General features: G+C 64.1%; 49 protein-coding genes and 1 pseudogene (1 of these 50 only partly in view). 21 read left to right on the top strand and 29 right to left on the bottom strand.

From position 1 onward, the window contains the following. On the top strand, positions 1–330 hold the 3' portion of the coding sequence (maiA, locus tag H0I86_RS04845) for a maleylacetoacetate isomerase (protein WP_180924224.1). 309 nt of this gene lie to the left of the window's left edge; 330 of the gene's 639 nt are visible here — the last part of the coding sequence; its start codon lies off the left edge, out of view; it ends in the stop codon at positions 328–330. Positions 331–523: 193 nt separating this feature from the next. After that, positions 524–1,894, top strand: coding sequence for an MFS transporter (locus H0I86_RS04850; protein WP_180924225.1), 1,371 nt, complete (start codon positions 524–526; stop codon positions 1,892–1,894). Between the two features lie 12 nt (positions 1,895–1,906). Here H0I86_RS04850 and H0I86_RS04855 read toward each other — a convergent pair whose 3' ends face one another. From H0I86_RS04855 to H0I86_RS04865, 3 genes are all read right to left on the bottom strand, one after another. Continuing rightward, positions 1,907–2,374: a GNAT family N-acetyltransferase gene (locus tag H0I86_RS04855; RefSeq protein ID WP_180924226.1), complete on the bottom strand. Its 468-nt coding sequence runs from the start codon at positions 2,372–2,374 to the stop codon at positions 1,907–1,909. A gap of 56 nt (positions 2,375–2,430) precedes the next feature. Beyond that, positions 2,431–3,243 (bottom strand): class I SAM-dependent methyltransferase, encoded by an 813-nt coding sequence (locus tag H0I86_RS04860; RefSeq protein ID WP_258019398.1) that lies wholly within the window; start codon positions 3,241–3,243, stop codon positions 2,431–2,433. A 67-nt stretch (positions 3,244–3,310) separates the two neighbouring features. Continuing rightward, on the bottom strand, positions 3,311–4,114 hold the full coding sequence (locus H0I86_RS04865) for a SirB1 family protein (RefSeq protein ID WP_180924228.1): 804 nt from the start codon (positions 4,112–4,114) through the stop codon (positions 3,311–3,313). 183 nt (positions 4,115–4,297) lie between these two features. On the opposite strand from H0I86_RS04865, the gene H0I86_RS04870 reads away from it, so the two are divergent. The 4 genes from H0I86_RS04870 to H0I86_RS04885 all read left to right on the top strand — a co-directional run bounded on the left by H0I86_RS04870 (position 4,298) and on the right by H0I86_RS04885 (position 8,609). After that, a complete protein-coding gene (locus H0I86_RS04870) occupies positions 4,298–5,317 on the top strand; it encodes a Leu/Phe/Val dehydrogenase (protein ID WP_081362650.1) in 1,020 nt (339 codons plus the stop codon). Between the two features lie 98 nt (positions 5,318–5,415). Next, positions 5,416–6,510, top strand: coding sequence for a pyruvate dehydrogenase (acetyl-transferring) E1 component subunit alpha (pdhA, locus tag H0I86_RS04875; protein ID WP_373369402.1), 1,095 nt, complete (start codon positions 5,416–5,418; stop codon positions 6,508–6,510). Next, entirely contained in the window at positions 6,503–7,489 is a 987-nt protein-coding gene (locus H0I86_RS04880; RefSeq protein ID WP_124298538.1) for an alpha-ketoacid dehydrogenase subunit beta, read from the top strand. Before pdhA ends, H0I86_RS04880 begins: the two co-directional genes overlap by 8 nt. A gap of 10 nt (positions 7,490–7,499) precedes the next feature. After that, positions 7,500–8,609 carry a dihydrolipoamide acetyltransferase family protein gene (locus tag H0I86_RS04885; protein ID WP_180924230.1) on the top strand — a complete coding sequence of 370 codons (1,110 nt, stop codon included), beginning with the start codon at positions 7,500–7,502 and terminating at the stop codon, positions 8,607–8,609. A gap of 155 nt (positions 8,610–8,764) precedes the next feature. Here H0I86_RS04885 and H0I86_RS04890 read toward each other — a convergent pair. After that, positions 8,765–9,022, bottom strand: a pseudogene (locus H0I86_RS04890) (YebG family protein); the annotation flags it as partial. Positions 9,023–9,378: 356 nt separating this feature from the next. On the opposite strand from H0I86_RS04890, the gene H0I86_RS04895 reads away from it, so the two are divergent. Next, the gene (locus H0I86_RS04895; protein WP_023969650.1) at positions 9,379–9,879 is read left to right on the top strand and encodes a phosphate-starvation-inducible protein PsiE; all 501 of its coding nucleotides are present in this window, start codon (positions 9,379–9,381) and stop codon (positions 9,877–9,879) included. On the opposite strand, the gene H0I86_RS04900 is transcribed toward H0I86_RS04895, so the two are convergent. The 3 genes from H0I86_RS04900 to H0I86_RS04910 all read right to left on the bottom strand — a co-directional run bounded on the left by H0I86_RS04900 (position 9,876) and on the right by H0I86_RS04910 (position 13,165). Next, positions 9,876–10,205, bottom strand: coding sequence for a DUF3509 domain-containing protein (locus H0I86_RS04900; protein WP_180924231.1), 330 nt, complete (start codon positions 10,203–10,205; stop codon positions 9,876–9,878). The genes H0I86_RS04895 and H0I86_RS04900 overlap by 4 nt on opposite strands. Before the next feature lie 218 nt (positions 10,206–10,423). Continuing rightward, positions 10,424–11,725, bottom strand: a complete 1,302-nt coding sequence (locus H0I86_RS04905; RefSeq protein ID WP_180924232.1) for a serine/threonine transporter — start codon at positions 11,723–11,725, stop codon at positions 10,424–10,426. A gap of 63 nt (positions 11,726–11,788) precedes the next feature. Then, positions 11,789–13,165 carry an L-serine ammonia-lyase gene (locus H0I86_RS04910; protein ID WP_180924233.1) on the bottom strand — a complete coding sequence of 459 codons (1,377 nt, stop codon included), beginning with the start codon at positions 13,163–13,165 and terminating at the stop codon, positions 11,789–11,791. Between the two features lie 135 nt (positions 13,166–13,300). Between H0I86_RS04910 and H0I86_RS04915 the strand changes: the two genes are divergently transcribed. Continuing rightward, a complete protein-coding gene (locus tag H0I86_RS04915) occupies positions 13,301–14,248 on the top strand; it encodes a LysR substrate-binding domain-containing protein (RefSeq protein WP_180924234.1) in 948 nt (315 codons plus the stop codon). Between the two features lie 212 nt (positions 14,249–14,460). Further along, a complete protein-coding gene (locus tag H0I86_RS04920; protein WP_180924235.1) occupies positions 14,461–14,868 on the top strand; it encodes an HPF/RaiA family ribosome-associated protein in 408 nt (135 codons plus the stop codon). Positions 14,869–15,093: 225 nt separating this feature from the next. Here H0I86_RS04920 and fecA read toward each other — a convergent pair whose 3' ends face one another. The 3 genes from fecA to H0I86_RS04935 all read right to left on the bottom strand — a co-directional run bounded on the left by fecA (position 15,094) and on the right by H0I86_RS04935 (position 19,136). Next, entirely contained in the window at positions 15,094–17,454 is a 2,361-nt protein-coding gene (gene fecA, locus H0I86_RS04925; protein ID WP_180924236.1) for a TonB-dependent Fe(3+) dicitrate receptor FecA, read from the bottom strand. A gap of 231 nt (positions 17,455–17,685) precedes the next feature. After that, positions 17,686–18,651, bottom strand: a complete 966-nt coding sequence (locus H0I86_RS04930) for a FecR domain-containing protein (protein WP_180924237.1) — start codon at positions 18,649–18,651, stop codon at positions 17,686–17,688. Next, the gene (locus H0I86_RS04935) at positions 18,648–19,136 is read right to left on the bottom strand and encodes a sigma-70 family RNA polymerase sigma factor (protein WP_180924238.1); all 489 of its coding nucleotides are present in this window, start codon (positions 19,134–19,136) and stop codon (positions 18,648–18,650) included. Before H0I86_RS04935 ends, H0I86_RS04930 begins: the two co-directional genes overlap by 4 nt. 221 nt (positions 19,137–19,357) lie before the next feature. Here H0I86_RS04935 and H0I86_RS04940 point away from each other — a divergent pair, with 221 nt between their 5' ends. From H0I86_RS04940 to dacB, 4 genes are all read left to right on the top strand, one after another. Beyond that, positions 19,358–19,663, top strand: coding sequence for a DUF3649 domain-containing protein (locus H0I86_RS04940; protein WP_180924239.1), 306 nt, complete (start codon positions 19,358–19,360; stop codon positions 19,661–19,663). Further along, complete coding sequence (locus H0I86_RS04945) at positions 19,660–21,234, top strand: PepSY-associated TM helix domain-containing protein (RefSeq protein WP_180924240.1); 1,575 nt, start codon at positions 19,660–19,662, stop codon at positions 21,232–21,234. Before H0I86_RS04940 ends, H0I86_RS04945 begins: the two co-directional genes overlap by 4 nt. Next, positions 21,235–21,558 carry a DUF3325 domain-containing protein gene (locus tag H0I86_RS04950; protein WP_180924241.1) on the top strand — a complete coding sequence of 108 codons (324 nt, stop codon included), beginning with the start codon at positions 21,235–21,237 and terminating at the stop codon, positions 21,556–21,558. A gap of 142 nt (positions 21,559–21,700) precedes the next feature. Continuing rightward, entirely contained in the window at positions 21,701–23,149 is a 1,449-nt protein-coding gene (dacB, locus tag H0I86_RS04955; RefSeq protein WP_180924242.1) for a D-alanyl-D-alanine carboxypeptidase/D-alanyl-D-alanine endopeptidase, read from the top strand. A 145-nt stretch (positions 23,150–23,294) separates the two neighbouring features. Here the strand turns inward: dacB and H0I86_RS04960 are convergent, their stop codons facing one another. Continuing rightward, positions 23,295–24,170: a helix-turn-helix domain-containing protein gene (locus H0I86_RS04960; protein ID WP_180924243.1), complete on the bottom strand. Its 876-nt coding sequence runs from the start codon at positions 24,168–24,170 to the stop codon at positions 23,295–23,297. 160 nt (positions 24,171–24,330) lie between these two features. Between H0I86_RS04960 and H0I86_RS04965 the strand changes: the two genes are divergently transcribed. After that, positions 24,331–25,230 (top strand): DMT family transporter, encoded by a 900-nt coding sequence (locus H0I86_RS04965; protein WP_016703291.1) that lies wholly within the window; start codon positions 24,331–24,333, stop codon positions 25,228–25,230. Between the two features lie 150 nt (positions 25,231–25,380). On the opposite strand, the gene H0I86_RS04970 is transcribed toward H0I86_RS04965, so the two are convergent. Both H0I86_RS04970 and H0I86_RS04975 read right to left on the bottom strand, forming a co-directional pair. Further along, on the bottom strand, positions 25,381–26,355 hold the full coding sequence (locus H0I86_RS04970; RefSeq protein WP_180924244.1) for a 2-hydroxyacid dehydrogenase: 975 nt from the start codon (positions 26,353–26,355) through the stop codon (positions 25,381–25,383). A 220-nt stretch (positions 26,356–26,575) separates the two neighbouring features. After that, positions 26,576–27,544 carry a LysR family transcriptional regulator gene (locus H0I86_RS04975; RefSeq protein ID WP_124298549.1) on the bottom strand — a complete coding sequence of 323 codons (969 nt, stop codon included), beginning with the start codon at positions 27,542–27,544 and terminating at the stop codon, positions 26,576–26,578. 263 nt (positions 27,545–27,807) lie between these two features. On the opposite strand from H0I86_RS04975, the gene H0I86_RS04980 reads away from it, so the two are divergent. The 4 genes from H0I86_RS04980 (at position 27,808) to H0I86_RS04995 (ending at position 32,654) form a co-directional block, all read left to right on the top strand. Continuing rightward, positions 27,808–29,319 carry an efflux transporter outer membrane subunit gene (locus tag H0I86_RS04980; protein WP_180924245.1) on the top strand — a complete coding sequence of 504 codons (1,512 nt, stop codon included), beginning with the start codon at positions 27,808–27,810 and terminating at the stop codon, positions 29,317–29,319. Between the two features lie 66 nt (positions 29,320–29,385). After that, complete coding sequence (locus H0I86_RS04985; RefSeq protein ID WP_180924246.1) at positions 29,386–31,593, top strand: FUSC family protein; 2,208 nt, start codon at positions 29,386–29,388, stop codon at positions 31,591–31,593. Next, positions 31,583–31,783 (top strand): DUF1656 domain-containing protein, encoded by a 201-nt coding sequence (locus H0I86_RS04990; protein ID WP_007930063.1) that lies wholly within the window; start codon positions 31,583–31,585, stop codon positions 31,781–31,783. Before H0I86_RS04985 ends, H0I86_RS04990 begins: the two co-directional genes overlap by 11 nt. Positions 31,784–31,793: 10 nt before the next feature. After that, a complete protein-coding gene (locus H0I86_RS04995; protein ID WP_180924247.1) occupies positions 31,794–32,654 on the top strand; it encodes an efflux RND transporter periplasmic adaptor subunit in 861 nt (286 codons plus the stop codon). A 63-nt stretch (positions 32,655–32,717) separates the two neighbouring features. Here the strand turns inward: H0I86_RS04995 and H0I86_RS05000 are convergent, their stop codons facing one another. From H0I86_RS05000 to H0I86_RS05010, 3 genes are all read right to left on the bottom strand, one after another. Next, positions 32,718–33,707 carry an SEL1-like repeat protein gene (locus H0I86_RS05000; protein WP_258019399.1) on the bottom strand — a complete coding sequence of 330 codons (990 nt, stop codon included), beginning with the start codon at positions 33,705–33,707 and terminating at the stop codon, positions 32,718–32,720. 227 nt (positions 33,708–33,934) lie between these two features. Continuing rightward, a complete protein-coding gene (locus H0I86_RS05005; RefSeq protein WP_180924249.1) occupies positions 33,935–34,759 on the bottom strand; it encodes an SDR family oxidoreductase in 825 nt (274 codons plus the stop codon). 36 nt (positions 34,760–34,795) lie between these two features. Beyond that, positions 34,796–35,260: a hypothetical protein gene (locus tag H0I86_RS05010; RefSeq protein WP_009047073.1), complete on the bottom strand. Its 465-nt coding sequence runs from the start codon at positions 35,258–35,260 to the stop codon at positions 34,796–34,798. Between the two features lie 343 nt (positions 35,261–35,603). On the opposite strand from H0I86_RS05010, the gene H0I86_RS32340 reads away from it, so the two are divergent. After that, the gene (locus tag H0I86_RS32340; protein WP_180924250.1) at positions 35,604–35,936 is read left to right on the top strand and encodes a hypothetical protein; all 333 of its coding nucleotides are present in this window, start codon (positions 35,604–35,606) and stop codon (positions 35,934–35,936) included. Between the two features lie 446 nt (positions 35,937–36,382). Then, a complete protein-coding gene (locus H0I86_RS32030; protein WP_258019400.1) occupies positions 36,383–36,757 on the top strand; it encodes an immunity 52 family protein in 375 nt (124 codons plus the stop codon). Positions 36,758–36,853: 96 nt separating this feature from the next. Here the strand turns inward: H0I86_RS32030 and H0I86_RS05025 are convergent, their stop codons facing one another. The 13 genes from H0I86_RS05025 to yaaA form a co-directional block, all read right to left on the bottom strand. Next, positions 36,854–38,305: a mannose-1-phosphate guanylyltransferase/mannose-6-phosphate isomerase gene (locus H0I86_RS05025; RefSeq protein WP_081362626.1), complete on the bottom strand. Its 1,452-nt coding sequence runs from the start codon at positions 38,303–38,305 to the stop codon at positions 36,854–36,856. Positions 38,306–38,431: 126 nt separating this feature from the next. Beyond that, positions 38,432–39,088 (bottom strand): alginate O-acetyltransferase AlgF, encoded by a 657-nt coding sequence (locus H0I86_RS05030; RefSeq protein ID WP_180924251.1) that lies wholly within the window; start codon positions 39,086–39,088, stop codon positions 38,432–38,434. A 14-nt stretch (positions 39,089–39,102) separates the two neighbouring features. Beyond that, complete coding sequence (locus H0I86_RS05035; protein ID WP_180924252.1) at positions 39,103–40,278, bottom strand: alginate O-acetyltransferase; 1,176 nt, start codon at positions 40,276–40,278, stop codon at positions 39,103–39,105. A gap of 11 nt (positions 40,279–40,289) precedes the next feature. After that, positions 40,290–41,855 (bottom strand): MBOAT family O-acyltransferase, encoded by a 1,566-nt coding sequence (locus H0I86_RS05040; protein WP_180924253.1) that lies wholly within the window; start codon positions 41,853–41,855, stop codon positions 40,290–40,292. Between the two features lie 133 nt (positions 41,856–41,988). Beyond that, positions 41,989–43,113, bottom strand: a complete 1,125-nt coding sequence (locus H0I86_RS05045) for a mannuronate-specific alginate lyase (protein ID WP_180924254.1) — start codon at positions 43,111–43,113, stop codon at positions 41,989–41,991. 7 nt (positions 43,114–43,120) lie between these two features. Then, complete coding sequence (locus H0I86_RS05050) at positions 43,121–44,569, bottom strand: alginate O-acetyltransferase (protein ID WP_180924255.1); 1,449 nt, start codon at positions 44,567–44,569, stop codon at positions 43,121–43,123. An 11-nt stretch (positions 44,570–44,580) separates the two neighbouring features. Continuing rightward, a complete protein-coding gene (gene algG / locus H0I86_RS05055; protein WP_180924256.1) occupies positions 44,581–46,185 on the bottom strand; it encodes a mannuronan 5-epimerase AlgG in 1,605 nt (534 codons plus the stop codon). Positions 46,186–46,211: 26 nt separating this feature from the next. After that, complete coding sequence (locus H0I86_RS05060; RefSeq protein ID WP_180924257.1) at positions 46,212–47,669, bottom strand: alginate export family protein; 1,458 nt, start codon at positions 47,667–47,669, stop codon at positions 46,212–46,214. A 194-nt stretch (positions 47,670–47,863) separates the two neighbouring features. Continuing rightward, entirely contained in the window at positions 47,864–49,306 is a 1,443-nt protein-coding gene (gene algK / locus H0I86_RS05065; RefSeq protein WP_373369403.1) for an alginate biosynthesis TPR repeat lipoprotein AlgK, read from the bottom strand. Between the two features lie 9 nt (positions 49,307–49,315). Next, a complete protein-coding gene (locus H0I86_RS05070; RefSeq protein ID WP_180924258.1) occupies positions 49,316–50,485 on the bottom strand; it encodes an alginate biosynthesis protein Alg44 in 1,170 nt (389 codons plus the stop codon). 35 nt (positions 50,486–50,520) lie between these two features. Next, positions 50,521–52,002, bottom strand: a complete 1,482-nt coding sequence (alg8, locus tag H0I86_RS05075; protein ID WP_371354806.1) for a mannuronan synthase — start codon at positions 52,000–52,002, stop codon at positions 50,521–50,523. A 206-nt stretch (positions 52,003–52,208) separates the two neighbouring features. Continuing rightward, positions 52,209–53,525, bottom strand: a complete 1,317-nt coding sequence (locus H0I86_RS05080; RefSeq protein WP_180924259.1) for a nucleotide sugar dehydrogenase — start codon at positions 53,523–53,525, stop codon at positions 52,209–52,211. A gap of 812 nt (positions 53,526–54,337) precedes the next feature. Beyond that, positions 54,338–55,117 carry a peroxide stress protein YaaA gene (gene yaaA / locus H0I86_RS05085; RefSeq protein ID WP_180924260.1) on the bottom strand — a complete coding sequence of 260 codons (780 nt, stop codon included), beginning with the start codon at positions 55,115–55,117 and terminating at the stop codon, positions 54,338–54,340. Positions 55,118–55,335: 218 nt separating this feature from the next. On the opposite strand from yaaA, the gene H0I86_RS05090 reads away from it, so the two are divergent. Continuing rightward, entirely contained in the window at positions 55,336–56,460 is a 1,125-nt protein-coding gene (locus H0I86_RS05090) for a polysaccharide deacetylase family protein (protein ID WP_180924261.1), read from the top strand. The last annotated feature ends 305 nt before the right edge of the window (positions 56,461–56,765 follow it).

Raw genomic sequence — 56,765 nt, forward strand, 5'->3', positions numbered from 1 at the left:
GGCTGCGATATCCATCCGCTGCACAACTCCAGCACCCAGAACCTGCTGCGCCAATGGGGCTACGACGAGGCCCGGGTGCTGGAGTGGATCGGCCACTGGATCAGCAACGGCCTGGCGGCGGTCGAGCAACTGATCGGCGAGCAGGGGTATTGCTTCAGCGAACAACCGGGGCTGGCCGACACCTTCCTGATTCCCCAGCTGTACGCGGCCGAGCGCTTCAAGGTGCCGCTGGACGCCTACCCGCGGATTCGCCGGGTCGCCGCCCTGGCCGCCGAACACCCGGCGTTCCAGAAGGCCCATCCGGCTAACCAGCCCGATACGCCTGCCTGACCTCTGTAGCCGCTGCCGTAGGTGCGGGCCGCGTTGCGGTCGATCGCAGCCTGCGGCAGCGGCTACAGGAGACAGGCCCGTGGGAGCAGCTTGCTCCCGCGCCCGAAGATGTACACAAGACCGATCATTGCCGCCCAAGAGCAATGACGGTCTGCCGGCTCCCATAACCATAAAAAACAGCAGGTACCTTGCGATGCACAATCAGATTGCCAGCTTCCGGGCGGCGCTCGACGCCCGTCCCGTGTCGCGTTATCAGTGGTTGCTTCTTCTGCTTCTGGCCCTGTTGCTGGTCACCGACGGCTACGACGCCCAGGTGCTGGGTTATGTGGTGCCGGCCCTGGCCCAGGATTGGGGCCTGGAAAAGGCCGCGTTCGGTCCGGTGTTCAGTGCCAACCTGCTGGGCCTGACCCTGGGCTCGCTGGCGGTGACACCGCTGGCGGACCGTTTTGGCGTGCGGCGGATCCTGCTGGCCTGCGTGCTGATCTACGCCAGCCTCACGGTGATGATGGTGTTCGCCGATTCGCTGAACAGCCTGATGGTCGCGCGTTTTATCTGCGGCATCGGCATGGGCGGGGCGATGCCCAGCGCCATGGCGCTGATGTCGGAATATTCGCCGCCGCGCCTGCGTATCCTGATGGTGACCCTGGCCGCCTGCGGTTTCTCCTTCGGCGGCGCGGCCGGCGGTTTTGTCGCCGCGGGTTTTATCGACAGCTTCGGCTGGCAGGCGGTGTTCCTCGCCGGCGGCGTCACGCCGTTGCTGCTGTTCCCGTTCCTTGCCAGGTTCCTGCCTGAATCGCTGCCGCGCCTGCTGCGCGATCAACCGCCTTATGCACGCCTGCGCAAGGTCACCGCGCGCATATTGCCGGACTGGCAGCCACCGGCCGCCTCGGCCGCGCAGAACCAAGCCGAGCAGGGCAGCAAGCTCACGGTGATCGAGCTGTTCCGCCACGGTTATGCGCGTCCGACGCTGCTGATCTGGTCGACCTTTTTCGTCAGTCTGATCCTGCTGTATTTCATGATCAGCTGGTTGCCGTCGCTGTTGCTGGAAAGTGGCCTGGGCCTGAACGAGGCGAACCTGGTGACCTCGATGTTCCTGTTCGCCGGCACCCTGGGGGCGATCTGCATGGCCTGGTTCGCCGACCGCCTGCAACGCAAGGTGCGGCTGCTCTCGGCGGTGCTGGCCGGGGCGGCGCTGTGCACCCTTCTGTTGGGCCTGAACCACGACAACCCGCGTTACCTGGTGGCCTTCGTCTTCGCCGCCGGCTTCTGCATCATCGGTGGCCAACTGACCCTCAACGCCTTCGCCAGTAACTTCTACCCGGCCCATGTCCGCGCCACCGGCACCGGCTGGGCCCTGGGCGTCGGCCGCTTCGGCTCGATCCTCGGCCCGCTGTTCGGCAGCCTGCTGCTGGCGATGCACATCCCGGTGCAGCAGATCTTTTTCTTCTGCGCGATTCCGGCGGTGATTGCGGCGCTGCTGATCATCCAGGTGCGTTCGCCGTCCGAGGCGTCTTCGGCAGGCGCGGCGCCTGCCCCGGAACTGCAGGCGCCGCTCAAACCCTGAACGAGCGCGGGCTCAGCGTGCCAGATGCTTGATCATCGGCACGCAGGCCAGGGTCAGGCCCCGGGGCGACTGGTACTGGGCAACCTGCTCGCCGACGAAGCCGCAGTGGCGATAGAAGTCCGCAGCGTTCAGGGTCGAGTCCAGGACCAGATGCGGCAGGCCGGCCTGCAGTGCCAGTTGTTCGAGGTAGTTCATCATCTGCCGGCCGATCCCGCGGCCCATGTACGCCGGATCGACAAACACCGCATCGATCTGCCCCGACTCGAGGTCGAGCATGCCGCTGGCTGTGACCTGGTTGTCGATGACGGCTACGTGCCCGGTCTTCTCCAGGACTTCGACGAAATAGTCCCCCAGGCTGCCGGCGGTCCAGACCTGTAGGTCGGCGGCGGGGTAATGGCCGCTGCACTGGTGGTTGATGGCTTGGTTGCGAATGACGAAGACGCGTTGCGCGTCGTCGCCATGAGCTTTTCTGATCAACATGTTGTGCCCATTCCCTGGTGTGAGCCGAACATCCTGCCAGAGCCCGGACGGGGCTGTCATGCCGCCCTGGCCTGGATCAGCAACAGCCCCCAGCCGGTCAGCAGCGTGCCGTCCGCCCGTAGCAAGGATTGTGTGGCCGTGCGCAGTTCGCTCTTCATCAAGGCGCGATTGGCGGGTGTCAGGCGATCCAGGTCGTAGGTTTCTCCCAACGAGTCCCAGAGCTCCTCGAAGGTGGGCGTCCACTCAAGGTCCAGTTCCTCGAATTGCAGTGAGGTGAAGCGGTGGTCCAACAGCGCCCGCCATCCACTCTGTGACTGAGTACGGGGATCCACCAGAGGCAGGGGACGGAGCTGGTCGCGCCGTGCGGCGGCGCGCAAGGCCTGCAAGTAGCGCTGGCCCGGCTCGCCCAACAGAAAGGCCCGGCCGACGATGGCCGAGAGTTGCCCGCCCTTGGCCAGGATCCGATGGATCTCCTCCAGCACCTGTTCGATATTGCTCATCAGCATCAGGGCCAGGTGCGAGACCACGGCATCGACACTGCCGGTGGCCATCGACAGGCACTGGGCCCGCTCATTGAGCAGCACGCTGCGGTTCGCGAGGCGGGCGTGTGCCGCCTGCAGTTCGGTGGCGCTCATGTCCACGCCGATCAACCGCGCTTCGGGATATTCCCTGGCCAGCAGATCCAGGAGAAAACCGTCGCCGCAGCCCAAGTCCAGCACCCGTGCGCGAGGCTGAGCGGTGGCGAGCGTGGCCGCCAGCATCTCGTAGGATGAACCGCGCCCTGGCAGGCTCAGTCCGGAAAAGGCCGGCGGTGTGGTGCCGGGGCGACGCTGGTGAAAGTCCTGAAGAAAGCGTTCGGCGCTGTTCATGCTGTTCATCCTTGAAGCAAACGGAGAGTCGTTGCCGGGCATTGTGGCATGGAGGCAGAGCGCCCCATCAGTGCACGATGGTATTGGGCGGCAGATGGCCCAGGCGTTCGGTCAGGCGCAGGCGCTGGATCGGGTCTTCGCTGAGCAGCAGGGCGTGCTCCAGGTCGAAGCGTTCGGCGTTGGGGCAGTCCAGGTGCTGGTAGAGGCTGGCGCGGGCCAGGTAGTCGGAGGCGCTGCCATTGCCCAGTTCCAGGACCCGCTCGGCATCGATCAGCGCATTGAGGTGGTCGTCGTGGCTCAGGTGCAACTGGCGCAGGTTGCGCGACAGGCGCTGGAGCATCTGCTGCGGGCTGGCGGTGGCCAGGTGCTCGGCGGCCAGCTTGATGTTCGGCCCGTACTGGCGCTCCAGCAGCTCACGGCAGTCGTTGGGGTACAGGCGGCGCCCGCCGCAGGGATCGAGCAGGTGATCGGCGCCGGGCACGCGCAATAAAAAGTGCCCGGGGAAGTTGACCCCGACCATGGGGATTTCCAGGCGGCGCGCCAGCTCCAGGGCGATCAGCCCCAGCGCCAGCGGTTGCCCGCGCCGGGTGTGCAGCACCTTGTCCAGCAGCGCCGCCTGCGGGCGCAGCGGCAGGAACTCGTCCTGCTGGAAGCCCAGGTCGTTCATGCGCCGCAGCAGGGGCTGGCCCAGTTCGCTGACCGGCAGCAGCGGCAAGCCGGAGCTGACCCGCTGTTGCAGCTCCTTGAAATCCTCCAGCAACTGTTCGGGCGACACCTCTTTATCGTGCTCGGCAGCGATCCACAGCGCCGCCTCGAAAAGGGCGGGCGGGGACTGTTGCAGGCAGGCGAAAAAAGCTTGACGCGGGTTCATCGAAATCTCCGGCGAATGCCTCGTTTTAGCCCCGTCGCGGGCGTTCGTCCAGTGCCGCACACATGTCGTAGCAGGTTATTTCCTAAAGCCTGAAAAGGTGTCCGGCTTATTCCCGCGCGCTCCAGCAATTTTCATGCACAAGCCTATACTGGCGACTACAAGAAGTGATTCGGGAGCCCGACGATGTTCGCTCTCATGCAAAGCACTCGCCTTGAATCGCTACACCTGAGCGTCGACCCAACCACCGGGTTGAAGGCGGTGATTGCCATTCATAGCAGCCGCCTGGGGCCTGCCTTGGGAGGCTGTCGTTACCTTGCCTACCCCGACGACGAAAGTGCCGTGGTCGATGCCGTGCGCCTGGCCCAGGGCATGAGCTACAAGGCCGCCCTGGCCGGCTTGCCCCACGGTGGCGGCAAGGCCGTCATCATCCGTCCGCCACACGTCGAAAGCCGCGCCGCGCTGTTCGAAGCCTTCGGTCGCTGCGTCGAGCAACTCGATGGCCGCTACATCACCGCCATCGACAGCGGCACCTCGGTCGCCGACATGGACTGCATCGCCCAAACCACCCAGCACGTCACCAGCACCACCGCCTCCGGCGACCCGGCACCGCATGCCGCCATGGGCGTGTTCGCCGGCATCCGCGCCACCGCCATGGCTCGCCTGGGCAGCGACAACCTCGAAGGCCTGCGGGTGGCGATCCAAGGCCTGGGCAATGTCGGCTTCGCCCTCGCCGAACAGCTGCATGCCGCGGGCGCCGAACTGCTGGTCAGCGATATCGATTCCGGCAAGGTGCAACTGGCCATGGAGCAACTGGGCGCCCATCCGATCGCCAACGAAGCCTTGCTCAGCACCCCGTGCGACATCCTTGCGCCCTGCGGGCTGGGCGGCGTGCTCAACAGCCACAGCGTGGCGCAACTGCGCTGCTCGGCGGTGGCCGGCTCGGCCAACAACCAGTTGACCAACCTGCAGGTCGCCGACCAGCTGGAAAACCGCGGCATCCTCTACGCGCCGGATTACGTGATCAATGCCGGCGGGCTGATCTACGTTTCGCTCAAGCATCGCGGTGAGGACCTGGCGACCATCACCGCCCACCTGTCGAAGATCAGCCAGCGGCTCACCGAAGTCTTCGCCCATGCCCAGGCTGAAAAGCGCTCCCCGGCGCGGGTGGCCGACGACTTGGCTGAGCGCGTGCTGTACCGCTAGGCGCGAAGGTCTTACCCGGCATTTCGCCCTGTAGGCCCCGCGCCACAAGCACGGGGCGCAACAACTGCACGCTGACCCGGCGTGCCAGGAGCCATGTGATGCCTCACAAGGTTGCACTTCCCTATACCCGCTATTTGTCCCCGGACGGCCAGTTGCTCGGCGACCTGCCGGCCTGGGCCGACGACTTCAATCTGCTGACCCGACTCTACCGGCAGATGGTCCTTACCCGGCTGTTCGACCAGAAAGCCGTGGCCCTGCAACGCACCGGACGCATCGGCACCTACGCGCCGACCCTCGGCCAGGAAGCCATTGGCGTGGCCATCGGCAGCCTGATGCGGCCCGAGGACGTGCTGGTGCCCTATTACCGCGACACCGCCGTGCAGCTGATGCGCGGGGTGCGCATGGAGGAGATCCTGCTGTACTGGGGCGGCGACGAGCGCGGCAGCGATTTCGCCGACCCGGCGGTGGCCGAGGACTTCCCGATCTGTGTGCCGATCGCCACCCAGGCCCTGCATGCCTGCGGCGTGGCCAGCGCGTTCAAGATCCGTGGCGAGCACCGGGTGGTGGTGACCACCTGTGGCGATGGCGCCACCAGCAAGGGCGACTTCCTCGAAGCCCTCAACGTGGCGGGTACCTGGCAGTTGCCGGTGGTGTTCGTGGTCAACAACAACCAATGGGCGATCTCGGTGCCACGGCGCATCCAGTGCGGCGCGCCGACCCTGGCACAGAAAGCCATCGGCGCCGGCTTCCACGGCGAACAGGTCGATGGCAACGACATGCTTGCGGTGTACGACCGGGTGCAGGCGGCCCTGGAGCGTGCCCGGCATGGCAAGGGACCGGTGCTGCTGGAATGCCTGAGCTATCGCCTGGGCGACCACACCACCGCCGACGATGCCACGCGCTATCGGGCCGCGGATGAGGTCAAGCAGGCCTGGCTGGAAGAACCGATCAAACGCCTGCAACGCTTCATGGTCGGGCAGGGCGTCTGGGAGGGAAACCGCGAGATGGCGCTGATGGTGGAATGCCAGGCGCTGGTGCAGCGCGCTGTGGATAACTTCGAGGCGGCGGGCACCCAAGCCCCCGAGTCGGTACTGGACTACGTCTACGCGCAGTGGCCGGCGGCCCTGGCCGAGCAGCGCGAGATGTTCCTCGAACGGCTGGCGCGGCGGGCGGGAGGTACGGACTATGAGTAACGGCACATTCAGCCTGCTGGAAGCGGTGAACCTGGCGCTGCACCGGGCCATGGCCGAGGACGAGAACGTGATTGTCCTGGGTGAGGACGTGGGGGTGAACGGCGGGGTGTTCCGCGCCACCCTGGGGCTGCGCGACAGTTTCGGTTTCAAGCGGGTGATCGACTCGCCACTGGCGGAAACCATGCTCGGCGGTCTGGTGATCGGCATGGCCGCGCAGGGCTTGAAGCCGGTGGTGGAAATCCAGTTCATGGGTTTTATCTACGCGACCATGGAGCACCTGGTGTCCCATGCCAGCCGCATGCGCAACCGCACCCGCGGGCGCATCACCTGTCCGATGGTACTGCGCACGCCCATGGGCGCGGGCATTCGCGCACCGGAGCATCACAGCGAAAGCACCGAGGCGCTGTTCGCCCATATCCCGGGGTTGCGGGTGCTAGTGCCGTCCTCGCCGGCGCGGGCCTACGGCCTGCTGCTGGCGGCCATCGACGATCCCGACCCGGTGCTGTTCCTCGAGCCGACCCGCCTTTACCGCATGAACCCGCAACCGCTGGTGGACGACGGCAAGCGCCTGCCGCTGGACAGTTGCTTCACCCTGCGCGAAGGCAGCGACATCACCCTGGTCAGCTGGGGCGCGAGCATCGTCGAGACTTTGCAGGCCGCCGCCGCGCTGGCCGAGCAGGGCGTGTCGGCGGAGGTGATCGACGTCGCCTGCATCAAGCCGCTGGACCTCGACACCCTGGAAGCCTCGGTGCGCAAGACCGGGCGCTGCGTGATCGTGCACGAGGCGCCACGCACCTGCGGCGTCGGCGCGGAAATCGCCGCCAGCCTCTACGAGCGGGCGTTGCTGGAATTGCAGGCGCCGATCCTGCGGGTCACCGCGCCGGACATTCCACCGCCGCTGTATCGCCTGGAGTCGCTGTACATCCCCGGCGTCGAAGACATTCTTCACGCCTGCGACAGCACCCTGAACTTCGCCTGAGGAGGCTGCGATGAAATATTTCAAACTGCCCGATCTGGGCGAAGGCCTGCAGGAAGCGGAAATCGTCGAGTGGCACGTCAGGGCCGGCGATACGGTCAAGGCCGATCAGTTGCTGGTGTCGGTGGAAACCGCCAAGGCCCTGGTGGACATTCCCGCGCCCTATGACGGGGTGGTGGCGAAAACCTACGGCGCGCCGGGCGACATCCTGCATGTCGGCGAACCCTTGCTCGGCTACGAAGGCGAGGCGGATGCCGGCACCGTGGTCGGGCGCCTCGAGGGTGGCGGGGCCAGTCAGGAAGACCGGTTTTTTGTCGGTGCCGCGCCCTCGACCCGCGAACACATGGCGGCCCGCGCCACGCCAGCGGTGCGCCAACTGGCCCGGCAACTGGGCGTGGATGTGAATGCCTTGAGCGGTTCGGCCAAGGACGGGCTGGTCACCCGCGGCGATGTGGAAAACGCCGCGCAACTGGAACGCGAGCGGTTCGGCGGTGACCGGCTGCGCGGGGTACGTCGGAGCATGGCGCTGAACATGGCCCGCTCCCATGCCGAGGTGGTGCCGGTGACGATTTACGGCGATGCCGACCTGCACCGTTGGGGCCAGGCCCGCGATCCGCTGATCCGCCTGGCCAAGGCGCTGGCGGCGGCCTGTGCGGTGGAGCCGGTGCTCAACAGCGCGTTCGACGGCAAGACCCTGTCGATAAAGCAGCACCAGCACCTCGACCTGGGCATTGCCGTGGACACCCCCGATGGCCTGTTCGTGCCGGTGCTGCGCAATGTCGGCCAGCGCGACGCGGCGGACCTCAAGGCCGGGGTGACGCGCTTGCGCGCCGATGTGCAGGCGCGTTCGATCCCGCCCAAGGAGATGATGGGCGCGACCCTGACCCTGTCCAACTTCGGTACCCTGTTCGGCCGTTATGCCAACCCGGTGGTGGTGCCGCCGCAAGTGGCGATCCTCGCCGCCGGGGTGATCCGCGACGAGCCGGTGGCCCTGAACGGCGCGGTGGCGGTGCATCCGCTGCTGCCGCTGTCGTTGACCTTCGATCATCGGGTGGTGACCGGCGGCGAGGCGGCGCGCTTCTTCAAGGCGCTGGTCGAAGCGCTGGAGCAACCTGAGCTTTAGTTTTCCACAGGCATGAAAAAGGCCCTGGGCGCAAACCCAGGGCCTGTTCAATTCGAGCCTGCTTACTTGGCGGCCTTGCTCGCCTTGGCGGGCTTGGCCGGTGCTGCGGGTTCCGCGGCTTCGGGGGCTGCCAGCGGAGCCTCTGGCTCGGCCGCCGCAACCGGCGCGCTGAGCAGTTCGGACAGGGCGTCCGGCTGGCTCTTGAAGGCCTTGGCGAACACGTCGCGGTTCTTCGCCATGTAGATCCCGGCTTCTTCCACCTGCTGCTCGCTCAGGGACGGCACAGCTTTTTGCAACACTTGCGCCAGCAATTCAGCCAGTTCGAGCATTTTGTCATGACGGTCAGCTTCGGCTTTATCCATGAACAAGCGCTCCAGATCTCGGCTGCTGCGGTATACCACTTCGACGGCCATTCACCACCTCACATGCCTTCACGATAATGGGTCTTTGCTACTACTGTATTTATATACAGCTGGCAGGATAAGCGAATCCTGCTGCTTTGAATAGTGGCTTTTTAATCTAGCCGGGTTTCAGGGTTTGTCAGGTGATCCGTGTCGATCCCATTGTGGGCGAGCGCGCCTGTTTCTGTAGGCGCGAGCGGGCGGCGATCCGACTTGCCCGCGAAGACGCCCTTGAGAGCACCGCAGAAGTGTCCAGCCGGCCCCGGCCGCCATCTCATTCCCCAGACGCTGGCCTTTTTTCTGCATGCAGAACAACCGTCACGTCCAACCCGCATCATCCGGTCGAGTCGACCTAAGGAAAAACCATCGTGAAAATCAATTGGGCCGAGAAACTGCGGCAGAACGTCCATCAGCTGGCCGAGTCCCTGGGCAACCTGTTCGTGGAGACCTTTCACTACCTGGCGCTGTTTGCCATCGGCGCGGTGACGGCCTGGGCGGCGGTGATGGAATTTCTCGGGATGCTCGAAGCAGGGCATATCAAGATCGATGACATTCTCCTGCTGTTCATCTACCTCGAACTGGGCGCCATGGTCGGCATCTACTTCAAGACCAACCACATGCCGGTGCGCTTCCTGATCTACGTGGCGATCACCGCGCTGACCCGCCTGCTGATCTCCAATGTGTCGCACCACAACCCGCCGGACCTGGGGATCATCTACCTGTGTGGTGGCATCCTGCTGCTGGCCTTCTCCATCCTGGTGGTGCGCTACGCCTCGTCGCAGTTCCCGTCGGTGAAGATCGAACACCCGCAACGCAAGGTCGGCGCGGGTTCCAGCGAGCATCCGGAAGTCGAGAAGGGCGAGCTTTAAATCGCCACGATCAAGGGCGGCCGGTTAGCGGGCCGGCCCTTGGCGGCCGGCAGCGGCAGCTTGAAGCTGTCGCTGTTGGTCATGGCTTCGAGGATGGCCATGGCGCTGTGGCCCTGCTCGATGGCGATGCCGAACTGAATGCTTTGCACCAGGCGTTTGAGCCGCTGCGGATCGTTGCGCTGCTCGGCGCTGATCATGCGCTTGGCCACGACCCGGCCGGCCTTGGACAGGGTCAGCATGATGCTGCCGTCCAGGCCCTGGATGCTCAGGTTGACCCGGTATTCCGGGGCGAAGGCATCGGTAATCAGCTGAAAGGGGTTATCCATGTGCGTCACCGCCTGATTGTATCGTGCAGTCATTGACCGGCTGTGGTCGGGATTAGTTCGCATCTCCAGACCACTGGCAGGCCGTTCGCTGAGGTTTGTTAACGTCCGTATTCCTCAGCTCTTGCAAAGCAAAGGGCATGCCGGGAAAACCGCCGGCCAATAAACCCGGGGGCGAAAAAAAACGGACCAAAAGGTCCGTTTTTCTTTGGCTACCCGTTTCAGGGCATGAACGAATAAATGATCGCTGACAGTGCGATCAGACCGATCAGCACCACGAACAGATTCGACAGCTGGCCCGAATACTGGCGCAGCGATGGCACCCGGCGGATCGCGTACATCGGCATCAGGAACAGCAGGCAGGCGATCACCGGCCCGCCCAGGGTTTCGATCATGCCGAGGATGCTCGGATTGAAGGTAGCCACGGCCCAGCAGGTCAGGACCATGAACAGCGCGGTGCAACGCTCCAGCCGGCGCAACGACAAGGTCCGGCCACGGCTGCGCAGGCTTTTCACGATCAGCCCCTGGAAACCTTCGCTGGCGCCGATGTAGTGGCCGAGGAAGGATTTGGTGATGGCCACCAATGCGATCAGCGGCGCGGCATAGGCGATCACCGGGGTCTGGAAGTGGTTGGCCAGGTACGACAGGATCGAGATGTTCTGCGCCTTGGCCGCGGCCAGGTCGGCCGGCGACAGGGCCAGCACGCAGCTGAAGCAGAAGAACATCACCGTCAGCACCATCATGCCGTGGGCCACGGCGAGGATGCCGCTGCTCTTGCGTTCGGCCTGGGCGCCGTAGTGGCGCTTCTGGTCGACGGCGAAGGCGGAGATGATCGGCGAATGGTTGAACGAGAACACCATTACCGGGATCGCCAGCCACAGGGTCTTGAGGAACAGCGGCATGGACATGCCGTCATTGGCCGAAGCGAAGAAGGCACCGTTCCAGTTCGGAATCAGGCTGAGGGCCAGCAGCAACAGCGCGGCGACAAAGGGATAGACCAGCACGCTCATGGCCCGCACGATCACGCCCTGGCCGCAGCGCACGATGGCCATCAGGCCGAGGATCAGCACCAGCGACAGGACTGCCCGCGGCGGTGGCGTCATGTGCAACTGGTGTTCCATGAAGCTGCCCAGGGTGTTGGTCAGCGCCACGCTGTACACCAGCAGGATCGGGAAGATGGCGAAGAAGTAGAGCAGGGTGATCAGCTTGCCGGCGCCGATGCCGAAGTGTTCTTCCACCACCTCGGTGATGTCGCCGGAGCGCCCGGACAGCACGAAGCGGGTCAGCCCGCGGTGGGCGAAGAAGGTCATCGGGAAGGCCAGCAGCGCCAGCACGATCAGCGGCCAGAAGCCGCCGACCCCGGCGTTGATCGGCAGGAACAGGGTACCGGCGCCGATGGCGGTGCCGTACAGGCCGAGCATCCAGGTGGTGTCGTGTTTGCTCCAGCCCTGGCTGGTGGTCGTGGTGCCGCGGGCAGTCTCTACGGCAGGGTTTTCGGCAGCGGGTGTTCGTACATCGGTCATCGGTATCGCCTCGTTATTATTTTTGCTCGGGCTCACGTGGGGCGGACGGTCAGGGAATGCTCCTCAGCACTCCACCCAGCTCACGGCCAGGCCGCCCCGTGAAGTTTCTTTGTATTTGTCGTGCATGTCGGCGCCGGTATCGCGCATGGTGCGGATCACCCGGTCCAGGGAAATGAAGTGTTTGCCGTCGCCGCGCAGGGCCATCTGGGTGGCGTTGATCGCCTTCACCGCGGCGATCGCGTTGCGCTCGATGCAAGGCACCTGCACCAGGCCGCCGACCGGGTCGCAGGTCAGGCCGAGGTTATGTTCCAGGCCGATTTCCGCGGCGTTTTCCAGTTGCTCCGGCGTCGCCCCGAGCACCTCGGCAAGGCCCGCGGCGGCCATCGCGCAGGCGGAACCCACCTCGCCCTGGCAGCCGACTTCGGCGCCGGAGATCGAGGCGTTTTTCTTGCAGAGGATGCCCACCGCAGCGGCGCCGAGGAAGAAGTCGACTACGTCGTCGTCCGACGCTTCGGGGTTGAACTTCATGTAGTAATGCAGCACCGCCGGGATGATCCCGGCCGCGCCGTTGGTCGGTGCGGTGACCATGCGCCCGCCGGCGGCGTTTTCCTCGTTCACCGCCAGGGCGAACAGGTTGACCCACTCCATGGCCGACAGGGTCGAGCTGATGACGTTGGGCTTGCCGATTTCCAGCAGGTTGCGATGCAGCTTGGCCGCGCGGCGCGGCACATCCAGGCCGCCGGGCAGGGTGCCTTCGTGGCGCAGGCCCTGTTCGACGCATTCGCGCATCACCGCCCAGATGTGCAGCAGGCCGCTGCGGATTTCGGCATCGCTGCGCCAGGTGCGTTCGTTGGCCATCATCAGTTCCGAGACTCGCAGCTGATGCCGTTGGCACAGGGCCAGGAGTTCCACCGCGCTGTTGAAGTCGTAGGGCAGCTCGACGCTGTTGGCCGCCGGCGCGCCTTCGGTCACTTCGGCTTCCTCGACGATAAAACCGCCACCCACCGAGTAGTAGGTCTGCCGCCACAGCAAGCCGTCCGCGCCGAAGGCCGACAGCGACATGGCATTGGGGTGGTAGGGCAGGCTCTCGTCGAGCAGCAACAGGTCGCGGTGCCAGTCGAAGGCGATGGTCGAGCGACCGCCGAGGCTCAGCTCGCCGCTTTCGCGCAGTTGCTGGATGCACGGGCCGATGCTGCGCGGGTCAATGCTGTCGGGCCATTCGCCCATCAGGCCCATGACGCAGGCGCGGTCGGTGGCGTGGCCGACGCCGGTGGCGGACAGCGAGCCGTACAGGCGGATTTCCACCCGCCGCACCTGCTCCTGCAAACCTTGCTCGAACAGCCCCTGGGCGAAGGTCGCGGCGGCGCGCATCGGGCCGACGGTGTGGGAACTGGACGGGCCGATACCGACTTTGAAGAGATCGAAAACACTGATAGCCATGCTAAAGCCTTACAAGCAATGGAAGAGGAATCGCTGCCATTTTTTGTAGGCCGAGCGTCAGGTCGGCGATACTGCCTAGCTCGGTCAAGACTGACCAACGAATTTTCCTAAGACAGCCTTTAGCAGGACTAAACGATGAGTCGTCAGTTTCATGCCCAGACCTATGTCTGGCTGCATGTGTTTTCCTGTGCCGCGCGGCACTTGTCGTTCACCCGTTGCGCGGAAGAACTGCACATCACCCCGGGGGCGGTCAGCCAGCAGATCCGCCTGCTGGAAGAACGGCTTGGGTTTCGCCTGTTTCATCGGCGCGCCCGTGGGGTGGAACTGAGCGCCGAGGGGCAGCGGCTGGCGATCACGGTGAACGAGGCCTATGGCAGCATCGACGCCGAACTGCGCCGGCTGGATGCCGGGATGATCAGCGGCACCTTGCGCCTGCGCTCGATCCCGTCGTTTCTCGGCAAATGGCTGACCCCGCGCCTGCCCCGGTTGCAGCAGCGTTTTCCGGACATTCAATTGCGGCTGGTGGCCGAGGACAGCAGCGTCGCCCTGTATGAGGGTGATTTTGACCTGGCCATCGACCTCAACGACGGCAGCTATCCGGGACTGTTATCCACAGCCCTGCTGGACGAGCAGATCTTCCCAGTCTGTGCCCCGGGCCTGTTGCGCGGACGGCCGCCGCTGCACGGTCCGGCAGACCTGGTGCATTTCCCGTTGCTGCACGACATCACCGCCTGGCGCGGCAGCTACGAGTACGCGGAGTGGGAGTTCTATCTCAATGCCATCGGCTTTGAGGGCGCGGATGTGCGGCGCGGGCACACCTTCAATCGCAACCACCTGACCATCGAGGCGGCGATCGCCGGGATGGGGGTGGCGATTGCCCGGCGCACCCTGCTCAACGACGAACTGGAGCGCGGCACCCTGATCGTGCCGTTCGGCCTCGCGGTGCCCAATCACAAACGTTATGTGCTGCTGTATGCGCCGGGTGCGCTGAGCCATCCGGGTGTGCGCGCGGTGCACGACTGGCTGGTGGAGGAGGCGGGGATTTTTCGCAGCCAGCACCCTCTGGGAGAAGGGCAGTTGTGAGTGGAAAAGGCCAGGGGCAGGGGTGACCCAACTCCCGACATTAACAGCGCTTTTGCTCCTTGTCCGGCTTTATTTGCGAATAGATATTTATCTTTTTTAAGGGGTTGAATTGTTCCGCGCTCTGCCCAACTCTGTAACCAAGAGGCCGCAAAAAGTACGCCCTCAGGGGCACGCGGTTCCTCTCGCGAGCTAGCTGAAATAAGGGAAGAACTATGCAAATCCAGGTCAATAGCGATAACCATATTCAAAGCAGCATCCGACTGGAGGAGTGGGTACGTACTACCATTGAGAGCACGCTCGAACGCTACGAGGAGGACCTGACCCGAGTCGAGGTTCATCTGCGGGACGAGAACGGCGACAAGCCCGGTCCCCACGATTTGCGCTGCCAACTGGAGGCGCGGCCAAAAGGCCATCAACCGATTTCCGTGACCCACAAAGCCGAATCCCTGGAACTGGCCATCGAAGGAGCGGCCACCAAGCTGGAGAGTTCCCTGGAACACCTGTTCGGCCGGTTGCGCAACAAGCGCGCCGCGGCAGCGCCAAGCGCCCGCGCCGGTCAGACCGACGCCTTGCTTGAAGAGGAATTCCTGGAAAACGAACAGGCCGCGCTCAATAGCTGACGGCGCAAGTACCCAACCAAGAAGCACCTAGCAAAAAGGGCCTGCACATGCAGGCCCTTTTTTTGCGTCGCGTTTCTGTAGAGCGAGCGGGCGGCGATCCGACTTGCCCGTGATGGCGTCCGGCCCGATACACCGCGCCATCTTCATCGCCGGCAAGCCTGGTTCCTACAGAAACGGGGAAATGTGCTGTTCCGTAGGAGCTTGGCTGCTGGCGATGGCCGTGGATCAGAACGCCACAGAGGTCTGTACATACAGTGTCCGTGGTTCGCCCACGTATTTGCCTTTGTTGTTGTCGTCGAACGAGCGGGTGAAGTATTGGTGGTTGAAGATGTTCTTCACCCCGACCGCTACGTTGAGGTCCGACAGTTGCGGGCCGAAGTCGTAGGCGGCGCGGCTGCTGAACAGCATGTAGCCGGGAATCCGTCCGGTGCTGCCGTCGGCGCTTTCGGCGGAGGTGTTGGCGTTGTCGGCGAACTGGCTGCTCTGGTAGCTGCTGTCGAAGTTCAGTTTCCATGGGCCTTCGGTGTAACCGATGCCGAGGGTGCCCTTGTGCTTGGAGGAGAACGGCACGCGGTTGCCCTTGTTCGGCCCGTCTTCACGAATGGTGGCGTCGACGTAGGCGTAGGTGGCGTACAGATCGAAACCGGCCAGCGCCGGGCTCAGGCCGTCCAGTGCGTAATTGACGCTGGCCTCGATGCCTTGGTGGCGGGTTTCGCCACGGGCGATCACCGAGTCGTTGGTCTGGTTGCTGTCGTACTGGTTGTCGAAGTTGATCAGGAACGCGCCGATCTCCGCCCGCAGGCTGCCGTCGTCATAGCGGGTGCCCAATTCCCAGGTGCGGGCCTTCTCCGGTTTCACTTCGCCGCTGCTCACGCGGTTGGGCATCTGGCTGTATTGCACGCTGCCGAACGAACCTTCGGTGTTGGCGTAGAGGTTCCAGCTGTCGGTCAGGTGGTACATCACGTTCAGCGCCGGTAGCGCGGTGTTGTAGTCGCCCTTGTATTTGACGTTGGTCAGGTTGTTGGTCTGCTGGGACTCGATCATCTCGTAGCGAATGCCCGGGGTGAGGGTCCACTTGCCGATGTCGATGCGGTCGTCGACGAAGAACGCATTGGCCTCGGTGCCGCCGCGGGTATCGCGGTCGTTGCGGCTGCTGGTGCTGGGCAGTTGCTGGTTGGCGCTGATCGGCGTGCGGTAGCGCAACTCGTGCCCGGCCTCGTTGATGTAGCGGTAACCGATGCCCAGCTCATGGCGGGTCGGCCCGAGGTCGAAGCCCTGGGCGAAGCGGGTTTCGATGCCGCGCACCCAGTATTCGCGTGGCGACAGCGACAGGAAGCTGCCCTGGTCCAGGTAGCCGCTGCGCAGGGTCTTGGTGAAGAAGCTGTTGACGGTGAATTCGCGGCGATCTTCCTGGTAGCGGTAGCCGAAGTTGATCAGCGTACGGCGGCCCCAGAACTTGTCGTACGGGCGGGTCGACTGATACGGATCGGCCTTGTAGTCGGCAATGTTCAGGCCGCCGGGCATGTCGGCCTCGCCCTCGTAGTACTGGGCCATGGCGTTGAAGCTGTTGGCGTCGTCGAGCTGGTAGTGGCCCTTGAGGATCAGGTCGTCGATTTGCGTGTCGCTGTGTTCACGCCAGTCGCCGCCACGGGTGCCGGAGTACAGCAGGGCGCCGCCCAGGCCGTTGTCGGCGGTGCCGCCGGCCAGCAGGTTGCCGGTGGTCTTGAAGCCGTCGTGGCTGGAGGATGGGCTGGTCTCGGTCTGGAAGCCACCCTTGACCGTGGGCGCATCGGGGATGGCGCGGGTCACGAAGTTGACGATGCCGCCGACGTTCTGCGGCCCGTAACGCACGGCGCCGCCGCCACGCACCACGTCCACGGCGTCCATGTTGCCCATGCTGACCGGGGCGAAGGACAGCTGCGGCTGGCCATAGGGCGCGAAGGGCACCGGAATGCCGTCCATCAGGACCGTGGAGCGCGAGGCCAGGCGCGGGTTGAGCCCGCGAATGCCGAAGTTCAGCGCCATGTCGTGGCTGCCGGTGCCGTTGTTTTCCGGGGCGTTGACCCCGGGGATGCGGTTGAGCACATCGCGTGCCTGGGTGGCGCCCTGGCGTTCGAATGCTTCGCGGCGGATCACGTCACGGGCACCCGGGTGCTCGAAGACGTTGCTCTGCGCCGCATCGCCCAGCCAGTCGCCGACCACGCTGGACGCCCCCAACTCCAGGGCCGCCGGTGCGCCCTCGGCGCTCACCGGTTGCAGGCTGAAGGCATTGCCGCCTTCGGCGCGGGCTTGCAGGCCGCTGCCCTTGAGCAAGGCATTCAGACCTTCCTCGGCGGTGTAGCGGCCTTCCAGGCCCCGGCTCTGCACGCCGCTGGCGACCTGGGAGCCGAAGGAAATCAGCACCCCGGCCTCACGGCCGAACTGGTTCAGGGCGTTTTCCAGCGACGACGCGGCGATGTGGTAGTCGCGCGCCGGGCCGTCGGCGGCCATGGCCAGCGGCAGGGCGGCCAAGCTCAGGCTGGCGCCCAGCAGCAACTGGCGCACGGGGCGGGCAAGGGGCGTGAGGCGAGTGGGTTGCTGGGGCATGGACATCGATCCTGAGAAGGTTGCAGTCAAGGGGGCTTTCCTTCTCTGTCACGCGAGTGCTGGAAAACGGCTCACACAAAATGAAAAAAATCTGGCGTTGGAGAAAAACATTCGATCGGCGTCAACCTGTAGCCGCTGCCGCAGGCTGCGATCGGCCCCGAAGGGGACGTGCTCTTGAGACCCTCGAAGGCCCTTCGGGCCTTGTCGCAGCCTGCGGCAGCGGCTACACAGTCATGCCCGGGCTTCGACCGTCACCCAATAACGGGTAAAACGCCGGACCTTCACCGGCAGGCTGATTTCCAGCAGGTCGAGGATCCGTTCGCTGTCGTCCAGTGGATAACTGCCGGAGATCAGCAGGTCGGCGACCCGTGGATCGCAGTTGAGCTGGCCGCGACGGTAGCGGCCCAACTCGTCGAGGAAGTCCGCCAGGCGCATATGGGCGGCCACCAGCATGCCCTCGCTCCAGGCGCCGCTGCCGGCGTCCAGCGGCCGTGGGGTGTCCCAGGCGCTGCGGGTGAAGCTCAATTGTTGCCCCTTGCTTACCAGTAACGGCGCTCCCGAATGATCCGACGGGCTGAGGCTGACGTTGCCCTCGAACACCGCCAGCTGGGGGCGCTGGCTGAACTGGCGCAGGTTCAACCGGGCGCCTTGTGGGCGCAGCAGGCCCTGGGCGCTCTGTATCAACAGCGGACGGCTGTCGGCCGCGGCGGTCAGCAGAATCTCCCCGGCCAACAGCCGGATCAGCCGTTGCTGGCCGTCGAAACTCACGTCCACCGCGCTGTCGGTATTGAGCTGCAGCTGGCTGCCATCGCTCAGTTGCAGTTTGCGCCGCTGGCCCACCGGGCTGCGGTAGTCGGCCATCAGCGGGGGCAGCGGATTGTGTTCGCGCAAGCCCCAGGCCGCGGCGGAACCGGCGCCGAGGATCAGCAGCAGTTTCAGCGCCTGGCGCCGGCTGGAGGACTTCGGCGTAGTGAGCGCGGCATGGGCCAGGGGCGAAGACAGGCCACGCAGCCGCGAATTGACCCGTTGGATATGTTCCCAGGCCCGTTGATGTTCGCTGTGGGCGTCGTGCCATTGCTGCCAGGCCCGTTGCTGGCGTGGGCTGAGCGGGCCCGCCTGCATTTCGAGCAGCCAGTGCACGGCCTGTTCGGCGACCTGGGCGCCGATGTCCGGCGGGCGGGGGAGGGCTGCGTTCACAGGGCGAAATAGCAGCGCAGGGCTGCCTTGTGCAGGTGGCGCTTGACCGTGGCGATGGAGATCCCCAGTTCGCGGGCGATCTCGCCGTGTTTCAGGCCATCGACCTGGGCCAGCAGGAACGCGCGTTTCACCAGGCGCGGCAAACCGTCGAGCAATTGGTCCAGCTCCAGCAGGGTCTGCAGGATGATCGCCTTGTCCTCCTCGGATGGCGCCAGCAGTTCCGGCATCTGCGCCAGCGTCTCGAGGTAGGCCCGTTCCAGGTCCTGGCGCCGGTAATGGTTGCACAGCACCCGCTTGGCGATGGTGGTGAGGAACGCCCGTGGCTCGACGATCGATGGCGTTTCCCGGGCGCTGAGCACCCGCATGAAGGTGTCCTGGGCCAGGTCGGCGGCGCTGTCGGGGCAGCCGAGCCGACGCCGCAACCAGCCGTTCAGCCAGCTGTGATGGGCGTGATAGAGGACTTCGACGGTAGAGGAGTGAGCCAAGCCGAACGCTCCGGCAGCATGAAAATGCTTAAGATAACAAGAATTGTTCGCAATTGTAGTGGCCTGACATGGCATTCGGCAATCAACCCGGACCGGCGGAAGATCCCGTGACTGATCGGTGTTTTTTTGCGCATGAGAATATTTATCATTAATATTGCGCCGACTTGAGTTCGGGTGGGGGAATTCCCTGCGCCGGGCGGTCCTGGTTTCAAGGTCGAAACATGAAAAGCAAAGTTGCCACGATCCCCTCTTCCTACCGTCTGGCCGTGATGTCGCGGGTGCTGGCTGCGGTATTCGGCGGTTACCTGCTGGCGGCGTTGTCCAGCGTCTGCATGACCCTACTGCTCCCCGTCTCCCGCGCCGATGCGGTGGTCAGCGGCATGATGACTTCCTTCCTGTTCTATCTGGTGGCGGTGCTCTGGTGCTTTGCCTGTCGCACGGCCTGGCAGGCCTGGCTCGGTTTGCTGCTGCCGGCGCTGGTGTTGGCGGCGATTTCTGCGTGGGCGCACTGGATGAATCTTTCATGAAGGAGGGACTTCGTCAGTCCATGGCCTGGCTGCACACCTGGGCCGGGTTGGTATTCGGCTGGCTGCTGCTGGCGATTTTCCTGACCGGCACCCTGGCCTACTTCAAGGACGAAATCAGCCACTGGATGCAGCCCGAAGTGCCGTCGCGCTCGGTCAGCAACGAAACCAGCCTGATCCTCGCCCAGAGTTATCTGCAACAGCACGCCCAGGGCGCCTCGCGCTGGTTCATCAATCTGCCTGATGCCCGTGAGCCGGGGCTGTCGGTGATGTGGCAGTTCCCGGGCAAGCCCGGCGAGCGCGGCGCCTTCACCCAGAAACTGCTGGACCCGGCCACCGGCGCCGAGCTGCAGGCCCGCGATACCCGCGGCGGCGAGTTCTTCTACCGCTTCCATTTCCAGTTGCAGGTGCCTCATCCGTGGGGCCGCTGGCTGTCCACCGCGGCGGCCATGCTGATGTTCGTCGCCTTGATCAGCGGCATCATCACCCACAAGAAAATCTTCAAGGACTTCTTCACCTTCCGCCCCCGCAAGGGCCAGCGCTCCTGGCTCGACGGGCACAACGCGGTGGGCGTGCTGGTGCTGCCGTTCCACCTGATGATCACCTACAGCAGCCTGGTGATCTTCATGTCGATGGTCATGCCGGCGAGCATCCTGGCCACCTACGGCAACGACACCCGGGCGTATTTCAACGAGGTGTTCCCCGCCAGCAAAACCGCCCCGGCCGCTGGCAAGCCGGCGCACCTGGTACAACTCGAACCGCTGCTGGAGCAGGCCCGCGAACAGTGGCCGGGCGGCCGCGTGGGGCGCATCACGGTGAACAATCCGGGGGACGCCAATGCCTCGGTGAATGTCCTGCGTCATGGTGGCGACCAGGTGGTCCGCGACTTTGGCAACGTGCTCACGTTCGACGGGGTCAGCGGCAAGCTGTTGCAGGTGTCGCCGCCGCAGTCGACGGCCCTGGCCATCAACGGCAGTTTTTACGGGCTGCACATGGGCCTCTTCGCCGGGCCGCTGCTGCGCTGGCTGTACTTTATCTGCGGCCTGGCCGCCACCGCGATGATCGGCACCGGGCTGGTGATCTGGCTGGGCAAGCGCCAGCTCAAGCATGCCAAGAGTGGAGTGACACCCTTCGAACTGCGCCTGGTGGAAGTGCTGAACATCGCCAGCATGTCCGGCCTGGTGCTGGCCGTCGCCGCCTTCTTCTGGGCCAATCGCCTGTTGCCGGTGAGCCTTGCCGGGCGGGCGGACTGGGAAGTGAACAGCTTCTTTATCGTCTGGGGCCTGAGCCTGCTGCACGCCGCGCTGCGTCGCGGGCGCAAGGCCTGGGTCGAGCAGTTGGGCCTGGCGGCGCTGCTGCTGGCCAGCGTGCCGTTGCTGGATGCGTTGACGATGCCCGATGTGCTGGATGGTTTCCTGGTGCACGGCGACTGGGTCCGCGCCGGCTTCGACCTGACCTGCCTGGCGGCGGGGCTGTTCCTGGCCTGGGGGGCCTGGAAGATGTCGCGTCCTGTCGCCCAGCCTGCCGTTGCCGCTCGCTCGCGACGGGCCGCCCTTGAAACCGAGGTGAACTGAATGCTCCTGGCGCTGCTGCTGTGTTACCCCGGTTTTGCCGGCTTGTGCCTGTCGATGGACCGTCATCATGCCGAACTCCTGGGCTACAAACCCACGACCCGTCGCCGCTCTGGCTTGCGCATTGGCGGCTGGCTGCTGCTGGGTGGCTCGTTGTGGGCGGCGATCGCGGCGGCCGGCTGGGGGCTGGGCCTGGTGCAATGGTGCGCGGCCTTGATGCTCAGCGCCTTGTCGCTGGTGCTGTTGCTGCCGTATCAACCGCGCCTGGCGTTGCTGGCGGCCGGGCTGGGGCTGCTGGTCAGCCCACTGGCCGCGCTGGCGCAATGAGCGCTCTGCAGAGCCCGGCCTGAGGGGGCCGGCTCGATTGTTCGTTGACACAAGCCCCTCGCCAATCGTTATCTGGGCGCCCGTCGCAGCGGCTGCAGGGTTGTCGGCGCAGGTTCGAGGTCATCAAGGAAATACGTTTTTCATGGGTTCAACACATCGTTTCTACACTCGCGGGCTGGGGTTGTTCCTGGCCCTGTCACTGGCGGCTTGCGCCAGCCATCCCGGCGCTCGCTACGCGGCCAACCTGGATCAGGTCCTGGCCGACCCGGCGCTCCAGGGCGCCACGGTGTCGTTGACGGTGCGCGATGCCGAGAGCGGCGCGGCCTTGTATCAGCACAACCCCGACAGCCGCCTGATCCCGGCTTCGAGCCTCAAGCTGCTGACCACCGCCACCGCGCTGGACGTCCTCGGCCCCGACTACCGTTTCGCCACCGAGGTGCTGGGCGACGGCGCGCAGCAGGGCCAGCGCCTGCAGGGCAATCTCTATCTGCGCGGTTCCGGCGATCCGAGCATGCAGGTCGCGGACTACCGGGAGCTGGCAGCGGCGGTGGCACGCACCGGCATTCGTCAGGTCGCGGGCGACCTGGTGCTCGACGACACCGCCTTCGATGACCAGCGGCTCGGCGTCGACTGGGCCAGCGACGATGAAAGCCTGTATTACGCGGCGCAGATTTCCGCCCTCAATATTTCCCCCAACGACGACTTCGATGCCGGCAGCGTGCTGGTGTCGGTCACGGCGCCGACGATGCCGGGAGCACCGCTGGCAGTGCGCGTCAGCCCGGAAAACCGGTTGATGAGCCTGCGCAATCAGGGGCGGGTCGGAACGACGGACAGCCTGCAGGTCGGCCGTGAGCATGGCAGCAACCTGCTGCTGGTCAGCGGCGCCTTGCCGCCGGGGCAGTCGCGGCGCAATTGGGTCAGTGTGTGGGAGCCGACCCGCCTGGTGGCGGATGTGTTCCAACAAGTGCTGGCCGAGCAGGGCGTGACGGTGCAGGGCCAGGTGCGCATCGGCCAGCCCACGGCGCCCGCCGCCCGGGTGCTGGCCAGCCACTCGTCGATGCCGCTGGCGGGCTTGATCACGCCGCTGCTCAAGCTGTCGAACAACAACATGTCGGAAGTGCTGCTCAAGGCCATGGGCCGCAAGACCGCCAATGCCGGCACCGCCGCTGCCGGGGTGGCGGCCATCGAGGGCTTCCTGCGGCGCCAGGGCCTGAGCCCGCAAGGGCTGGTGCAGGTGGACGGCTCGGGGCTATCGCGGCGCAACCAGATTTCCAGCCAGAGCCTCAGCGACCTGTTGCTGGTGGCGCGCAAGCAGCCCTGGTTCGCCACCTGGTACGCAGCGCTGCCGGTGGCCGGCGATGCCCAGCGCATGACCGGCGGTACCCTGCGTTATCGCCTGCAAGGCACCGCGGCTGTGGATAACCTGCATGCCAAGACCGGCTCGATGCAGGGCGTGTCGTCGCTGTCCGGGTATCTGCGCGCGGCCGATGGCCGTCGGCTGGTGCTGGTGATGCTGTCGAACAACTACCGGGCCGACGGCGCGCCCATCAAGGCCCTGGAAGACCGGGTGACGCAGGCGCTGTTGCAATAAGGCTGGGGATCGGGTTTGCCTGACACATTGCTATCACGGGCAAGCCTCGCTCTTACTGAAAACCCGGCCATCTTCTGTAGGAGCGAGCGGGCGGCGATCCGACTTGCCCGCGATGAAGGCGACGCGCTGTAGCTGACGGCCGTGCTCAGCCAAGAAATGCCTGGCGATATTCCCCGGGCGTGCCGCCCAGGGCCTGGCGAAAGCGATTGGTGAAGTGGCTGGCGCTGGCGAAGCCGCAGGCCAGGGCGATCTCGCCCAGGGGCAGGCGGGTGCTGCGCAGCAGGTCGCGAGCGTGTTTCAGGCGTCGCGCCAGCAGGTATTGGTGGGGCGGCAGGCCGAAGCTTGCGCGGAACATCCGCGCGAAGTGGTATTCCGACAAGGCGCAGCGCGCGGCCAGCTGCCCGAGGCTGAGCGGTTCGGCCAGTTGGCTGTCGATGTATTCCACCAGTTGCCGGCGCTGGTGCGCCGCCAGCCCGCCCTTGAGGCGCAAGCCCTGGCGTTGGCCGACCTGGGTCAGCAGGGCATGGCTGAGCATCTCGTGGGCCAGGCTGCTGGTCAGCAGGCGCTCGCCGGGTTCGTCCCAGTTCATCCGGATCAGTTGCCGAAAACGTTGGGCCTGCTGCGGATCGTCGAGGAAGGTGGTTTCCTGCAATTGCAGTTCGCGGGGTTCGCGGTCCAGCAGGGTCACGCAGCCCAGGGCAAATTGTTCCGGGCTGAAATACAGGTGGGCCAGGCGGATCTCGCCGTTGATCACCCAGGCCGAACGGTGCTCGGCGGGCAGGATGCACAGCTTGTCCGGGCCGCCCTTGGTCCCCGGCTGGCCACGGCGAAAGGTCCCGGTGCCGCCGGCGATGTAGCACGACAGGGTGTGATGGCTCGGCGCTTCGTAGTCCTGGGCGTCGTGATGGTTGCTCCACAAGGCCGCGGCCAGGCCGTCACCGAGCTCGGCGCTGTGCTCCAGGCGAGCATTGGGCGAGCGGTTCAGGGCTTGAAAGACTTGCAGGGTTTCCAGTGCGGGCATGGCGGTCATGTCTGAAATTGAACGGCGTTCCGTAGCCGCTGCATCCTACTCCGTAGGCCGCGCGCTGCCAGCCCGGCAACCGACAAAAGCGCAAGTTTATGCAAGCGCCCCGGCACGCAATGGCCTGAGACTGGGTTGCCCTGCACAGGAGTCCCACGCCATGAACCTCTCGCTTTATCTGCTCACCGTCCTGATCTGGGGCACCACCTGGATCGCCCTCAAGCTGCAGCTGGGGGTGGTGGCGATTCCGGTGTCCATCGTCTATCGCTTCGCCCTGGCGGCCCTGGTGCTGTTCGTCATGCTGCTGCTCAGCCGCAAGCTGCAGGTGATGAACCGGCGCGGGCACCTGATCTGCCTGGCCCAGGGGCTGTGCCTGTTCTGTATCAACTTTATGTGTTTCCTGCACGCCAGCCAATGGATTCCCAGTGGCCTGGTGGCGGTGGTGTTTTCCACGGCGACCCTGTGGAACGCCCTGAATGCCCGGGTGTTCTTCGCCCAGAAGATCGCCCGCAACGTACTGCTGGGCGGGGCGCTGGGGCTGCTGGGGCTGGGCCTGCTGTTCTGGCCAGAACTGGCCGGTCATAGCGCCAGCCCGCAAACCCTGCTCGGCCTGGGGTTGGCGTTGTTGGGGACCCTGTGTTTCTCGGCGGGCAACATGCTGTCCAGCCTGCAACAGAAAGCCGGCCTCAAGCCCCTGACCACCAACGCCTGGGGCATGGCCTATGGCGCGGCGATGCTGGCGGCTTATTGCCTGGTCAAGGGCATCCCTTTCGACATGGAGTGGAACGCGCGCTACCTCGGCTCCTTGCTGTATCTGGTGATCCCGGGTTCGGTGATCGGCTTCACCGCCTACCTGACCCTGGTCGGCCGCATGGGCCCGGAGCGGGCGGCCTACTGCACCGTGCTGTTCCCGGTGGTAGCGCTGAATGTCTCGGCCTTCGCCGAAGGTTACCAATGGACCGCCCCGGCGCTGGCCGGGCTAGTCCTGGTGATGCTGGGCAACGTGCTGGTGTTCCGCAAGCCCAAGCCGCTGGCCGTCCGCGATCCCCGGCTCGCCTGATGGGTAGCGCGGCGGCTGCAGGGTTTGCCGCGCTTCTGTAGGAGCGAGGCTTGCTCGCGATAGCAGTGCCTCAGGTACACCGTGTCGTGCCTATCGCGGGCAATCGAGCGTCGACCGGCCGCTCCTACAGAAGACGGCTGCTGGCAGGTTTCAGCCCTTCCACACCTGCGGGTTGACCAGGTCCTGCGGGCGTTCGCCGAGCAGGGCGCTGCGCAGGTTGGCCAGGGCACGGTTGGCCATGGCGTCGCGGGTTTCATGGGTGGCCGAGCCGATGTGCGGCAGGGTCACGGCGTTTTTCAGTTGGAACAGCGGCGACTCGGCCAGCGGTTCCTTCTCGTAGACGTCCAGGCCGGCACCGCGAATCGTACCGTTCTGCAGGGCCTCGATCAGCGCCGGCTCATCCACCACCGGACCGCGGGAGATGTTCACCAGGATCGCGCTCGGCTTCATCAGCGCCAGTTCGCGGTGGCTGATCAGGTGCCTGGTCTTTTCGCTCAACGGCACCACCAGGCAGACGAAATCCGCTTCGGCCAGCAACTGCTCGAGGCTACGGAACTGCGCGCCCAGCTCCTGTTCCAGCGCGGTCTTGCGGCTGTTGCCGCTGTAGATCACCGGCATGTTGAAGCCCAGGCGACCGCGTCGGGCGATGGCCGCGCCGATATTGCCCATGCCGACGATGCCCAGGGTCTTGCCATGCACATCGCAACCGAACAGCGGCGCGCCGACGCTGGCCTGCCATTGCCCGGCCTTGGTCCAGGCGTCCAGTTCGGCGACGCGCCGGGCACTGCTCATCAGCAGGGCGAAGGCCAGGTCGGCGGTGCTTTCGGTGAGCACGTCCGGGGTGTTGGTGAGCATGATCCCGCGTTCGTTGAAGTAGGCCAGGTCATAGTTGTCGTAACCCACCGAGACACTGGAGACCACTTCCAGCTGGCTGGCGTTTTCCAGCTGCGCGCGGCCCAGCTTGCGACCGACGCCGATCAGGCCGTGGGCGTGGGGCAGGGCTTCGTTGAATTGCGCGCCGATATCGCCCAGCTTGGGGTTGGGCACTATCACCTCGAAGTCCTGGCGCAGGCGCTCGATCATGTCCGGAGTGATGCGGCTGAAGGCAAGTACGGTCTTTTTCATCGCGGGAAAGCTCGTCAGGCGGAGGAGAATGCCAAGCAAGCTAACATTCCCCACGGGCTTTTTGTAGCGGCTGCGGCAGGCTGTGAGGGCAAGAAGGTTCTGCGACTGTAACCGCTGCCGAAGGCTGCGATCGGCTCCGCAGGAGACGTGCTCTTGGGATCGCAGGGCGGCAGCGGCTACAGGGATGGGGGACGCATGACAAAGCCCCGAGGGGCTTGGCTCAAGTGGTCATGCGCACGCCGCTGAGACCGCCACTCAGTTCATAGGCCGCCAATTCCGCCTGATGGGCGGCGAGAATCTCCGGCAGGGTGTTGCGCAGGTACTCGACCCAGGTCTTGATCTTGGCGTCCAGGTACTGGCGCGACGGGTAGATGGCGTACAGGTTCAGCTCCTGGGAGCGGTACTTGGGCATGACCCGCACCAGGGTGCCGTTGCGCAGGCCCTCGATGGCCGCGTACACCGGCAGCACGCCCAGGCCCATGCCGCTGGTGATCGCGGTTTTCAGCGCGTCGGCGGAGTTCACCAGGAACGGCGAGCCGTTGAGGGTGACCCCTTCCTGGCCCTCGGGGCCGTCGAACAGCCATTTGTCCAGGGCGATCACCGGGCTCACCAGGCGCAGGCAGGCATGGTTCGACAGGTCGCTGGGGCTGCTCGGGCAGCCATTGGCTTTCACGTAGGCCGGCGAGGCGCAGACGATGCTGTAGGTGATGCCCAGGCGCTGGGAGACGAAACCCGAGTCCGGCAGTTCGCTGGCCAGCACGATGGACACGTCGTAACCCTCGTCCAGCAGGTCCGGCACGCGGTTGGCCAGGGTCAGGTCGAAGGTCACGTCCGGGTGCGACTTGCGGTACCGGGCGATGGCGTCGATCACATAGTGCTGGCCGATGCCGGTCATGGTGTGGACTTTCAACTGCCCGGACGGGCGCGCGTGGGCGTCGCTGGCCTCGGCCTCGGCTTCTTCGACGTAGGCCAGGATCTGCTCGCAGCGCAGCAAGTAGCGCTTGCCGGCTTCCGTGAGCGCGATGCGGCGAGTGGTGCGGTTGAGCAGGCGGGTTTGCAGATGGGCCTCCAGATTGGAGACCGCGCGCGAGACGTTGGCCGTGGTGGTGTCGAGCTGGACGGCGGCGGCGGTGAAGCTGCCGGCTTCGGCGACACAGCTGAAGGCGCGCATGTTTTGCAAAGTGTCCATGGGGTGCTCTCTGGGGAGATGGCAAATTGTGACACGAAGTAACAGATTGTTGGCTATTCCACCAAGGGATTATCGCGCGAACGGTAATAAAGATTCACAGGAATCCCAGCTTATCGCCGCAAAGCCCGCCGCCTAGAATTGCGCCGATCTGTAGGGCCCGCCGCGCTGGCGATCCCGCAACGCGGTGTTCCAGCGACGCCGCCTCGCGAGCGACCGGCTCCCGCACAGAATCGCCTCCCTCCCTATTTCAGGAATTCGCAGCAGTGCCGCGTCGCATCAGCAGAGAGCTGAAGACTCTCAGTGTTTGGGCTTTATCGTTAGCAATCAGCGGCTGCATCGGAACCGGGGGCATTGCCCCGCAAGGCAAGGCACTACCGGCCAATACCCTGGCCACCGACGAGGCGATCCAGAGCGCCGCGCGCGACGCCCGCTGGCCCGCTGCCCAGTGGTGGCAGGCCTATGGCGATGCGCAGTTGAACCAGTGGGTGAACCTGGCCGTGCAGGGCAGCCCGAGCATGGCCATGGCCGCCGCCCGGGTGCGCCAGGCGCGTGCCATGGCCGGTATCGCCGAGTCGGCCGAGTCGCTGCAGATCAAGGGCGACGCCACCCTCAAGCGCCACAACTGGCCCACCGACCAGTTCTATGGCCCGGGCGAGCTGGCCAACAGCACCACCTGGGACAACAACGCCGCGCTGGGCTTCAGCTACGCCCTCGACCTCTGGGGCCGGGAAAGCAATGCCAGCGAGCGCGCCGTGGACCTGGCGCACGTGAGCGCCGCCGAGGCGCGCCTGGCCCAGCTTGAATTGCAGAACAATGTCGTGCGCGCCTATATCCAGCTGTCGCTGCAATACGCCCAGCGCGATATCGTCCTGGCCACCCTGAAGCAGCAGGAACAGATTCTCGAACTGGCGCAAAAGCGCCTGGCCGGTGGCATTGGTACCCATTTCGAAGTCAGCCAGGCGCAGACCCCGCTGCCGGAAACCCATCGCCAGCTGGATGCCCTGGACGAAGAAATCGCCCTGGGCCGCAACCAGATCGCCGCCCTGGCTGGCAAGGGGCCGGGGGCGGGCGCGCAGTTGCAACGGCCGAGCCTGTCCCTGGCCGCGCCGCTGAAACTGCCGTCGGCGCTGCCCGCCGAACTGCTCGGCCAGCGCCCGGACGTGGTCGCCAGCCGCTGGCAGGTGGCGGCCCAGGCGCGCGGCATCGATGTCGCCCATGCCGGCTTCTACCCCAACGTCGACCTGGTGGGCAGCCTCGGCTACATGGCCACCGGAGGCGGGGCGCTGGAGTTCCTCACTGGCAAGAAGCTCAACTACAACGTCGGCCCGGCCATCAGCCTGCCGATTTTCGACGGCGGCCGCCTGCGCGCCGAACTGGGCGAGGCCGCGGCCGGTTATGACATCGCCGTGGCCCACTACAACCAGACCCTGGTCAACGCCCTGAAGAACATCTCCGACCAGTTGATCCGCCGCGAGTCCATGGACAAGCAGGCCGAGTTCGCTGCCGAGTCGGTGGCGTCGGCGCAGAAGACCTACGACATCGCCATGGTCGCCTTCCAGCGTGGCCTGACCGACTACCTCAATGTGCTCAATGCCCAGGGCATGCTGTTTCGTCAGCAGCAGATCCAGCAGCAGGTCCAGGCCGCGCGCCTGAGCGCCCATGCCGAGCTGGTGACTGCCCTGGGCGGCGGCCTGGAGGCGGGACGGGATGTGCCCGAGGACAACAAGACCCAAGCGAGCAAGACCCCGGCGGCGCTGGCCATCTTCGATCATTAAAAGCTGATCATTAAGAGCTGACCACCAAGAGCCGACCCCCAAGTGCTGATCACTGAGTAAGACCCCATGACTCCCTTGCCTGCACCCCTGCGCTGGCTGTACTCCCTCGAATGGCGCCGGGGTTTCTTCGACTGGGCACGCAGCGACGGCGTGACCTGGGTCTATATCTTCAAGGTGCTGGCCGCCGCGTTCCTCACCCTGTGGCTGGCCATGCGCCTGGAGTTGCCGCAACCGCGCACGGCGATGATCACCGTGTTCATCGTCATGCAGCCGCAGAGCGGCCAGGTGTTCGCCAAGAGCTTCTATCGCTTTCTCGGCACCCTGGCCGGGTCGGCGGTGATGGTGGCGCTGATCGCCCTGTTCGCCCAGAACACCGAACTGTTCCTCGGTTCGCTGGCGATCTGGGTCGGCATCTGCTCGGCCGGCGCCGCCCGTTATCGCAACTTCCGCGCCTATGGCTTCGTGCTTGCCGGCTACACCGCGGCGATGGTCGGCTTGCCGGCCCTGGCCCATCCGGACGGGGCCTTTATGGCGGCGGTGTGGCGGGTGCTGGAGATCTCCCTGGGGATTCTCTGCTCGACCCTGGTCAGCGCCGCGATCCTGCCGCAGACCGCCAGCGCGGCGATGCGCAACGCCTTGTACCAGCGCTTCGGGGTGTTCGCCCTGTTCGTCACCGACGGTTTGCGCGGCCGCAGCCAGCGCGACGCGTTCGAGAGCGGCAACGTGCGTTTCATCGCCGAAGCGGTAGGCCTGGAAGGCCTGCGCAGCGTCACGGTGTTCGAAGACCCGCACATGCGCCGGCGCAACGGCCGCCTGAGCCGTTTGAACAGCGAGTTCATGGGCATCACCACCCGTTTCAACGCCCTGCACCAGTTGCTCGAGCGCCTGCGCAGCAGCGCCGCCGAGTATGTGCTGGCGGCGACCAAGCCGGGGTTGCAGGACCTCGCCGAACTGCTGGACGGTTTCTCCGGCCGCGCCCTGACCAGCCCCGATGCCGCGCGCCTGGCCGAACAACTGGCAAGCTACAAGGCCGAGCTGCCGGCGCGGGTGCGCAGCATGCGCGCGTTGTTCCAGGAGCACGAACCGAGCGATGCCGAGCAGCTGGATTTCCACACCGCCTATGAGCTGCTCTATCGCTTCGTCGACGAACTGCACAGCTATGCCCAGACCCATGCCTCCCTGGCCGAACACAGCCATGAGCGCGAGCGCTGGGACGAGCCCTTCACCCCACAGACCAATTGGCTGGCCTCGGCCGCCTCGGGGATCCGCGCCTCGTTCATCCTGATCGTGCTCGGTAGCTACTGGGTCGCCACCGCCTGGCCCAGCGGCGCCACCATGACCCTGATCGCGGCGGCCACCGTCGGCCTCTCGGCCGCCACGCCGAACCCGAAACGCATGGCCTTCCAGATGGCCTGCGGCACATTGATCGGGGCTGTGGTCGGCTTCGTCGAGATGTTCTTCGTGTTCCCCTGGATCGACGGTTTTGCGCTGCTGTGCGTGATGCTGGCGCCGGTGATCGTGCTCGGTTCGTTCCTCGCTTCACGCCCGCAGTACGCCGGGGTGGGCCTGGGGCTGCTGATCTTCTTCAGCACCGGTTCGGTGCCGGACAACCTGACCGTCTACAACCCCTACGCCTTCATCAACGACTACATCGCCATGGTCATGGGCATGCTGGTCTGCGCCGCCGCCGGGGCGATCATCCTGCCGCCCAACAGCCGCTGGTTGTGGCGCCGCCTGGAGCAGGACCTGCGCGGCCAGGTGGTGTACGCCATCAGCGGCAAGCTCAAGGGCCTGGCGTCGAGCTTCGAAAGCCGCACCCGCGACCTGCTGCACCAGGCCTACGGCCTGGCGGCGGGGCAGCCGCAGGTGCAGCGCGAGCTGCTGCGCTGGATGTTCGTGGTGCTGGAGGTGGGGCACGCCATCATCGAGCTGCGCAAGGAACAGGCGATCCTCCCGGTGCACCCGGCCTATGCCGAATCCCAGCCGTGGCGCCAGGCGATCCGGGTGATGGGCCGCTCGCTGGTGCGGCTGTTCCTGCAACCGGGCCAGAGCAACCTGGAGCGCGCGCTGGTCGCGGTCGATCACGCGATCAGCCGGGTCCAGGCCAGCGACGAACCCTTCGCCCCGCACTTCGATACCTCGGTCTTGCGCCGGGTGAAGAGCTACCTGCACTTCATCCGTACTTCATTGCTCGACCCGCAATCGCCGCTGGCCGCCTATGCCGCGCCGCCAGCCGTACAGGCCCCGCCCCAAGGACTTGAACATGCCTCGTGAAATCGCCTTCCACGGCGTGTATATGCCGACCATGACCCTGATGTTCTTCATCGCCGCGGCCCTGGCCTGGGCCCTGGACCGCTTTATCTCGGGTTATGACCTGTACCGTTTTTTCTGGCACCCGGCGCTGCTGCGCCTGAGCCTGTTCTGCTGTCTGTTCGGCGCCATGGCGCTCACTGTTTACCGTTGAGAGTCCCACGATGAAAAAGTTTTTCAGCCTGCTCGCGACCCTGCTGGTGCTGGCCCTGGCCCTGTGGATCGGCCGCACCCTGTGGGTGCATTACATGAATACGCCGTGGACCCGCGACGGCCGGGTGCGCGCCGACATCATCAACGTCGCCGCCGACGTCACCGGGGAAGTGGTGGACGTGCCGGTGCGCGACAACCAGTTGGTGAAAAAGGGCGACCTGCTGATGCAGATCGACCCCGAGCACTACCAGATCGCGGTCAAGCAGGCGCAGTCGCTGGTGGCCTCGAGAAAGGCCACCTGGGAGATGCGCAAGGTCAACGCCCACCGCCGCGCCGACCTGGACAACCTGGTGATCTCCAAGGAAAACCGCGACGACGCCAGCAACATCGCCGACTCGGCCCTGGCCGACTACCAGCAGGCCCAGGCGCAACTGGAGGCCGCTGAACTCAACCTCAAGCGCACCCAGGTACGCGCCGCGGTCGATGGCTACGTGACCAACCTCAACGTGCACCGCGGCGACTATGCGCGCATCGGCGAGCCGAAGATGGCGGTGGTCGACATGCATTCGTTCTGGGTCTACGGCTTCTTCGAGGAGACCAAGCTGCCCCATGTGCGGGTCGGCGATAAGGCCGATATGCAGCTGATGAGCGGCGAGGTGCTCAAGGGCCATGTGGAGAGTATTTCCCGCGGCATCTACGACCGCGACAACCCGGAAAGCCGCGAGCTGATCGCCGACGTCAACCCGACCTTCAACTGGGTACGCCTGGCCCAGCGCGTGCCGGTGCGCATCCATATCGATGAAGTGCCGGAAGGCGTGCTGCTGGCGGCGGGGATTACCTGCACCGTGGTGGTCAAGCAGGAAGCCTTGTAGGCGCGGGTTTGCCAGCGCAGGGGCCTGCGTAGAAACACCAGGCCCCGTTGCTGGCAGGCAGTGCTATCGCTGGCCGAGGATCACGTCGGCCTTCTTCACCGCCTCACTCACTTGCAGCTCGGTATCGCTGAGCAGCTCGACAATCTGCGGGTTCTGCAACACATCGACGCCGGCCTGTTTCAACTGGGCCTGCCGCGCAATGATCACATAAGCGTAAAGCTGGCCACGGGTGCTGAACTCGGGACGGGCGCTCACGCTGGCCACGGCCTGCTCCATGAGGGCATGACGCTCGGTCACGGACAGGCCCTTGAAGGTCTCGGGGTATTCCATATGGATGTTCGCCGAGTACACCGCGATGTTCTCCTCGCGGGCTTCCTTGCGCACCGCGTCCTTGCTGGTGACGATCTTGCCCAGTTGCTCGAAGCCTTGTTCGCCTTCGCTGAGTTGTTGCGGGTTCATCCGTTGTTTCAAGGCATCGATCTGTGCGCTGTCATCGAGGACCTTGGCCCAGCTGTAGGCCAGCGGCAGATTGCCTTTGTTGCTGTGCAGGCGCACCAGGGTCTGTTGCGCATCTGCATCGCCGTGACGCGCGCAGCGTTCCAGCCAGCGCAGGCCCAGGTCGCTGTCCGGAGTCTGCCCGCGCATGCCGTAGGTGAAGTTCTGGAACATGCCGAACTCGGCGCAGGCGTCATTCTTCACCGCTGAATAGGCCATGTAGCCGAAGGCTTCGCGGTCGCGCTCGGCGCTGTCCTTGCTGCTGTCCTGTTCCGCGATGCTCGCCAGGTAGCACAGGGCCCGGTCGTGGGTGGGTGCGGCCATTACCAGGCAGTTGCGGGCCTGCTCGGGTTTGTCGTCGTTGTACAGCTGGTAGCCGATGCCATACAGCAGATCGCTGTCCAGCTTGGGGTTGCAGTACTCGTTGGCGACGGCTTGCGGCAACAGCTCCTTGAGGCTGAGCTGGGGCAGGGTGGCGTTCAGCTCCTCGTCTGGCGACGGCGCGCAGCCGATCAATACAGTGGCCAAGGCCAGCGGCAGCAGGTGTTGAGGTTTCAATGGATATTCCCTGATCGACGATTGAATGACGGCGAGCATGGAAGAGGGGGGAGTTTCAGCGGTGCGCCAGCGATCCATGCGGCCTGATCGAGGCCCTGGAGGCCTCGAGTGCGCGCATTCTACTGGGTACAACCTGAACCACAGAGTCTGTGTCGTCGGCGACTAAAAGGAATTTTCCGGAACCTGTGGGAACGGCCGGGCGACGTTCAACTGCCAGTGATCGACCGTCACAGTTTTGCGCCCAGGCCAAAACGTTTCATCAGCGCCTTCTCCAGCAAGCCCTTGGGCAACAGGCTGGCCATCAAGGGCAGTGCCCGGCAACCGTTGCCAATCCGAACCAGACGCGCGGGCTTGTCCTGCTGCACCGCCTTGAGCAGCCTGGCGGCAAATTCGCTGGCGGGCGTCGGGTGGTCCTGGGAGGCCCTGGCCCGTGCGCGGATGCCTTCGCGCAGCGGCCACCAGGGCGATTGTTCGGTCAACAGCTGCTCGGCTTGATGCCCGGCATTCTTGGCGAAGCTCGAGGCGATGGCGCCGGGCTGGACCTCCATCACGCGGATGCCGAACGGCGCCAGCTCCATGCGCAACGCATCGCTCAAGGCATGCACCGCCGCCTTGGAGGCGCAGTAGGCACCGGCAAAAGGCGTCACCAGGACGCCCGACACGCTGCCGATATTCACCACCAGCCCGCGGCTGCGGCGTAGCACCGGGAACAGCGCCCGGGTCACGCCGACCAGGGCGAACACATTGGTTTCGAACTGCCGTTGCATGGCCTCGACACCGCCATCCAGCAGCGGGCCCATGGCACCGTAGCCAGCGTTGTTGATCAGCAGGTCGAGGCCGCCGTGCTGCTGGTTGATGCGTTCGCCCAGGGCAGTGAGCGCCGGGCCGTCGTTGACGTCCAGTTGCACTGCGTCAAAACCCGCGACTTGCAGCATGACCACATCTTCGGCCCTGCGGGCGGTGGGCAGGACGGTAAAGCCGGCGGCCTTGAAAGCATCCGCCAGGGCGCGGCCGATGCCGCTGGAACAACCGGTGATCAGCGCAACGGGCATGGCGCGGTCCTTGTGCAAAAAGAGGGAAGGGGGGAATCAGTCGGAGAAACTACCCTGCAAGCGCTCGGCGCGAAACTCCAGGGTTTGCGGGCGGTAGCCGGGGCGTAGCGGCGGCAGGGGCAGGCAGTCTTCCCAATTGGCGCCGGCCTGCAACTCGCCGGGGCCGCGATAACGCGGGGCGCTGTACTGATTGTCGGCCAGGTTCACCGTGTCGCCCGGTGCATAGGCGGCGACGCGCCAGCGCAGTTCGGTCAGCGGCACATCGTTGCCATTGTTCATCTTCAGCAGCAGCGGGCGATCCGCCGGGCAATGCTCGGGGGCATAGCTGATGCGCAGTTCCAGGCGCGCCAGTTGCTGGGCTTCGCGGTTATCCATCCAGACCACCCACACCGCCACCAGGCCCAGGCCGACAGCGGCGGCCATGGACACCGGCAAGGCCTTGGCGGGGTAGCGGACCAGCAGGATCAGCCAGGTGATAACCAGCAGAACGCCGATGAACATGAGGTGAACCTCGGGAAAAGAGAGCAGCCATCCTACCTAAGCGTAGGTGGGGTTGGCCATGGTTGTGGTGGGCTGCACCCACTTCTGTAGGAGCGGCCGGTCGACGCTCGATTGCCCGCGATGGTGGTGGTGATGTCGCTGGTGATGTTGGACGGAGTACATATCCGTTTCTGCGGTCACGGCCACTTATGGTTCCGACCCTGCGTATGGCCCTCGCTGCGCTCGGGTTCCCTCGTTCTGGTGGGGCGGGTGGATCAAGATCAAAAGCCAAAGCCGGGCGCGACCTGCCGGTCGGCGCTGAACCCCTGTAGCCGCAACCGTCACGCAGCAAGATGGCGCTGGCATGGGCGATTTGCGTGAGATCCGTGGCATCGGCGTCGCGAGTGTCCATGTGGCTCAGGCTTTCCATCAGTTGGGTCGCTGCGAGGATGCGGTAGGCGGCGCTGGCATGAAGTTCGTCCAAGGGCGCGCGGGTATCGTGAATAAAATGGGAATGGAAGAATCGTTGCTGGCAATACGGTCGGTCATGGGAGGCTCCGAAAGAAAACAGAGTTGGAAAACTGTGTTCCTGAGAAAACAACCGAGCCGTCAAACCCGATCACGAATGAGTCGTGACAGGCGTGAGGATAGGGAGCAGCAGGTGGGTGGTCAACTCGATATGTGTAGCCCGAAGTGACTTCATAGAGCCTTTGTAAGAGCAATCCCAATAGTCATGGCATTTTCTGTAGAAGTACTACCGTGACAATCCCTACCATGTTCGTGAAGCCTGACTGAGGACGAGCGCTTGTTCAGAAAATTTTCATTCGTTCTGTGTTTCGACAAACAGAAGATCTCCGCGGTCCCGCATGAGGAGCAGTTGTAAAGAGCCGAGCGCTTTTTCCAGGGCCTTGGCGAGATTCATCCTCTGTTGCAGGACTGGTATCTGCAGCCGGTTCCAGGGAGGAGGCGCTGCGCAAGCGGATCAATGATGACTTCGAGTCTCTGCGTGAGGAGGCTCGGAGCAACCACAACGACGACTTCCCCACGAAGTTGCAGTTTTCCGTGTGGAATGGCCTGGATGATCCCCTCAAGGGTGGGTTGGCCTTTCATTACAACGCCCACGACCTGGACTCAGTCGCCAGCATGCGCTTCGAAGATGGCGGGGCGCTTGTGGCAGCCATTCCCGATGTGAAACCGATAGTGATCAGGGTGATTCAGTTGGCCGTTGAACTGTGGCCTGAACTTGACTGGTGCGTGCTGGCGCCAAAAGACCACTATTTGCGCACCAAGGTGTTCAAGGACCGGCAGACCGTCGGCTGGGTCGGGTTTTGTCCACACGTGTTGCGGGCCGGGGATTTTCCGAGCGCCGACCAGCTCATCGACATTCCAAAACGTGGCACGCTGATCGTGAGTTGTCCACAGGTGATGGATGAGGGCAAACGGGCTGATGTCCAGCGAGTGGCGGAGATCGATATCAAGTTGGCGGAGCTGGGGTATTTGCCGCTGTTCATGAACTAGCTCAGCGGGCCTCGCAGGGGCATGAAAAAGCCCCCGCCCAACCGGCTGCGGATAGGGGACGCAGTCGGCTGGACGGGGGCTTCTTGTTCTGGCGGTTTACTGGGCGATGGTTTTCACCGCGACGCCACGTTCCACCGGAGTGGAGCGGCCGTAGATGTCTTCGAAGCGCTCGATGTCGTCTTCGCCCAGGTAGCTGCCCGATTGCACTTCGATGATCTCCAGCGGGATCTTGCCCGGGTTGCGCAGGCGGTGCACCGAGGCGATCGGGATGTAGGTGGACTGGTTTTCGGTGAGCAGGAACACGTTTTCGTCGCAGGTGACTTCGGCGGTGCCGCTGACCACGATCCAGTGTTCGGCGCGGTGGTGGTGCATCTGCAGGGACAGGCACGCGCCCGGCTTGACCGAGATGTGCTTGACCTGGAAGCGCCCGCCCATGTCCACCGAGTCGTAGGAACCCCACGGACGGTAGACCTCGCAGTGGTTCTGGGTTTCGCTGCGGCCCTGTTCGTTGAGGGTGTTGACCATCTGTTTGACGCCTTGGACCTTGTCCTTGTGGGCGATCATCATGGCGTCCTTGGTTTCGACGACCACGATGTTTTCCAGGCCGATCACCGACACCAGCTTGCCGTTGCCGTGGATCATGCAGTTGCGGCTGTCCTGGATCACCACGTCGCCCTTGCTGACGTTGCCGTTGGCGTCCTTTTCATGCACGTCCCACAGCGACGACCAGCAACCCACGTCGCTCCAGCCGGCGCTCAGCGGCACCACGCAGGCGCGCTGGGTCTTTTCCATCACCGCGTAGTCGATGGAGTTGTCCGGGCAGCAGGCGAAGGTGGCCGGGTCGACGTCCACGGTGTCGGCGTCCTGGGCGCTGCGTTCCAGGGTCAGCAGGCAGGTGTCGTAGATGTCCGGGTCGTGCTTTTTCAGCTCTTCGAGGAAGCGGCTGGCGCGGAACAGGAACATGCCGCTGTTCCAGAAGTAGCCGCCGGCCTCGACGAACTCGGCGGCGCGCTTGACGTCGGGTTTCTCGACGAAGTGCGAGACGCGGCTCACGCCTTCCGGCAGCAGCGCATCGTTGGTCGACTTGATGTAGCCATAACCGGTTTCCGGCTTGGTCGCCGGCACGCCGAACAGCACCATCTCGCCACGTTCGGCGGCCACGGTGGCCAGGGCCAGGGCGCGTTGCAGGGCTTTCTGGTCTTCCAGCACGTGGTCGGCCGGCAGCACCAGCATCAGCTCGTCGCGTCCTTCGTTGACCAGCATCATCGCGGTCAGGGCCACGGCCGGCGCGGTGTTGCGGCCGAACGGCTCCATCAGGATGCGCTGGGCTTCGAGTTTGCGCGCCGCCAGCTGCTCGTTGACGATGAAGCGGTGGTCCTTGTTGCAGACCACGATCGGCGTGTCCATGCCTTCGAACACCAGGCGCTCGAGGGTTTGCTGGAACAGTGTGTGTTCGCCGGTCAGGGCGAGGAACTGTTTAGGGAATTGCTTACGCGAAAGCGGCCAAAGACGTGAGCCACTACCACCTGACAAGATCACCGGAATCATGTTGTTACTCCTTCAAAAATCGTTTGGGTTAGAGCTACTGCGTTCTGTCGTTTCACTCTCTTGTTTTTGTTCCTGCTCCGCACTGACGCCCCGGTTTTCCCAAGAGGCGTCAATCCGGAAAATCCATCAGCGGGTCGAGACCGGGCGCTTGACCCAGACTGGCGACAGGCTGCTGCCATTGCCGGTGACGTAGAGCACCGCGGCTTCGCCGCGCTCCAGGGCGACCGGCTTGAGGTCGCTGACTTTTTTCTCGCCCTCGTACAGCGCGAAGCTGACTTTCACCGGGTTGATTTCACGTTCGCCACGGCCCTTGGCGGCCACCGACTGGACCACGTCGGTCTTGCCATCGGCGGTCTTCAGGGTCAGGGCCTTGTCGCTCAGGTTCTGCACCCGGACCAGGGACTTCTGCTTGTTCTTGAACGGTGGCTCCTCGATCAGTTGCGGCTGGCCGCTGGCGTTGTTGACCAGGGTGTAATAGTGGTCGGCGGCGAGTTTCACCGGCACGCTCTGGCTGCCGACCTTGGCGGTGTAGTCGCCGCCGGGCATGAAGCTGAAGTCACTGCTGGCCAACGGTGCGACCTCGCTGAGGTTGGTGCTGCCGACGGTGGCGCTGACTTCCTGGTTGCTGGCGTTGTAGATACGCACGAAGGACGAGCCTTTAGGCGCGGTCGGGCCGTACAGCGCGGCGTCGCCACCGGCGAAGGCGGGCAGGGACAGGACGCTCATGCCGGCAGCCAGTGTGATTGCCTTGGCGAGACGACGCGGAGTGATAGTGAAAGTCATGGTGTACCTCTCTTTCAGTTTTGCGCCCGATCGGGCGTCTCGGATTTGTTGAGTGCAGCTACGTTCTGTTGGCGGGCGCCGGCTTGTTTGAGCTCTGCGACCCACTGCGGGTCGGCGTCGCCGATTTCGTTATTGACCGGCAGATATCGTTCGGGGAACTCCCAGATCAGCACCTGGGGCGGGCTGTTCTTGAAGGCATCGCTTTTCAGGTAGCTGAGCATCGGCAACACCGGGCCGTGGCCGTCTTCGGCGTAGCTGACCACGTCGCTGTGCAGGGCCTGCTTGAGCGCGCCGACGAAGTTCCAGTTCGGGTTGGCGCTGTAGCTGGTGCCCACCAGGGCCACCGGCACTTCGTTGTCGGCGAACAGCGCGTCGTCGGCGGCCGGCTGATCGTCGGCGGCACGGGTCACGCGTTTCTGCAGCGGCTCCTTGGCCGGCATCAGGTTCTCGAACAGCGGGTCCAGGGGCAGGAACAGGCGCAGGTCGCCCTTGTGCACCACGGTCTGCTCGGCTTCGGTGACGAAGCGTTGCGGCTGGCCCATCAGCGGCGCCTTGTCGGTAATCGCCTTGGCCAACTGGTTGGCGGCGACTTCGGCGCCGGCCGGGGTCCAGTGGGTGTCGGTGCGCAGGAACACTTGCTGGCCGTTCTGCTTGGCCTGTTGCAACGGGCCCAGCAGGTCGGGGGCGAGGATCTTGTCGGCCGCCACCCGGGCGTGGAAGTCCTGGTAGAGGTTGGCGTGGATGCTGGCCGGCTGGACGTCGCCCAGGTGTTCCGGGTACAGGCGCACCTTGGCCGGCACGATCGCCATCACCAGTTTCACGCCTTTCTCTTTCAGGGCCTGGCGCACGCCTTCGACCAGCGCGTAGTTGCCTTGCAGGTTGAGTTCTTCGTTGACGATCGGGTGGAACTCTTCATCGCTGTACAACCACTGGTCGCGGCCGAGCACCACGCCCGGACGACCTTCGTTGAACAGCTTGAAGTCCAGGGCCGCCCACAGGTTGGTGCCCAGGCGCTTGATCGGGAACTCGTCGTCGTAGTGGGTTTCCACGGCCTTGGCCCAGCGACCGTTGAGCACGGTGGCGTCGTTGTTGGTGCTGAAGCCGAAGAAGCTGCGCACCGACCACAGGCCCAGGACCATCAGGGTCGCCAGGAACAGGGCAATGTAGAAGACGCGTAATGAGCGGGTCATGGTCAGATCCCTCAGAACTGGAAGTAAAGGAACGGCGAGAAGCTTTGCGCCGAGAGTTTGAGAATCGAGGCGATGAACAGCAGCAGCACCAGGGCGCGCATCACGTAACGCGGCCAGTCGGCGACCCAGTAGGCCGGCTGGACCTGGGCTTCGACGCCCACGGTGTAGCCCGGCTGGTGGATGCTGTCCGGCTTGTCCCCCGGTACGGCCTTGATCAGGCCAGGCTGGGCGGTGGCCGGACCGTCGGCCTCGGTGTTGATTTCAGGCTTGTTCTTGACCGGTGTCGGGTTGCGATACAGGTCACGCAGGCCGAAGAACGCCAGGGTGGCGTAGGCCACCACCAGGGTCGCCACTTGCAGGCCGGTGAGGTTGGCGCGGTTGAGTTCCGACAGCGACCAGTCGCCGAAGCTGAACATGGCGCCGTACATGCGACCGGCGACGTGCAGGTTCTCGGCGCGGAAGATCACCCAGCCCATCACCACCAGCAGGAAGGTCAGCGCCCAGCGGATCGGGTTCAGCGTGCGTGGCGTGGTGTTGATGCCCAGCGCCTTCTCGATCGCCAGCCACATGCCGTGCCAGGCGCCCCAGACCACGTAGGTGATGTTCGCGCCGTGCCACAGGCCACCGAGCAGCATGGTCAGGAACAGGTTGCGATAGGTCATCAGCGTGCCTTTGCGGTTGCCGCCCAGGGTGATGTACAGGTAGTCGCGCAGCCAGGTGGACAGGCTGATGTGCCAGCGCCGCCAGAACTCGGTGATCGACTGGCTGATGTAGGGCTGCTTGAAGTTTTCCATGAAGCGGAAACCCATCATCAACCCCAGGCCGATGGCCATGTCGCTGTAGCCGGAGAAGTCGAAGTACAGCTGCGCGGTGTAGGCCAGGGCGCCCAGCCAGGCGTCGCCCGTGGTCGGGTTCTGCAGGGCGAAGCAATGGTCGGCGACCACCGCCAGGGTGTCGGCGATGAAGACTTTCTTGATGAAGCCCTGCATGAAGCGCGTGCAGCCTTCGGAGAACTTGTCCAGGGTGTGGGTGCGGTTGTTGAACTGGTCGGCCAGGTCGCGAAAACGCAGCACGGGGCCGGCGATCAGGTGCGGGAAGATCGCCACGAACGCCGCGAAGTCGATCAGGTTGCGGGTCGCCGGGGTGTCGCCGCGATAGACGTCGATGATGTAGCTGATGGACTCGAAGATGTAGAACGAGATACCGATCGGCAACAGCACGTGGGTCAGGATGAACGGCTCCAGACCCATGGAGGTCATGATCGCGTTAATGCTGTCCACGCCGAAGTTGGCGTACTTGAAGTAGCCGAGGATGCACAGGTCCACTGCCACGCCGAGCAGCAGCCAGCGTTGGGCCGGCTTGGTCCTGACACCGGCGGCGCCGACTTTCAGGCCGATCCAGTAGTTCCACAGGGTGACGCCGGCGAACAGCGCCAGGAAGTCCACCCGCCACCAGGCATAGAACACGTAGCTGGCGATCAGCAGCAGCAGGTTGCGATAGCGTTGCCCGCTCAGGTAGTACAAGCCGAGAAAGATCGGCAAGAACAGGAACAGGAACACATTGGATGAGAAAACCATCCCGATCTCTCCATGTTTGACCAACAGTAAAGGGCCGGAGCCCCCCCAAACCCCCCCGTGAAAAACCGGGGAGGCGTATTGCATTCAGCTCGCCCTGTAGCCGCTGCCTCGGCAGCGGCTACAGATACGCGTGTTACGAACCCTTGTTGCCCTTCTCATGCGAGGGGTCGTAGACCTTGGTCAGGTCGCCGCCCAGGCGGAAGGTCTTGAACGGTTGCATCTTGTGCTTGCGTTCGAGCACATCCGGGGCGCAGGTGTAGAGACTGCAGAAGGGTTCGAGCCAGGCGAATTTCGAGTCGACCTTGAGGTCGGTCATGTCCTGTTCCTTACCGTTCTTCTCTTCGAATTCGTCTGGATCCTTCACCCCGGCCAGCACCCGCTCGCCCAGGCGTTTCAGCGCGCCGTTGTTTTCCTGGCGCAGGTCGACACCGTTGACCTGGGCGAAGCTGGCGATCATCGCCAGCGGCGGCAGGGCGTAGTTGTGATAGGCCAGGGCGCGTTGCTGGCGCTTGAGTTCGTTGGGCAGGAAACCGTCGGCATCGACCTGGTTGGCGCCGACCTTGTATTCCTTCACGGCCCAGTCGAACAGGTCGCGGCGGTTGGTCGCCACCGCGGTGGCCATCACCGACCAGGCGGCCCAGTACGAGTGGTTGTTGGTCTTGTCCAGCGGCAGGTTGTCCCAGTCGCTGACCACCTGGTCGGCCATCTTGCTGAACCAGGCCTCGATCTGTTGCGCTTGCTGCTGGTGGGTGGCCAGCGGATGGGAGTCGGAGAACTTCAGGTGCAGGTAGGCCGAGGCCATGCTGCCCAGGGCCCATTTGCGCATGGACTTGCCGGTGTGGTTGAAGTCCTTGGACATCAACGCATCGGCCTGGGCCCAGGCGCTCAGCCAGCTGAGGGTGCAGTCCAGTTGTTCCGGACGACCGTCGCGCATGAACTGCATCACGCGCTTGCTGGTGCCGCGCTCGATCTTGGTGATGTCGGCGGTGCTGTCGCGAAAGGCCTTTTCCGATTGCTCGTTGAGGGTCGCGCGGGCCTTGTCCGAACCTTCGTACTTGCTGCGAAATTGCAGCGAGCCGGTGTAAGGCGCGGGCATGGCGTCGCAGCCTTCGCTGTGGTCGCCGCTCTTGAACTTATCCACCGGCGCGTAATACCCCTGGGGCGGGCGCAGTGGGGCCGCAGCCTGGGTGGCTCCGGCGAACAGCGCCAGGCTCAACAGGCTCGGGACCAGTAACTGTTTCAGCGTTTTGCTTTGCATAGGAACCTCATTGCCCGATTTGCGCGGTGCGTTGACCGGCGTCCGGGAATATGTTGCGTTTGCAAATTTTCGCTTCGACTTTTTGCGCCGCGGCGCCCGCTTCCGGACCCTGGACTTCGACTGCCAGCAGGTTCTGCGAGGCCCAGTCTTCGTCGGTGCGCAGTTCAAAGGCGAAACGCCCGTCGGTGTCGGATGTTTCCGGTTTGTCGATCTTGATGTCCTCGTGGCGCCCGTTCATGTACCAGAGGGTGGCTTGCAGGGTTTTCACCGAGGTGTCGGCGAAGCGGATATCGACCTGGTGGCTGCTGTTGCGCAGGTCCATGTTCTTGCTGTTGACCATCAGCTCGTTCTTGCCGGGCTTGAGGGTGGCGCTGGCGCTCATTTGCGCCGGCTTGCCTTCGCAGCCGTTGTCGAGCAGGGCCATCATCTGCCGGTAGATGGTTTCCTGGTCCAGGCGGTACAGCGGCGAGAATTCCCAGATCAGGATCTTCGGTGGCTTGGTCTGGAATTCCTCGCTGCCCAGGTACTGCAGCATGGAGCCTTCGAAGCCACCGCCGGGGAAGGCGACGTTGAGAATGTCGGCGCCGATTTCTTCCTGCAGGAAGCCGGCGAAGTTGTAGTTCTTGCCGCTGTGGCTGGTGCCCACCAGGGTGATTTCCGGGTTGCCGGAGTCGCCGAACAGGTCGCCGTCGCCGGCTTCGCCCTTGGGTTCGGTGGTGAACTGGTCCATGTACTGGATCGCGTAGCTGGTGCCACACAGCTGGCCGGCCATGTTGTGCAGGGTGCCGGTCTTGCCCATGCGCCCGGACTTGTGGGTCTCGAACTCACGCTTGGGAATGCCGGCGAAGGCCGGCAGCTGCTTGACCTTCTGCGCCACGATCTTCGCCGTGCGCTGGGCACCGTACGGGGTCCAGTGCTGGTCGCCGCGGAAGTAGAAATCGTGGGCCGCCAGGGTCTCCGGCAGTTGCTCGTTGGTCAGCGGCGACAGGTCCGGCACCACGTAGCCCATCTGGGCGAAACGGCCGAGCATGCCCTGGTAGTTTTTCAGCGCCTTGTCGTAGTCGAAGCTGGCCTTCTCCTGCGGGTTGAGCTTGTTGCGGTTCACCAGGCCACGGGTCGGCTGGTAGACCAGCACCAGCTCCACGCCCTTGCTCTTGAAGGCGTCGTGCAGCTGTTGCAGGCGGCGATAACCTTCCGGGGTGGTGTTGAATTCGGTGCGCAGGTCTTCCTGGGTGCGGAACAGCCAGTCGCCCTGGGCTTGCACCAGGGTGGTGAAGTTCTGCTGGTAGCGGGTGGTGTAGTTCTTCGCGTCGTGGGCCGCCGGGCACAGATTGCAGCACGGCTCGGCGGTGAACTTCGGTGCCTGGGTTTCGTCGGCGCGGGCGCTGTTGCCGGCGGCGAGAATGCCCGCGGTCAATGCCGAGAGGCTCAAGAGTTTGATCAGGTGTGGGCGCATGACAGTCATCCTCAATCGCGCATTTCGGTCTGGCGTTCGACAGGGTCGATCAGCACGGCTTTCTGCTGGCGCACCAGCAGGTCAAGAATTTCGTCCTGGCGCTCGCCGAGGATCCCTGAGAAGCTGATGCCGCTGCTCTTGGTCGGGGCGAGCATGGACACGCGGTACAGCTCGACGCTCAACGGCGAATCGATGGACATCGGGCCGCTGCCGTTGGCCGCCAGCTCGCCGCCGACCACGATCAGCGACACCTGGGCGTCGAACGGGTCGAGCTTGATGTCGCGGTCGGTGTCGGAGAGGTCCTTGATGTGGCCGTAGACGCCGGTCAGGCCGTTGGCCATGGCGACGTTCTCGTACAGGCGGATGTTCACGCTGTTGCGAATGCGGATGCCGTGGCGACGGTTGCTGATCACCTTGTTGCCCCACAGCAGGTTGTCGGCACTCTCATAGAGGGTGATGCCGTCGGTGTGGTTGCGGTAGATCTCGTTGTCGGCGATCAGGTTGTTCACGCTGTTCCGGTCGATCACCAGGCCCGAGAGCTTGTTGTCGTAGCTGCGGTTGTTGAAGATGAAGCTGTCGTTCACTTCCCGGGAAATGATGATCCCGTGCTTCTTCTTGGTCCCGTAGACGGTGTTGTCGGCGATGATCAGCCGGTGCGAACGGTCGTGGGGGTCGATGCCGTAGACGATGTTGTCCTTGTAGGTGTTGCCCTTGATCACGAAGTCGCGGGTCTCGTAGCAGTAGAAGCCGTACCACATGTCCGAGAACTCCGAGCCGATGATCCAGCCGGTGGGTTCGGGGCGCTTGAGCACCTTGGCCATGTTCGGCGTGTACTGGGAAATACTCACGCCGTAGGACTTACTGTTGGCGTAGCCGAAGCTGGCCATCTTGCTGTTGACGATGTAGGTCTCGGTGCCGCCCCAGGCCAGCAGGAACGGACGGAATTCCTTGGGCGAGTTGAAGGTCGCCGGGCCGTTGTCCTTCTCGCGCCAGCCGGTGACCTTGGTGTCGCGCACGAACAGCTGGCCGTCGTTGACCAGGAACGAGCCGCCTTCCTGGGACAGGCGCAGTTCCTGGGTCTGCTTGTCGATTTCCAGGATGCCCTTGCGCCCGACCACGATCGGCAGCCGCGCCAGGTACACGCCCGGCGAGGTTTCGCTGATGTACTGCTTGGGCAGCTTCTTCACCAGCTCCTTGAGGTTGACGTAACCGTCGTCGATGAAGATCGCCTGGGGGATGCCGTGCTGGCGTACCACCCATTCGGCCATCTTGTTGTCACCGCCGATAAAGTCCTTCAACGCGTCTTCCTGCATCATGCGGCGCACGCTGATCTTGCCGGGCTTGCTGCGCACGATCTTGGCCGCCGCCGCTTCGGCGGTGTAGCCGGAGAGGTCGGGCAAGGTCGGCTTGGCCAGGTTCAGCGGCGCGGTGGGCGCGCTGCTGACGGTGTAGGTCTTGGCCTGTTGCAGCTCCTTGGCCACGGTCGGCTGCTTGCCGGGCGTGGCGGCCGGGGCCGGTTCGACGTTGGCGAAGGCGGCGCTGCTGGCCAGCAGCATGGCGCCGGCCAACAGGCTGATCGAGCCTCGCATCGCTGGGCTGTTCATCGGGCTGTTCATCTCAGGCACTCCCTTGGCGACTCGCATCAGAAGCGCCAGATCACGTCGACAAAGGCGCGGTGCATGTACGAGTCGACGTTCTTGCCATAGGCATCGCCCGGCTTGAACACGCCGCCACGAAAGCGCACCAGCGCCGAAGGCTCGTCGATCGACTGGCTGAGCGCGGCCGGCAGCAGGCCTTGCTTGAAGTACTTGGTGACCACCAGATCCACTTCCTGGCCGAGGTCTTTCTCGCCATCGCGCAGCGGCAGGGTCGAGCTGGAGAGCAGGGCGCCGGTGGCGTCGTCGTAGTTGTTTTCCACGGCGTTGATACCGTTGCTGCCCACCGGCTTGTTGCCGTCCACGCGCCAGAACTTGTGGTAGATCAGGCTGGCGTCGTATTCGTCGGCGAGCATCCAGGAACCGAACAGGGTCGCGGTCTGCATGTTGTTCATTTCGCCGCGGAAGGCTTCGCCGAAGCGGTGCACGCGCGAGCGGGTCCCGGTGTAGTTCGAGCGGTTGCTTTCCAGGCCGTTCTGTTCGTAGTCGCCGCTGGCGCGGGCGTAGGCCGCGCCGACCTGCCATTTCGGGTCCAGGCGCAGGCGCACGCCGAGGTCGGTGGCCCAGCCGTCGAGGTTCTCGCCGGTCTTGGCCTGGGCCGGGCGGGTGCCGTCGGCGTTCAGCGCGTTGACCTTGTCGCGGTCGCCGCTCATGCCGGTGACGCTCGCCCAGTAGTTGACGGTGTTTCCGTTTTTCAAGCTGTAGGCGTCGCTGTTGGCTTCCAGGCCGAGCCAGGTCAGGTCGCCGTTCTGGCGCTTGTCCAGGGAGTCGGTGGCTTCGCCCGGTACCGGGTAGTCGAGCTTGCCGTCGTCGTGGCTGTGGTGGGCGCGGACGCCGACCCAATGCCCCGGGGTCCACTGGTAAGCCACATCGCCATAGACGTGCAGGCGATCCTTGTCTTCCGGCGCCAGCTCCTTGAGGTCGGTGCGGTACTCGCTGAAGCGTTCGGCGATGCCGACGTTGGCGCGCAGCAGGGTGGTGTCGAAGGTCCAGTTCAGGGCTTCGATGTTGGTGTCGCGCCATTGGCCGTCGTCGTTGCGCAGGCGCTGGCGACCGAATTTCAACTGCTCGCCCGGGTAGGGGGTGAGGCCGCTGTAGCCGATCCAGAACTCGCGCATCGCCAGGTAGTTCTTCTTGCTCTTGCGGTCGCTGTTGTTGCTGCTTTCGGTGCTGGCGCCGTCGGACTGCTGCAGGGTGTCGGTCTCGATGATGTCGGTGGAGGTCACCGCCTGGCCCATGGCGTAGGCGCTCCAGTTGCCGCTTTCGCCGTAGACCCAGGGGCGCAGGTCGAGGCCGACGCCGTTGACGTCGCCGCCGCCCAGGGTGCCGAGGTCACGGTCGTCTTCGGACTGGCCGGTGATCTTCACGTCCAGGCCGAAGTTCTTGCTCTCGGTGATGGCCGCCAGTGTCGGGGTGGACCAGACCAGGGCAAAACCCAGGGCCATACCCAGCTTCGACAGGCTGAACAGTTTTCCCGTAGCCGCTGCCGCAGGCTGCGATCGGCTGCGCAGCAGCCGCAAAACCTGCGCACGCGGTGCCACTGACAGATCTCGGTCGCCTGGTTGGCGAGCGCTGCGCGCTCGATCGCAGCCTGCGGCAGCGGCTACAGAGGTGGCGGCGTTGTTGAGTGGAGTGAACTTCATAGGGATTCCTCACCGTCTTCTTCCTGCAGCGCGTGCAGTTCCAACGTGTTCTGGCTCAAGGCACCACGTACGGCCTGCTCCTGTTGCAGCAGGCGTTGGGCCTCGGCGCGTTGGCCTGGCGGCAGTTGGGCTTCGAGTTGTTGCGCAAGCTCGTTGGCTTGCGGGGTGTCCTGGGTCTTGGCCAGCTGGCTGAAGACATAGGCGTTGAGCGGGTCGGGCTTGGTGCCCTTGCCCTGGGAGAACAGTTGGGCAATGGCGAAATCGGCGCTGTTCTGGCCGTTGCGCGCGGCGGTCAGCAGGTGGTCCAGGGCCTTTTGCGGATAGACCTGGCCCAGGTAGCCACGGCGGTAGATCTGGCCGAGGTAGTAGTCGGCGGCGACTTCCTTGCCCTGGGCCTTCTTGAAGTGTTCTTCGGCGACCTTGGCGTCGGCCGGGACCATCTTGCCTTCGTAGTAGAGCTTGCCCAGCAGCAGTTCGGCGCGGGGCTGGTCGGCGGCGCGACCGTTGTCCAGGTACTGCATCATCTTGTCGACGTCGCCCAGTTCGGGGAAGTCGTAGAGCAGTTGCGCCAGGGTGACCCAGGAGGCCGGGTAGCCGGGAGCGATCGGCTCCAGCAGCGCCTGCGCGGTTTTTTCGTCGGTCTTGCCCAGGCTGGCGTCGCCCAGCACCCGGGCCACGCTGTCGACCCGTTGCGCGCTGATGACGCCGCGGGCGTGCCCGGCCTGCAGCTGTTTCAGTAGCTCGGCCTGTTGTTCCGGCTGGCCGCGCTTCTGGTAGACAGTGGCCAGTTCGACGTAGCAGATATCGGTGACGTTCAGCGCTGCCTTGCAGACGGTTTCCACCTCGGCCAGGTGCTGGTCGTAGGTGCCCTGGGTGCGGTACAGCAGCACCTGGGCCAGGCCGGCTTCCGGGTAGCCGGCGCTGCGCCATTGGCTGATCTGCTGCTGGGCGTCGACCTTGGGGAAGCTCTGCGGATATTGCAGGTAGAGCATCGCCAGCGGGATCAGGGTGTTGCCTTCACCGTTGGCGAAAGCCTTTTTCAGCAGGCCTTCGGCTTCGTGATGCTCGGCCTCGGTGGAGCCGGGCTTGGCCACCAACAGGCGACCCAGGCGCGCCTGGGCTCGTGGCGAGGTGTCGGCCGCGGCGCGGTAGGTCGCCTCGGCTTGCTTGATCTTCGCCGGGTCGCGGGTTTCCATCTGGATATCGGCCAGGCCGACCTGGGCTTCGCTGTAACCCAGGTCCGCCAGTCGCCGGTAGTTCTGCTCCGCGAGCACGGTGTCGCCGCGCTTCAGGGCTTCGTTGGCCAGGCGCTGGTCGGGCAGGCCGGCGCAACCGGCCAGGCTCACGGCCAGAGCCAGCGAGCACAGGGCCAGTACGCGGCGACCCTGGGATGGGGCGCGAGCGCGGCGCGTGTCGAGGGGAAGGCTAGTCACAGGCATGTCCTCCGCTTAGAAACCGGCAGCCATGGCTTTGTCGATCAGCCAGTTCACGGAGGGGCCGCGGTCGCTGCTGACTTCCACCGGGCGGCCGGCGAAGGCGCTGCTCAGCGGGGCATCGGGCTTGATCTGCACGCGAATGTCCGAAGACAGGTCGCTGCTGTTGAGGCTGGTGCTGCTGACGATGGTGCCGGTGCGCACGTCGTCCTCGCCGGCGATCTGGAAGCTGACCTTGGTTCCCGGACGCACGTCGGCGAACTGGCGGTAGGAGAAGCGCGCCTCGATGTTGGCCTGGCTGTTACGCGGCACCAGCTGGAAGATCACGTCGCCCTTGCTGGCGTACTGGCCGTCGGCAACCATCTGCTGGGCCACGGTGCAGTCGCAGGGCGAGGTCAGGGTGCCGGTCATCTGCTTGCCGAACAGTTCCTCGACCTTGGCCGGTTGCAGTTGGTCTTCGTTCAGGTGGCCCTTGAGCACGTCGAGCATGCTGGTGCTGAAGGTCGCCAGCGGGGCGCCCTTGGCGGCCACGCCATCGGCCTGGATCAGGCTCTGCACGGTGCCGTCGCGCGGCATGGTGACGTTCATCCCCGGCGCGCTGACCAGGCCGGCCTGGGCGTGGCTGACGAAGTACATGCCGTACACCGACTTGAGGATGAAGCCGAAGGCCGCCAGGCCGACGACGAAGATCCCGGCGCTGAAGGTCACCGCACGCAGGCGGCCCAGGGCGCTCATGCCGTGGCCGGCATCCTTGGTCTTGCGCGCCTTGGTGAAGTTGTCGCGCTGCAGGGTGGCGAGCACGTCGCCCATGGTCACGATGTCGCCGGCCAGGTGCGAGGTGATCAGCTGGCGCAGGGTCGAGATGTCCTGGGGCTCGAGGTTCTGGAACTGGCAACCGACACGGCCGCTCTGGCGATCCACGGAGCGCACCTGCAACTCCACGTCCATGGCCAGCCCGAGGTTGTCGATGACGAACTGCAGGCGCCCCTTGTGCACGTCGCCGACCTTGATCGGCAGCTGCCCGCAGTTGAAGCTCAGGCCGCCGGCGGAGAGGTCGATGACCCGCGCTTCGACCGGGGTCCGGTCGGGGCCGAAGAAGCGCAGCTTGGCCGGGATTTTGACCCGGGCGTGTTGGCGTTGGGCTTCGGATTCATGCACTACGTTGACGTTCACGGCGGTGTTCATAAGGGCTATTTCCTAGTTAATTCAGGCAAGGCGGGTCAGACCATCATCAGCAGCGCGGCGACGAAAATGCTGCCGGCGGAGAAGGTCATGGTCCGAGACGACCAGGTGTTGAACCAACGTTGAAAGCTGGCGAGGTCACGGGACAGAGCAGTCGGTTGGCGGGTCCAGGACTGTTGGTCGAGGCGGAAGAACACGTAGATCTTCACCAGGGCTCCGACGATCTGGTTGTAATAGAGGATCAAAGGGTAGGCCGGGCCGATCCTGTGCCCCGAACAGGACAGCAGCAGGGTCAGCAGCAGGCGAGTGATACCGATCCACAGCAGGTACACCAGGATGAACGCGGTGCCGTACTTGAAGCTGGCGATCAGCGCCACGGTCAGGCCGAGCAAGGAGGTCCACATCGACACGCGCTGGTCGAACAGCACCACGCTGGTGAACAGGCCCAGGCGCTTGAGACCCAGTCCCAGGGCCCGGGAGTTCTGCCGCAGGTTGTTGCCGTACCAGCGGAACATCAGCTTGCGGCTGGCCTTGATGAAACTCTTCTCCGGCGGGTGCTCCACGGTGTTGATCGCCGCATCGGGCACGTAGAAGGTGTCGTAGCCCAGGCGCATCAGGCTGAACCAGCTGGACTTGTCGTCGCCGGTGAGGAACTTGAAGCGGCCCAGGCGCCAGTGTTGCAGCGAGTCGCTTTCCACGTCGGCGATGAAGTCCGGGTTGGTGACCACGCTGGCGCGGAATACCGACATGCGTCCGGTCATGGTCAGCACGCGCTTGGACAGGGCCATGGAGCACATGTTGATGTGGCGCTGGGCGAAGCGCAGCTTGTGCCACTCGCTCATGATGTAGCCGCCGCGCACTTCGCAGAACTCGTTGGTGGTCAGGCCGCCGACGTTGCCGAACAGCTGGAACCACGGCACGGTCTTGCGCACCACGCCTTCGCCGAGCACGGTGTCGCCGTCGATCACCGCGACCACGGCACGATCGTCCGGCAGGTGGCGGGAGATGGCGCGGAAACCGAAGGCGAGGCCGTCGCGCTTGCCGGTGCCGGGGATGCGCACGAAGTCGAGCTTGACGTGGGCCGGCGGGTTCATGCGGGCCCAGAGGCTTTTCACCAGCAGCTCGTCGGACATTTCCACGATCGAGCAGACCACGGTGGTGGGGAAGCCACAGTCGATGGCTTCACGGATCACCGAGCCATAGACCTGGGCGGTGGTCAGGGCGTCGATCCGGAAGCTGGTGACCATCAGGTACACGTGGGACGGATCGGCGGCCTTGCCCAGCTTGCGGACCTTGCGGCGCAGGTGCGGGTAGACCACGTAGAGAAACAGCATGCCGCGCACGAAATGCGTGGCACCCATCGAGTAGCGCCAGATACCCACGGCGCCAATCAGGAAGATGAAGTCCTTCGATTCGGAGTCGAATGTGGACGCGGGCAACGCCAGGGCGAGCCCCATCAGTAAACTCAAGAAAAACAGCCAACCTGCGGCCTGGAGTAGGCCGTGCTTTAGCCTGTGCATAATCTGCATCCGTCTCGATCTCGGGCGAGCCTGTGGGGTGGCCCGATGGGGTTAAGGCAGGCAAAAAAGCCAAGGGGCACATTCCTGTAGCCGTTGCCGGAGGTTGCGATAACCTCCGGCAGTTGCAGGTGCGTCTCGCCCCCTTCGGGCTTGATCGCACCTGCGACAGCGGCTGCAGGAACGGAGAGCTGCCCCGATACCGCTGGTTACCAGCAGATACCTTCGGTCCGGCCATTCGCGCTGGTGGCCTTGGACATGAACCCGACCAGGTCGATGACCTGCTTGCCATGCGGCACGTCTTCGGCCAGGGTGCGGAACTTCTCGTCGCGGTTGCCGAGGATGATCACGTCGGAGTTGTCGATCACCGAGTCGAAGTCCGCGTTGAGCAGGGACGAGACGTGGGGGATCTTGGACTCGATGTAGTCCTTGTTGGCACCGTGGACACGGGCGTACTCGACGTTGCTGTCGTAGATGCTCAGGTCGAAGCCCTTGCCGATCAGCATTTCCGCCAGTTCCACCAGCGGGCTTTCGCGCAGGTCGTCGGTACCGGCCTTGAAGCTCAGGCCGAGCAGGGCGACTTTGCGTTTGTCGTGGCTGGAGACGATGTCGAAGGCGTTCTGCACCTGGGACTCGTTACTGCGCATCAGCGAGTTGAGCAGCGGCGCCTCGATGTCCAGGGAACCGGCGCGGAAGGTCAGGGCGCGCACGTCCTTGGGCAGGCAGGAACCGCCGAAGGCGAAGCCTGGGCGCATGTAGTACTGGGACAGGTTGAGGGTCTTGTCCTGGCAGACCACGTCCATCACTTCACGACCGTCGACGCCGACGGCCTTGGCGATGTTGCCGATCTCGTTGGCGAAGGTGACCTTGGTGGCGTGCCACACGTTGCAGGTGTACTTGATCATCTCGGCGACGGCGATGTCCTTGCGGATGATCGGTGCGTCGAGTTCTTCGTACAGCGATTGCAGGACGTCGCCCGAAGCCTTGTCGAACTCGCCGATCACGGTCATCGGTGGGAAGTCGTAGTCCTTGATCGCGGTGCTTTCACGCAGGAACTCGGGGTTGACCGCGACGCCGAAGTCGACGCCGGCCTTCTTGCCGGAGCAGTCTTCGAGAATCGGGATCACCACGTTGGCCACGGTGCCCGGCAGTACGGTGCTGCGCACCACGATGGTGTGACGGGAGGTCTTGTCACGCAGGACAAAACCGATCTCGCGGCATACCGCTTCGATGTAGTTGAGTTCCAGGTCGCCGTTCTTCTTGCTTGGCGTGCCGACACAGATCATCGACAAGTCGGTGTCGCGAATCGCCTCGGCGAAGTTGGTGGTTCCACGCAGACGACCGGTTTGAATACCTTGCGCCAGAAGTTCACCCAGACCCGGTTCAACGATCGGCGATTTGCCTGCGTTGATCATATCGATCTTGTCCTTGGCAACATCGACGCCAACGACCTCATGGCCCCGTGCAGACAGGCAACCGGCACATACCGCGCCGACGTAACCCAAACCAAATATGCTGATGCGCATCGCATTTACCTCTGTGTTATTCACGCCATTAGATGGCCGGAGTTAATGTTTGCCAGCTTTAATTGCGCACTCGGAAGTTCAACGAACAAGCGTTGAGATATCCAGTGCAGGCAGACTAAGTTCCGAGTGTCTAAATAAGTGCACTCAAGTTGTGCGCAACTTGGCCTTGTTGTAGGGGCTGCCCTTGAATGTCGCCGTCCTTCCTGCTGGAAGGCTGCTCCGAGGTTGGCGATAATCCTGATTTATAGGAAAAGTCCCATGATAATCAGGTAGTTAAACGCTCCCGGAAGCGATTTAAGGCGGGCTATGCCATGGCCTTGTAGGGGATAGTAATGGTGCATTATCTCCTGTGTATTGACCCTAAGTTCGAGTCCTTGAGCAGTAGGTCAGGATAATATGACAACTTCGCTACTGTCTTTGGATCCCATGTAAGTCATCTCCTACAAACTCGCTGAGAATCGTTACCGGTGGTATGAGCGGTGGTTCAGGACATAGTTCCAGACCACTGATCCTGTTTTCTGAAATTTCTTGAAATATTGCAAAAGATGGCACTGCTTTCATATTGATAGCACTTACCATTTCAGCCTTTAATTATGGGGAGTTAAAGCGCGGGGATACTTTTATGCCACTACCGATAAAAAAATTGCGTGCCACTACTGAAAAAAATGACCTCTGTCGAGTGAAACAAAAGTTATAAATTCATAAGGAAATATTTTGGCGCCAATTATTTGGCGTTTTGGTGGAAGTCAAAGAGGAAGCGACCGCTCGTCGACGCACTCGTTTGCGCGAAACCAGTGCGTCGACCGGGTGCGTTATTCCGGTGCGTGATCGCGCAGGAAAACCAGATTGTCGGGTTTCGATTGTTCGGCGCTGTAGCGGTAACCCTGGACATCGAACTGCTTGAGTGCCGCCGGGTCGTTGATGCGTTCTTCTATGACGAAGCGGCTCATCATGCCCCGGGCTTTCTTGGCGTAGAAGCTGATGATCTTGTACTGGCCGTTCTTCAGGTCCTTGAACTCGGTATTGATGATCCGGGCGTTCAGGGCCGTTCGCTTGACCGCCGAGAAGTATTCATTGGAGGCCAGGTTGAGCAGCAGGTCGTCGCCCTGTTCGGCCAGGGCCTCATTGAGCCATTCGCTGATGCGCGTGCCCCAGAAGGCGTACAGGTCCTTGCCGCGGGCGTTGGCCAGCTTGGTGCCCATTTCCAGACGATAAGGCTGCATCAGGTCCAGCGGGCGCAGTAGGCCGTACAGGCCGGAGAGCATGCGCAGATGCTGCTGGGCGTAGTCGAAATCGGCGTCGCCCAGGGTTTCGGCGTTCAGGCCGGTGTACACGTCGCCTTTGAACGCCAGCAGCGCCTGCTTGGCATTGGCCGGGGTGAAGGCCGGGGTCCAGCTGCCGAAACGCGCGGCGTTGAGGCCGCCGATCTTGTCGGAGACGTGCATCAGTTCGCTGATTTGCGCCGGGCTCAGTTCGCGCAACTGCAGGATCAGTTCCTGGGAGTGATCGAGGTACTGCGGCAGGGTGAAGCGTTGAGTGACGGGCGGGGTCTCGAAATCGAGGGTCTTGGCGGGTGAAATCACCATCAGCATGAAGTCGTCTCCTGTAAGCGTCGGGGGATTCTAGGGGCTTGGGCGGTTTGACTCCACCTATGAAGGCAATAGGGCACGCCGCCGGTCTGCTGATTGCCGGCTGTATAGAGGTGAGAGCCTGCTCTCTATAAAGGGAAGCGGGAGCGGCTTGCTGGCAATAGGGCCGGGACGCCGCATCGGCTATAGTGCCGCGCGGGTTTTGTTATGGAGACATCCCTTTGCGCAGCGCGTTTTTTCTTTCGATCTGGCTGTTGAGCTTCGGCGCCCTGGCGGCCCCGAGCGAGGTGGCGACCCTGGATCGCAGCACCTGGCCGGAACAGCTCAGCAGCCCGACCCTGTTCGACGTGGCGTCGCGGGCGGAGATCCTTACCTTTGCCCGCGCCCTGCTGGTCAGCGAGGCCTGGGATGAAGCCTCGCTGAAGCAGCGCCTGGGCCTGCGGATCATCAACATGGCGTCGATCGATGCCGTCCGCCAGCGGCTCTGGCAGCAATTGCTGGCCAACTACAACTTCGCCCAGCAGAGCTGCGACCAGGACGCCTCCTTCTGTTTCCTGGTGGAAGACATGGACACCCTGCGCGAGCAGGCCGGCAAGTTCCAGTTGGGCGATGACTCTTATTACGCTCGCTGGGCCGAGCCGAGCCGGGCCTTCCATGAACAGTACCTGGACGAATTGCTGCGCAAGGCCGCGCTGTTTCCCCAGACCGCCAGCGAAATAGAGCGGTTTGGCGACTACGAGCGCAACGGCGACGAACTCAATGACCGGCTGTTTTTGCTGACTTTCGACAGCGCCGCCAATCTCGCCCCGGACAACACCCCCTGGCTGACCGAATACCTGCGCAAGTCGAACATGAACGGCACCTTCTTCGTGCTCGGCAGCGAGGTGCAGAGCCGCCTGGAGCAGCGTTCGGTGGCCAACCTGCAGGCTCTGTATTCGCAGCAGTGCGTGGGTGTCCAGGGCTGGGAGTATCGCTCCCACAGCCATTGGCAGGACTGGCAGGATTCGATCGAGCGCAGCGTCGAACTGGCCAAGGGCAAGCTGCCGGAAAACTACGTGCCGCTGTTCCGCCCGCCCTACGGCCAGCGCCGGGCCGACGCGCGGGCCTTCTTTAGTGCCCAGGGTTTGCAGGTGGCGTTGTGGGACATCGATCCGCAGGACGGCGCCGGCAAGCTCAAGGGCGAGCAGAGCGGCCAGCGGGTGTTGACCCTGATGCTGTTGTGGCGGCACGGGGTGATCAACTTCAACGCCCGGCAGGACGCGGTGAAGACGGCGTTGCCCTGGTTGCTGACGCAGACGGCGCAGAGCGGAATCGGTTGGGAGGATTGTCAGGACGCGTTTCGCTAGAAACGACGAAAGGTCCGTATTTGCGGGGTAAAGGGAGAAGGTTGCCGATTTTGGCGAGGATTTCGATACAAGCGGACTTCCGACTTTAGCGGTGCTTGGGCAGCGCGCCAAGGGCTATTCGTCACTCTGCAAAATAAACTTAAAAAAAGCGTCAAAGTGCTTTTTCCTGTCACAGGTTTTGGAGTATTACGAAGTCAGACCGCCGAAACCTGCAACACAGGTGGCGTCTCCCAAGACTCCTTTTGTGTGCACTTCACTCGAACCCCTGCGGGTGAATTCGACGGTCGATTCGAGGCGCAGCACCG

It is taken from the genome of Pseudomonas chlororaphis subsp. aurantiaca, assembly GCF_013466605.1.
GTDB lineage: Bacteria > Pseudomonadota > Gammaproteobacteria > Pseudomonadales > Pseudomonadaceae > Aquipseudomonas > Aquipseudomonas chlororaphis_I.

Bases quoted from the DNA above. Each gene is read 5' to 3' on its own strand.
- algG (WP_180924256.1), bottom strand. From the start codon at position 46,185: ATGAACAGCCCGATGAACAGCCCAGCGATGCGAGGCTCGATCAGCCTG.
- H0I86_RS04975 (WP_124298549.1), bottom strand. From the start codon at position 27,544: ATGGACACTTTGCAAAACATGCGCGCCTTCAGCTGTGTCGCCGAAGCC.
- H0I86_RS04915 (WP_180924234.1), top strand. From the start codon at position 13,301: ATGAGTCGTCAGTTTCATGCCCAGACCTATGTCTGGCTGCATGTGTTT.
- H0I86_RS32030 (WP_258019400.1), top strand. From the start codon at position 36,383: ATGCGCTTCGAAGATGGCGGGGCGCTTGTGGCAGCCATTCCCGATGTG.
- H0I86_RS05070 (WP_180924258.1), bottom strand. From the start codon at position 50,485: ATGAACACCGCCGTGAACGTCAACGTAGTGCATGAATCCGAAGCCCAA.
- yaaA (WP_180924260.1), bottom strand. From the start codon at position 55,117: ATGCTGATGGTGATTTCACCCGCCAAGACCCTCGATTTCGAGACCCCG.
- dacB (WP_180924242.1), top strand. From the start codon at position 21,701: ATGGGTTCAACACATCGTTTCTACACTCGCGGGCTGGGGTTGTTCCTG.
- algK (WP_373369403.1), bottom strand. From the start codon at position 49,306: ATGCCTGTGACTAGCCTTCCCCTCGACACGCGCCGCGCTCGCGCCCCA.
- H0I86_RS04945 (WP_180924240.1), top strand. From the start codon at position 19,660: ATGAAGGAGGGACTTCGTCAGTCCATGGCCTGGCTGCACACCTGGGCC.
- H0I86_RS04940 (WP_180924239.1), top strand. From the start codon at position 19,358: ATGAAAAGCAAAGTTGCCACGATCCCCTCTTCCTACCGTCTGGCCGTG.
- H0I86_RS04990 (WP_007930063.1), top strand. From the start codon at position 31,583: ATGCCTCGTGAAATCGCCTTCCACGGCGTGTATATGCCGACCATGACC.
- H0I86_RS04870 (WP_081362650.1), top strand. From the start codon at position 4,298: ATGTTCGCTCTCATGCAAAGCACTCGCCTTGAATCGCTACACCTGAGC.
- H0I86_RS04995 (WP_180924247.1), top strand. From the start codon at position 31,794: ATGAAAAAGTTTTTCAGCCTGCTCGCGACCCTGCTGGTGCTGGCCCTG.
- H0I86_RS04965 (WP_016703291.1), top strand. From the start codon at position 24,331: ATGAACCTCTCGCTTTATCTGCTCACCGTCCTGATCTGGGGCACCACC.
- H0I86_RS05010 (WP_009047073.1), bottom strand. From the start codon at position 35,260: ATGTTCATCGGCGTTCTGCTGGTTATCACCTGGCTGATCCTGCTGGTC.
- alg8 (WP_371354806.1), bottom strand. From the start codon at position 52,002: ATGCACAGGCTAAAGCACGGCCTACTCCAGGCCGCAGGTTGGCTGTTT.
- H0I86_RS04860 (WP_258019398.1), bottom strand. From the start codon at position 3,243: ATGAACAGCGCCGAACGCTTTCTTCAGGACTTTCACCAGCGTCGCCCC.
- H0I86_RS04865 (WP_180924228.1), bottom strand. From the start codon at position 4,114: ATGAACCCGCGTCAAGCTTTTTTCGCCTGCCTGCAACAGTCCCCGCCC.
- H0I86_RS04855 (WP_180924226.1), bottom strand. From the start codon at position 2,374: ATGTTGATCAGAAAAGCTCATGGCGACGACGCGCAACGCGTCTTCGTC.
- pdhA (WP_373369402.1), top strand. From the start codon at position 5,416: ATGCCTCACAAGGTTGCACTTCCCTATACCCGCTATTTGTCCCCGGAC.
- H0I86_RS04885 (WP_180924230.1), top strand. From the start codon at position 7,500: ATGAAATATTTCAAACTGCCCGATCTGGGCGAAGGCCTGCAGGAAGCG.
- H0I86_RS05050 (WP_180924255.1), bottom strand. From the start codon at position 44,569: ATGCGCCCACACCTGATCAAACTCTTGAGCCTCTCGGCATTGACCGCG.
- H0I86_RS32340 (WP_180924250.1), top strand. From the start codon at position 35,604: ATGGGCGATTTGCGTGAGATCCGTGGCATCGGCGTCGCGAGTGTCCAT.
- H0I86_RS04960 (WP_180924243.1), bottom strand. From the start codon at position 24,170: ATGCCCGCACTGGAAACCCTGCAAGTCTTTCAAGCCCTGAACCGCTCG.
- H0I86_RS05030 (WP_180924251.1), bottom strand. From the start codon at position 39,088: ATGACTTTCACTATCACTCCGCGTCGTCTCGCCAAGGCAATCACACTG.
- H0I86_RS05005 (WP_180924249.1), bottom strand. From the start codon at position 34,759: ATGCCCGTTGCGCTGATCACCGGTTGTTCCAGCGGCATCGGCCGCGCC.
- H0I86_RS04985 (WP_180924246.1), top strand. From the start codon at position 29,386: ATGACTCCCTTGCCTGCACCCCTGCGCTGGCTGTACTCCCTCGAATGG.
- H0I86_RS04880 (WP_124298538.1), top strand. From the start codon at position 6,503: ATGAGTAACGGCACATTCAGCCTGCTGGAAGCGGTGAACCTGGCGCTG.
- H0I86_RS05045 (WP_180924254.1), bottom strand. From the start codon at position 43,113: ATGCAAAGCAAAACGCTGAAACAGTTACTGGTCCCGAGCCTGTTGAGC.
- H0I86_RS05040 (WP_180924253.1), bottom strand. From the start codon at position 41,855: ATGGTTTTCTCATCCAATGTGTTCCTGTTCCTGTTCTTGCCGATCTTT.
- H0I86_RS04970 (WP_180924244.1), bottom strand. From the start codon at position 26,355: ATGAAAAAGACCGTACTTGCCTTCAGCCGCATCACTCCGGACATGATC.
- H0I86_RS05025 (WP_081362626.1), bottom strand. From the start codon at position 38,305: ATGATTCCGGTGATCTTGTCAGGTGGTAGTGGCTCACGTCTTTGGCCG.
- H0I86_RS05080 (WP_180924259.1), bottom strand. From the start codon at position 53,525: ATGCGCATCAGCATATTTGGTTTGGGTTACGTCGGCGCGGTATGTGCC.
- fecA (WP_180924236.1), bottom strand. From the start codon at position 17,454: ATGCCCCAGCAACCCACTCGCCTCACGCCCCTTGCCCGCCCCGTGCGC.
- H0I86_RS05035 (WP_180924252.1), bottom strand. From the start codon at position 40,278: ATGACCCGCTCATTACGCGTCTTCTACATTGCCCTGTTCCTGGCGACC.
- H0I86_RS04950 (WP_180924241.1), top strand. From the start codon at position 21,235: ATGCTCCTGGCGCTGCTGCTGTGTTACCCCGGTTTTGCCGGCTTGTGC.
- H0I86_RS05060 (WP_180924257.1), bottom strand. From the start codon at position 47,669: ATGGCCCTGGGTTTTGCCCTGGTCTGGTCCACCCCGACACTGGCGGCC.
- H0I86_RS04850 (WP_180924225.1), top strand. From the start codon at position 524: ATGCACAATCAGATTGCCAGCTTCCGGGCGGCGCTCGACGCCCGTCCC.
- H0I86_RS04920 (WP_180924235.1), top strand. From the start codon at position 14,461: ATGCAAATCCAGGTCAATAGCGATAACCATATTCAAAGCAGCATCCGA.
- H0I86_RS04910 (WP_180924233.1), bottom strand. From the start codon at position 13,165: ATGGCTATCAGTGTTTTCGATCTCTTCAAAGTCGGTATCGGCCCGTCC.
- H0I86_RS04900 (WP_180924231.1), bottom strand. From the start codon at position 10,205: ATGGATAACCCCTTTCAGCTGATTACCGATGCCTTCGCCCCGGAATAC.
- H0I86_RS04905 (WP_180924232.1), bottom strand. From the start codon at position 11,725: ATGACCGATGTACGAACACCCGCTGCCGAAAACCCTGCCGTAGAGACT.